Origin of the sequence: Streptomyces sp. NPDC058308 (genome assembly GCF_042880275.1) — a bacterium.
Lineage (GTDB): Bacteria > Actinomycetota > Actinomycetes > Streptomycetales > Streptomycetaceae > Streptomyces.
In genome coordinates this window covers 298,572-354,846 of record NZ_JBHVZA010000004.1, presented here as the reverse complement: position 1 = coordinate 354,846, position 56,275 = coordinate 298,572, and the positions used below count along the sequence as shown (strand labels likewise).

Sequence of the window (56,275 nt, the reverse complement as noted above, 5' to 3'; positions counted from 1 at the left end):
GCTGCACCCCGACCACCCCACCCACTACGACGCCTGGGACCTCGACAAGCACTACCGGCGCCGGCACACCGACCTCACGGACGCCGAGTCCGTCGAGCTCGTCGAGGACGGGCCGCTGCGGGTCGCGGTGCGTGTGGTGCGGTCCTTCGGGGACTCACGGATCACCCAGGAGATCCGGCTCGCGGCGGGCAGCCGGCGCCTGGACGTCGTCACGGACGTCGACTGGCGCGAGTCGGAGAAGGTCCTCAAGGCCGCGTTCCCCCTCGACGTGCACGCCGAACGGTCCGCCGCCGAGATCCAGTTCGGGCATGTGCACCGGCCCACGCACGCCAACACCGGCTGGGACGCGGCGCGTTACGAGATCTGCGCGCACCGCTGGCTTCGGGTGGCCGAGGAAGGGTACGGAGTCGCCGTGCTCAACGACTCGACGTACGGCCACGACGTGACGCGCGAGGAGCACGGGGACGCGCTCGGCACCACCGTGCGCCTCACCCTGCTGCGGGCCCCGCACAGCCCGGACCCGGAGACCGACCAGGGCACGCACCGCTTCACGTACGCGCTGCTGCCGGGGGCGGACACCGGCGACGCGGTGGCGCAGGGGCTCGCGGTCAATCTGCCGCTGCGGGTGGCCGACGCGCCCGTCCTGCCGTCGCTGGTGAGCGTCGACCACCCGGCGGTCACCGTCGAGTCGGTGAAGCTCGCCGACGACCGCAGCGGCGATGTCGTCGTACGTCTCTACGAGTCGCGGGGCGGGCGGGCGGCGGTCGTGCTCGCCGCGTCGTTCCCGGTGGCCCGGGCCGAGGTGACCGACCTCCTTGAACGGCCGCTGCACGAGGCGGAGACGGATGAGGCGGGCCTGAGCCTCGCGCTGCGGCCGTTCCAGATCGTCACGCTGCGGCTGCGGCCCGCCTGACCTGAGCGGGCGCCGGGGCCGGGGCCGGTGTCACGGCCTCGGCACGTTCCGCAGGTTCGAGCGGGCCATCTGCACCATCCGGCCCACCCCGCCGTCAAGGACGATCTTGCTGGCGGAGAGGGCGAAACCGGTCACCATGTCCGAGCTGATTTTGGGCGGGATGGAGAGGGCGTTCGGGTCGGTCACGATGTCGACGAGGGCGGGGCCCTTGTGCGCGAAGGCGTCCTTGAGGGCGCCCGCGAGCTGCTTGGGCTTCTCCACGCGGATGCCGTAGGCACCCGCGGCGCGGGCGACGGCGGCGAAGTCCGGGTTGTGGTTGGCCGTGCCATAGTTCGGCAGCCCGGCCACCAGCATCTCCAACTCCACCATCCCAAGGGATGAGTTGTTGAACAGGACCACCTTCACCGGCAGGTCGTGCTGGACGAGGGTGAGGAAGTCGCCCATCAGCATCGAGAAGCCGCCGTCGCCCGACATCGAGACGACCTGCCGCTTCCGGTCGGTGAACTGGGCGCCGATCGCCTGCGGCAGGGCGTTCGCCATCGAGCCGTGGCTGAAGGAGCCGATGATGCGGCGCTTGCCGTTGGGGGAGAGATAGCGGGCCGCCCAGACGTTGCACATGCCCGTGTCGACGGTGAAGACCGCGTCGTCGGCGGCGAGGTCGTCGAGGACGGAGGCGACGTACTCGGGGTGGATCGGGACGTGCTTGTCGACCTTGCGGGTGTACGCCTTCACCACCCCCTCAAGAGCGTCCGCGTGCTTCTTCAGCATCTTGTCGAGGAACTTGCGGTTCGACTTCGGCGAGACGCGCGGGGTCAGACAGCGCAGCGTCTCGCGCACGTCGCCCCAGACGGCGAGGTCCAGCTTCGAGCGGCGGCCGAGGTTCTCGGGCCGCACGTCGACCTGGGCGATCTTGACGTCGTCGGGCAGGAAGGCGTTGTACGGGAAGTCCGTGCCGAGCAGGATCAGCAGATCGCACTCGTGGGTGGCCTCGTAGGCCGCGCCGTAGCCGAGCAGCCCGCTCATGCCCACGTCGTACGGGTTGTCGTACTGGATCCACTCCTTGCCGCGCAGGGCGTGGCCCACCGGGGACTTGATCTTCTCGGCGAACTCCATCACCTCGGCGTGCGCGCCCGCCGTGCCGCTGCCGCAGAAGAGGGTGACCTTCCGCGCCTCGTCGATCATCGCCGCGAGCTGCTCGATCTCCGTGTCGCCGGGGCGCACGGAGGGGCGGGAGGTGACCAGCGCGGTCTCGGCGGCCTTCTCCGGAGCGGGTTCGCCCGCGACGTCGCCGGGCAGCGACACGACGCTGACGCCACTGCGGCCGACAGCGTTCTGGATGGCGGTATGCAGCAGCCTCGGCATCTGCTTCGGCGTCGAGATCATCTCGCTGTAGTGACTGCACTCGCGGAACAGCTGGTCCGGATGGGTCTCCTGGAAGTACCCGAGGCCGATCTCGCTCGACGGGATCTGCGCGGCGAGGGCGAGGACCGGGGCCATCGAGCGGTGCGCGTCGTACAGGCCGTTGATCAGGTGGAGGTTGCCGGGGCCGCAGGAGCCCGCGCAGGCGGCCAGGCGTCCGGTGATCTGGGCCTCGGCACCGGCCGCGAAGGCGGCGGTCTCCTCGTGCCGCACCTGGACCCAGTCGATCTCCTTGGTGCGGCGGATGGCGTCGACGACCGGGTTGAGACTGTCGCCGACGACTCCGTACAGGCGCTTGACGCCCGCGCGGACGAGGATGTCGACGAACTGCTCGGCGACGTTCTGCTTGGCCATGCTGTACGCACCTCTCGACGCTGGTGAACCGTGGCTCACCCCGTGTGACCCGTGGACCCGGTCTTCACTCGTGCTCCGGCTCGGTCGTGCCTCGGGTCCATGAAGTCACAGGTGCGGCACTCATGCCTCCCAGACCGCGGCGGCCGTCCGGTCGTCGGCGTACCCCTTGACCCTGACCTGGACGTCGGCCAGGAAGGCGGCGAGCCCCGGCGGGCCGCTCTTCTCCCATCTGCGGGTGAGGTGTTCGGCCAGCTCGGGCTCGCCGCGCAGCGGTTCGGCGAGGCCGCCGCTGCACAGCACGAGCGCGTCACCCGGGCGGGCGACCGAGGCCCGGAAGCGGAAGGGCTCCCGGGGCGGCTCGGGGGCCGGTTCGTAGGGGCTCGGCGGGGTGGTGATGCCGAGGTCCATGGTGAGGTGGTCGCCCTCGGGACTCTGCGCGGGCAGCGATCCGAAGCCGACGACGGCGTCGCCCGTGGCATCGGCGACGCGGGGCTCGATGTCCTGCCACTCGCCGCCACGCAGCCGGAAGAGGCCGCCTGTGCCGACGCCGAAGAAGACCCGGGTCCGGCATCGGGGGTCGGCCGGCAGGAGGAGGCAGCGCAGGGACGCCGCGTACTCCTCCGGCTCCAGGCCCAGGTCGACGGCGCGGGCGCGGAGCTTGCCGAGGCTGCGGTCGGTGAGCCGGTGCAGGCCGGACTTCAGGTCGCCGCGCCGGGCGGCCCTGATGTCCTCGGCGAGGCGCCGGTGGCTGCGGCCCACGGCCCGGCCGATCCACGCGCAGGCCTCGGCGGCGGCGCGGTGCGCTCCCGGGGTCGCGCGGGCGCCGGTGGCCATGGCGACGAGCACCAGGGAGTCCTCGCCGCTGCCGAAACGGGCGGTGAGCAGGGAATCCCGGCGCGGCTCGCCGCGGTACCGGGCGGAGTCCCCGCGCACGGAAGCGGCGCGCAGCGTGCTGGTCCCGTACCGCGCGCCGTCGAGCACGGTGTCGGCGACGAGATCCCCGAGGTCGTCCGGGTCGGCGGCGGGCAGCACGGTGGGCTCGGCCTCGTAGGTGGGCGGCCCGTCCCCCACGTAGGCGAGGGTCCCACCGGGCGGCACCGTCTCCTCGCGCCGCTCTCCCGACGCTCCGGGCCCGCCGTCAGGACCACGGCGCCGGGCAGCGTCGTCGGGCCCGTACGACGCGGACTCGTCCCCGCGCGGCGCCTCCGTGGACGGCGTCGAGTACGCGCTGCCCTTCCCCGGCCCACCGGCCGGGAAGGTCACGGGCCCGCTGGGGGCGGCGGGGGGCGGGGCCCAGGGGGCGGGGGCGACGAAGGTGGGCGGGCCTGCGGGGTCGGCGCGCTTGTGGTCCGGGGCCTGGCGGGAAGCCCGGCCGTTCTGCGCGGGCGGCCGCCGGGGTGGGGCGAGTGGCTGGGGCGGATCGGGCTGGTCGGGCGGACCAGGTGGCTCGGGCGGGTCGGGTGGCTCGGGTGGCTCGGGCGGGGCGCCCGACTGGGGCTGCCGGCGCGGCGCCGGGCGCTCCGGGGGCGCTTCGTCGGGAGTCACGAAGGGTCCGGCGGCGGGGCCTGGGGGGCGGGGTGGGGTGGAGGGAGGCGCGGCGGTGGGCGGCGCGGTGGTGGGCGGCCTTGGTTCGGGGGCGCGTGGCGCGGGGTCGCGCTGCGCGGGGGCGTCCGGTCCGGGCTCGTATGACGCCGGGTCACCTTGCACCGCGTCGCGTGACGCGGAGTCACCCCGCCCCGGGGCGCGCTGCGCGGGGAACCCTTCCTGCAGTGCGTCCGCCGCCGAGGCGAACCTGTCGTCGAGGGTGTCCGGCGCGGGCGCGGGACCCGTGTCCGGCGCGGAGTCGTCGTACAGCTGTCCCCACCAGTCGTCGTCGCGGCCGGTGGGCCTGTCCCCCTGCTGGCTCATGCCCCTATTTTCCACCGCTGAGGCCGTACGAAAACGGTGCATCCGGAAAATTTCCGGCCGCCGGGGGACGAGGGAGACCGCCGGGCGGGCCCACCCCCCACAGGAGGACCGCCCGGCGGGGCCGGTGTGGCTAGCGCACGTCGTAGGCGCGGGCCACGGTCTGTGTGACGGAGTTGCCGTGGGCATCCGTCAGCCGGGACCTGAGCCAGACCTGTCGGCCGGCCGCGCCCGTGTGGTTCACGGTCGCGCGCCACGTGCCGTCGTGTTCGGCGGTGGTGGCCGCCTGCCACGTCTGGCCCTCGTCGTAGGAGTACGACAGCTTCGCTTCTGCGAGCGCTCCCGGCTCGTAGCCCGCGTGCCCCGTCGCGCCGAGTTCAATCCGCAGTCCGTCCTTCGCGGGCAGGGTTTTGCGGCCGTCCTCCGGGAGGCGGTAGGTCGGGAAGAGCATCGGGATGCCCTGCGAGTACACCTCCTCGTCGAGGTGCGAGCGGAACAACCAGGTGGTTTCCGTCCCCGTCGACCGGTGCCAGACCCGCGAGCCGATCTTCTGCGTGGTGAGGGTGAGTTCGTACGCGGAGTCCTCGGCCGGGACCGTGAAGACCCCGGACGGCCAGCCCGACTCGCCCACGACCTCACCGTCCCGCTTGAGCCGCACGGAGCCGATGTCGCCGAAGCCGCCCTGGATTCCCGCGTGTTCGGCGTCGGCCCAGAAGCCGGGCGCGACTCCGATCAGGTTGCCCTGCCGCTCCCCCGCGAGCACCGGATCGCCCGCCGCGTCGCGCGGGGTGCCGGGCACGAGGACCCCGTCGTACCAGGTCTCGTCGCGCCGCTCGCCCTTCTTGTACGTACGCACCGGGTCGATCATGAACTCGCCGTACGGGAAGCTGCTGGAGACCTGGTGGCCCCAGCCGGTCGTGCCCGCCGAGTAGTACTCGGTGCGCTTGCCGGGGGCCGGCACGGACGCGAGGTCGCCGAAGTAGATCTCCAGTCCGCCGGGCCGGGCGGCGGAGGGCAGGTCCACATAGTCCGTGGTCTCCCCCATCGCCCGGTACGTCGACCGGTTCGCGGCGAGGTCCTCGTCCCGCACCCGGTAGGTGCGGTCGTCGCGGATCTGGCCCTTCTCGGGGAACGCCAGGTTGTAGACGTAGGGGCTCTTGGCCGTCGCCTTCCATTTCAACTGGACCTGACCCACGTGGAGTTGGGCCAGCAGGTCCGCCGCCTCGGCTGTGGGGATGCCGAGGACCGGCAGCGGGGAGCCGGTGAAACCGGCCGACGGGTACCAGCGGCCGGGAGCCGCGCGGTGAGCGATGACGGCGAGCGCGCCCGCCTTCTTCGCGTCGGCCGCCACGGTGGCCGCCTGGCCGCTGTCCGGGACCTCGACGAGGGCGATCCTGCCCTTGACCCCGGCGGTGGCGAGCTCGTCCGGCGTGCCGGACCCGGCGTCGACGAGGACCGCCCGGCCGGTTCCGTCCAGGTTGGCGGAGCCGGTCGAGGCCGTCACGGGGTGCAGCGACTTGCCGCCCACGACGGCGAGTTCGGAGATCTGGGGAGCCTCCGCGCGCCAGTAGCTGCCCGACTCGAAGGTGCCTTCGGACGGCATGCCCTCGACGGACCGGTAGTAGCCGCGGATCGTGCGGGTGCCCGCCGCGGTGCCCGCGTGCAGCCAGTGGTCCTTGCCCCAGGACCGGGCGAAGGCGAGGGTGGCGCCGCGGACTTCGGACGCCTTGTCGGTCCGGACGGCGATGCGGTGCGCCTTGCGGGCGTCGAGCGTGACCGTCGTGTCCTTCGTGACCTCGACCTGGGGGCGGGCGATGTGCGTGAGGGAGTCCGTCAGGGCGCCGCCCGACTTGTCGCCGGTCGCGATGAAGCTCGTCAAGAAGTAGGCACCGGGGCGCACTTGGTACGTCTGGTCGTTGGCACCCTCGTTGAAGCGGCGCTCGCCGCTCGCCGTGTCCGTGCCGATGAGGTCCACCGACGAGGGCCCGTCGGCGGGCTTGCCGTTCCGGTCGACCAGCTTCACGCGGAGGCTGACGGTCTCCGGCTGGACGTAGAGGGAGAAGGGGGTGGAGACGCGGGTGCCGCCGTCCACCGTGGCGAGGACGCGCCCCGTGACGTCGCCGTACTGGGCGCGCTTGAGGTCCGCGTCGGGCGTGAGCTTCAGCGGCACCTTGACGGTGGCCCCTGCGGGGACGGTCACGGAGCGCTTGCCGAGCCGCGCGATGTCAGGGCCCACGGCGGACCCGTCGTTGCCGGTGACGCCCGCCACCGCGAGCTTCAACTTCACTTCTCTGTCAGTGGTGTTGGTGTAGGGCACGTCGACCGCGGTGCGGTCCGAGGAGTTCTGCGGCCAGCCGAAGCTGCCGCCCCGCACCGCGGGCGAGCCGAGCACCTGCTGGTCGATCGCGGCCTTGGCGTCGAGCCGTCCGCCGCCGGTCTCGCGCGCGTCGCCGGGGATCCGGCTGTCGGCGGACGACACGAGGGCCGCCTTGATCCGCTGCGCGGTCCAGTCGGGGTGGCGCTGCTTGACGAGGGCGGCGGCGCCCGCGACGTGCGGGGTCGCCATCGACGTACCGCTCATGGACTGGTACGCGTAGGGGCCGCGCCCGCCGGCCGCCGCGGCGGAGATGCCGACGCCGGGCGCGGCGATCTCCGGCTTGAGCGTGTGCGAGCCGTACGCGGGGCCGCGGCTGGAGAAGGGGGCCGTGGTGTCGTCGCGGTCGACGGCGCCCACGGTCAGGACGCCGGGTGCGCAGCCGGGCGAGGATACGGAGTTGAGGGCCGGGCCCGTGTTGCCCGCCGCGATGACGAAGAGAGTGCCCTTCGCGGACTGCGCCAGTTCCTCGGCCGCCGTGCTCATCGGGTCGGTGCAGTCGGTCCGCGCCGGGTTGCCGAGGCTCATGGAGACGACGTCGGCCTTCTGGTCGACGGCCCACTGCATGCCCGCGATGATCCAGGAAGTGGCCCCGGACCCGGAGTCGTTGAGTACCTTGCCGTGCAGCAGCTCGGCGCCGGGCGCGACGCCCTTCTTCCTGCCGCCGCTCGCCGCACCGGAGCCGCCGACGGTGGAGGTGGTGTGGGTGCCGTGGCCCTGGCGGTCCTCGTCGTCCGGGGAGTCGGTGAAGTTCTTCCTCGCCCCGATGCGGCCCTTGAGGTCGGGGTGTTCGGCGTCCGCCCCGGTGTCGAGCACGGCGACCTTGGTGCCCTTGCCGTCGTAACCGGCGGCCCAGGCCTCGGGGGCGTGGATCTGCCGGGTCGACTTGTCGAGGGTGGCCTCGACCTTGGCGTCGAGCCAGAGCTTCTTCAGGTCGCCCGCCGCACGGGACGCGGGGCTCGTGACGTCCGTCCAGAACGCGGCGGCCTTCTTCTTGTCGGCCTTCAGGGCGACACCGCCGACGGGTTCGAGGACGAGGCCGCGCTCGGCGCCGCGCGGAGTGGCGGGCAGCGTGCGGGCGACGTCGACGGACTTGTCGTACACGGCGATGAGCGGCAGCTTCTTGGCGTGCGCGTCGTCGTAGCCCTGGCGGACGAGCCCGGTGACGTTGAAGAGTTCCTCGTCGACGAGACCCCTGGCGATGGCGTGCTCGGCGCCCTCGGGATAGACGTACAGGTCCTTGCCCGACTGGCGCGTCTGGATCAGCGGAACGGTGCCCTCCGCGCCGGGCAGTGCGGCCGCCCCCGCCCCGCCCCTGCCGTCGGACGTCACCAGGATCCGGTCGCCGGTGACGAGGGTGACGACGGAGCTGCCGCCGTCCCGCGCGGCGCTCCCCGTCAGCGGCGGCCGCTCCGCCGACGGTCGTGGCTCGGCCACGGACGGGACGGCCGCGGTGACGGCCAGGACGGCGGCGGACGCCGCCCCCAAAGCCGTACGCGATATCGGGCGCATCGCTCTCCCCAGGGTTGACGGGCATGCGGAACCGCAGGCCGATTCGGCCCAAAGGCCGCATAAGCGGCCGCGGTTGGTGCTGCGGTGGCGTCACCTTGGCAGAGAGACGGGTGGTGCGGGGATGATGTCCCCGGGCGGGTTTACGCCGTGGCTGTTTCCCGCCACGGCGCCGTCGCAACGGAGCCGTGGGGAGGGACGTCGCCGCATGCTGGCAGCGATCGGTCTGGACGAGACGCACGAGTCGGCGTACCGGGCGTTGGTGTCGGTGGGCGCCGCCGACGTCGCGGATCTCGCGCGCAGGCTCGCGCTCGGCGAGCCGGAGACCGAGCGGACGCTGCGCCGCCTGGAGCGGCACGGCCTGGCCGCGCAGGCGTCCGGCAGGGCGGGCCGCTGGGTGGCGGCGCCGCCCGGCGTCGCGCTCGGCGCGCTCCTCACCCAGCAGCGGCACGAACTGGAGAAGGCCGAGCTGGCGGCCACCCTGCTCGCCGAGGAGTACCGCGCGCAGGCCGCGGAGCCCGCCGTCCACGATCTGGTCGAGGTGGTCACCGGGGCGGCCGCGGTCTCCCAGCGCTTTCTCCAGCTGCAGCTGGGCGCGGCCGTCGAGGTGTGCGCCCTGGTGACCGGCAGCCCCGTCGCGATCACCGGCACGGAGAACAGCGCGGAGGAGCAGGCCACGGGCCGCGGCGTGCGCTACCGCGTGGTGGTCGAGCGCACGGTCCTCGACCTGCCGACCGGCCTCGTCGAGCTGTCGACGGCGCTCGGCAGGGACGAGCAGGTACGGGTGGTGGACCGCGTCCCGACCAAGCTGGTCATCGCCGACGGCTCGCTCGCCATGGTCCCGCTGACCTCGCGCACGGCGGAGCCCGCGGCGCTCGTCGTGCACGCCAGCGGCCTGCTCGAATCGCTGACGGGCCTCTTCGAGGCGGTGTGGCGCGAGGCGCTGCCGCTGCGCATCGGCGAGGACGGCGGCACGCTCGTCGAGGACGCCCCGGAGGGCCCCGACGGCACGGACCTGGAGATCCTTTCCCTGCTCCTCGCGGGCCTGACGGACGCCAGCGTCGCCAAACAGCTCGACCTGGGGCTGCGCACGGTGCAGCGCCGGGTGAAGCGCCTGATGGAGCTGGCGGGTGTCACGACGCGGCTCCAGCTGGGCTGGCACGCGTACGAGAGGGACTGGGTGTCACGGCGCTCCCGGCCGCCCCAGGACTGACCCACGCCCTCTTCCGCCACCTCGCCAGCCCCGACCTGACCTGCGGTTTCGCGGAATCTCAGGCACGCTTGACGGATGGGAGCGTGGGAACTCCTGCTGGTCGGCGTGGTGATGCTGCTCGGCCTGTGCGGAGTGCTGGTGCCCGGCGTACCGGGGTCGTGGCTGGTGTGGGCCGCGGTCCTGTGGTGGACACTGTACGAGCCGAACGGCCTCGCCTGGGGCATCCTCGTCGGCGCGACCGTGGTGCTGCTCGCGGCGCAGGCGGTGCGCTGGCAGCTGCCGCCCCGACGGCTGCGGGAGAGCGGCGCGACGCCCCGGATGGCGGTCTTCGCCGGGGCCGGGGCGCTGCTCGGCTTCTGCGTGGTGCCGGTGATCGGGGCGATCCCCGGCTTCATCGGCGGGATCTACGCGGGTGAGCGGCTGCGGCTCGGGCGGCACGGCGAGGCGGCGGCCGCGACGCGGACGGCCCTGCGGATGGGCGGGAGCAGTGTGCTGACCGAGCTGTTCGCGTGCCTGCTGATCGTGGGGGCGTGGCTCGGGGCGCTCATCTGGGGCTGAGGTGAGGCCGGGCTCACCTGGGGCTGAGGTGCGGCCGGGCTCACCTGTCGCCCTGTGCCACTCACCGGTCGTCCTGTGCCACTCACCTGTCGTCCTCTGCCAGATGGCGCAGGGCGTACGAGCGCCACGGGCGCCAGGCGTCGACGGCGGGTTCCGGCTCCCCCGGCAGGTCCACGTCGGGATCGCCGAGGGCCCGCATCCGGATGAGCGCCGCGGTCCGCGCCTCCATGCCGGGCAGGGCGAGAAGCCCCGCCTCCGCGTCGTCGCGGTCCGCGCCCGCGTCCAGGCGCAGGGAGCCGTCGGCGAGCGCCGCGGCGAGGGCGCCGAGCGTGCCGGGCTCGGCCGCGAGGTCGGCCGGGGCGGGAAAGACGTGGCTGAGCCGCCCGCACGCGGCGTCGAGCACCTTGCCGTACCGCTGGACGAGGCGCTCGGCGCCCGCCCGCCCCACCAGCGCACGCACCGCGAACTCGTCCGGGTCGGCGGCGCCGGGCGACCTGAGCCCCGGCCGGGCGGCGACGAGCGGGGCGAGGCGGGGGTCGGCGCCGAGCCGCTCGTCCACGGCGTACGGATCGGCGTCGAGGTCGAAGAGGCGGCGCAGCCGCTGCACGGCCGTGGTGAGGTCGCGCAGATCGGTCAGGTGCAGCCGGGCGTCGAGCCAGCCGCCGCGGTGCACGGCCTCGGTGCTCGACCCGCCGCCGGTCCCCGTGGTGACGTCGTTGTGCGCCTCCTCGACGGCCACGATGCCTGTGCCGTACGGCAGCCGGAGCGTACGCCGGTAGGTGCGGGCGCCCCGTTCCCCTGCGACCTCCTCGATCCCGGTGACCGCCTCGGCGGCGAGCAGGTCGAAGACGGCGTCGGCACGGTAGGGGCCCCGGTGGGCCAGGCGCAGCGGGATGCCGGCGGCGGGCGTGGGCCGGGCCGCGCCGCGCCGGGGGGCGGCGGCGCGCAGCGCGGTCGGCGTCAGCGCGTACACCGCCTTGACGGTGTCGTTGAACTGCCGGACGCTCGCGAACCCGGCGGCGAAAGCGATCTCCGTGACCGGCAGCTCCGTGGTCTGCAGCAGCACGCGGGCGGTGTGCGCGCGCTGCGCCCGCGCCAGGGCGACGGGGCCCGCGCCCAGCTCGGCGGTGAGCTGACGCTGCACCTGCCGGGCGCTGTAGCCCAGGCGCCCGGCGAGCCCCGGCACGCCCTCGCGGTCGACGACGCCGTCGCCGATCATGCGCATGGCGCGGCCCACCACGTCGGCGCGTACGTTCCAGTCGGCGGACCCGGGGACGGCGTCCGGCCTGCAGCGGCGACAGGCGCGGAAGCCGGACGTCTGGGCGGCGGCCGCGGTGGTGTAGAAGCGGACGTTCTGCCGCTTGGGGGTGACGGCGGGACAGCTGGGCCGGCAGTAGATCCCGGTCGTCTCGACGGCGAAGAAGAACTCCCCGTCGAAGCGGGCGTCCCGGCTGCGCACGGCCTCGTACCTGGTCTCTTCATCGATCACCCCCTCATTGTGATCCGCGCCCCTCCCCTCGGCTGGCGGATTTCGGACACGACCTTTTCAGGGGCGCGGGGAACGGCGCGGTCTTTTGGGGGCGCGGGGAACGGCGCGGCCTCTTGGGGGCGCGGGGAACTGCGCGATCTCTTGGGGGCGCGGGGAACTGCGCGATCTTTCAGGGGCGCGAGGAACCGCGCGACCAGCCACCCCCGCCCCGCAGATCCCCACGCACAGATCCCCACGCACCCACCCCGCCCGAGCTCAGCGCAAGCGCCCCCGCTTGGCCTCCATCGCCGCCTTCCCCTCCGCCCCCCGCAACCGCCACTGCCTCCGCATCTCCGCCCGCGCCCGCGCATCCGTCTTGGCGACGATGCGCTGGTTCTCGCGGATCAGCTTGCGGTAGCTGTCGAGACGGCGCTCCGGCAGCGTGCCGTCCTCGACGGCGCCGAGCACCGCGCACCCCGGCTCCGCGCCATGGGCGCAGTCGTGGAACCGGCAGCGCTGCGCCAGCTCCTCGATCTCGGAGAAGACCTGCCCGACGCCGCTCTCGGCGTCCCACAGGCCCACGCCGCGCAGCCCCGGGGTGTCGATGAGGACCCCGCCGCCGGGCAGCGGGATGAGGTTGCGCGTCGTCGTGGTGTGCCGCCCCTTGCCGTCGACGTCACGGATCGCCCGGACCTCCATGACGTCGGCGCCGGCAAGCGCGTTGGCCAGCGTCGACTTGCCGGCGCCGGACTGACCGAGCAGCACCGACGTGCCGCCGGAGACGACGGCGGCGAGGACGTCGACGCCCTCCCCGGTGGCGGCGCTGACCGGGAGGACCTGCACGCCGGGCGCCGTGGTCGCCACGTCCTCGACGAGGTGGCCGAGCGTGGCGGCGTCCGGCACGAGGTCGGCCTTGGTGAGGACGACGACGGGCTGCCCGCCCGACTCCCAGCCCAGCGCGAGGAAGCGCTCGATCCGCGCGAGGTCGAGCTCCACGGCGAGCGGCACCGCGATGATCGAGTGGTCGACGTTGGCCGCGAGGATCTGCCCCTCGGACCGCTTGGACGAGGTGGAGCGCACGAAGGACGTACGCCGCGGCAAGTACGCCTGTACGTAGCGGGGGTCGCGGTCGGCCGGGTCCACGGCGACCCAGTCACCGGTGCACACGACCTTCAGCGGGTCGCGCGGGGTGACGAACTCGGTGTCGGCCCGCACGGTCCCGTCGGCGGTGACGACGTCGCACTGCCCGCGGTCGACCCGGACGACACGCCCGGCGACCAGCTCCCGCGCCGCGTACGGCGCGAACTCGGCCTCCCAGCCCGCGTCCCAGCCGTACGCGGCGAGGGGATGCGAGGAGATCCCCGAAGAGAACGGGGAAGAGAACGGCGAAGAGGAGGACGAGGAAGACGGAAGAGAAGAAGAGGAAGACAAGGGGTGACCCTTCACAGGGGCGGCCCCGGCGTCCGCGCACGGTCGGCGCGGAGGTCGATCAGATCAGCCGGAGGCCACGGAGGTGGACTTGATGAACTTCCGGATGCGGGCAGCGCCCATCGCAACGACAGCCATCGGTCAACACCTCCAGTCCCAGCGCGGTCGGTCCGGACGGCCATGCGGCCTCCCGGGAACATCCCGGAGCCTAGCCACCGCCCCGAACCCGACGCCACCGCTTTTTCGACGGCCTCCCCGGCCGGTCCCCGCGCCCCCCACGCACGAGTTCTGTGACACCACCCCGGCGGCCCGGAGGTGCGCCTGCCCTCCCCGGGCCGACGGCCTCCGAACGGGCCGCAGGACGTCCGGCATTGAGCTGTTCCCTCAGCGCGGCGGTGGCTACGCTGCCTGCCACATTCGTGCCCGGGGGGGCGGAACGGGGGGACAGATGGCGATACCCGAGACACCGGTGGGGGCACTGGGGGTGCAGGACCGAGCCGCGACCCGCCGCTTGTGCGCAGGCGTGTACGTGGACGCCCGGTTCCGCACCGCGGTCATCCATGAGGTCTACAACGCGCGCCGGCGCCGCGTCGCACCCTCCTACGGATACGACCTGATCCCCGTACTGGCCCATGCCTGGCGGGCCTGGTGGCTGTCCACGGTCGAGGACGCCGTGCTCCTCGCGGTCTTCTGCGCGGCCCTCATCACCCAGCCCGCCGCCGCGTTCTTCGCCACGGCCGTCCTCGTCGACCTCGCGCTCCTGGGCACGTTGGCCGCGCGCCTCTCCAGTCGCTGGTCCGGTCTGCGCACCGGCACGGCGGACGACGAAAGTTCTCGTGAACCGCCGCCCAAGTCCCTGGAGAACGGCATGTACGTGGCGGCACTGGCCACCGTGCTTGCCCTTGCCGTACTGCTGGCGGACGACGGGATGCGGGGGTTCCGAACGGCCGCCCTCGTCGCGGTGGCGCCCTGCGTGGTCCTCGCGGCAACGGACGTCCTGCGCCAGCTCGCGCTGAACCGGCTGCGCCGGCACCTGGAGATGAACCGGCCCTCGCGGACCAGCCGGCGGCTCTCCGTCATCGACGGCCAGCAGCGGCACCCCATGGTGGTGTACTCGGGGAACGAGCCGTTCATCGGCAGTGGCCGGCGCCTGAGGACATGGTCCTTCGCCCAACGCCTGGTGGAAACAAAGGGGATCGGCGGCGAGAAGGATGTGGAGTTCGCGAAGAAGCCCTTCCCTACCTGGGATCTTGTCGAAGAACTCCGGCAGGCCATCACCGCGTTGGGCACAGAAGAGGATCCCGAGACCCGGCTGCCCGGCCTCATCGTGGACGATTCCCTTTTCGTGGAGGGCCGATACGCGCAGAGCTACGCGGGTGAGCTGACCACGGCGCCGGGTGCCGACCTGGTGCGGCGCATGCTGGACAGCCCCACGGAGACCGCCCGTCACCACCTGACCTGCCGGGTGGAGTCGTGGGGCGGCGACCTGGTGACGACCATCTTCGTTCACGTATCTCTTCAAGGGCGCACCCTCTACATCGAGTTCACCACGTGCGGCCTCGCGCCGACCAGGCTGGAGTATCACGTGGTTGATCTCGTGGGCGGGACGGGACGCATGGCGGCGTTCCGGGCCGCCTTCGCGAGTGTGCGACGCCTCCCGGCGGTCGCCATGGCTCCCCTCCGCCTGCCGGCCGCCGCCACCCTGCTGTTCGGGTCCGCACGTGCGGGAGCCGACTCCACCGCGGCAAGCCTCAAGCGCGGTTTCGACATCGGTGCCTCGCTCAGCGCACGGGAAATCGCCTCCATCGAGGCGGACGAGAGCTACTTCCAGACCTTCGATGTCGCCAAACACTCGAAGGTCATCGAACGACGCCTGCTGGCCACCGTCGGGGAATTCCTCAAGGAGCACGGTGTCGACACCACAGAATTCCTGCAGCGGGCCACCGCCATCCTGAACAACGGGATCATCAACACGGGTTCCGGGAACGTCGACGTCACGGATGCGGCGATGGGGCAGGAGACCAGCGTCTCCAAGTGATACGAGGGGAGATTCCGGATGAGCAACTACGGGATCAGCAACACCGGCTCCGGGAACGTCAGCGTCAACGGCCCCCTCGCCATGGGCAAGGGCACGACCGTGACGCAGCACGCCGTCCAGCCGCCGGCCGCCGCGGAGGAAGCCGGGACTGCGCCGGCCCGGGCCGAGGAGCGGAAGCCGAAGGAGCAGGTGTGGCACGTGGGTGTGGTCACGGTGCTCCCCGTGGAGACCCGCGCCGCGATCGACGAGCTCGCGCAGTGGGGTGCGCACACCGAACGGCGCACTTTGCAGGGCACTGTCTTCCATGAGTTCGTCCGCGAGGCCGGCGCCCGGACCATCCGGCTGTCCCTGACCCAGTCGCTCCTGCCGGGACAGCACTTCGCGGGCAGCGCGGTCGAGCAGTTGCGAAGGGAGTGCGCTCCGCGGCTGGTCGCGCTGGTGGGGATCGCCGGCTCCATCCATCCGGACGTGCACCTGGGTGATGTCGTCATCGCGCAGGAAGTCGTCCATTACGAGCCGCGCAAAGTAACGCCACAGGGTGTACTCCGCCGGGGCCGCAGCCACACCGTCACGGCCGGCGTCCAGCACGCCGTCAACAGCTTCTTCACGTCGCACGGAGAACCCTGGCCGCTGCCCGGCTCCTCCGGCCACCGAGCGCTGCGCGGCCTGATCGGCTCGGGTGAGGCCGTGCTCGCGGACGTGAGTGCCGATGAACGCCGCTACCTGCGCGAGTACAACGAGAAGATCCTCGCTGTGGAGACGGAGGGCGCCGGCCTCGCGACGGCCGTCCATTCGTCCATCGGCGAGACCGGAGCCGCCGAGGCCTGGCTCGTGGTCCGCGGGATCTCCGACGCGGCGAGCCCGGACAAGAACGACAGCCACCACCAGATCGCCAGCCGGAACGCCGCGTTCGTCTTCGCTTCGCTGCTGCCCCACCTCACGTGATCCCCAGACCGGCCCACGCAGCCGGCACCGAGCGGAAGGGAACGGGATGGCGGAGCCGGAGGAAGTGACGCTGGGACGCGTGCTTCTCGTGGAGTACGAGCAGCTGAAGGCGGAGCAGAAGAGCCGCATCGCCCTACGGGACAACCTCATCTACGCCATGCTGGCCGCGACGGCCGCGGTGATCGCCGCCACCATCCCGTCCACCAGCCGGACGGCTCTGCTGCTGCTTCTCCCGCCCCTGGCCGTGCTGCTCGGCTGGACCTACCTGGTGAACGACGAGAAGATCTCGGCGATCGGGCAGTACATCCGGAGCACTTTGAGCCCGCGGCTGAAGGGCGTGGCGGACCAGAGCGACGACGTGTTCGGCTGGGAGACGGCTCATCGGCAGGACCGGCGCCGAGGGACCCGCAAAAGACTCCAGCTCGCCGTGGACCTGCTCGCCTTCTGCGTCAGCCCGGGGGCCGCGCTGACCGTCTTCTGGGTCAACGGGCATCTCACGTGGCCGCTGTTGACGGTCTCCCTGGTCGAGAGCGTGGCTCTGGTGGCTCTCGGCGTTCAGATAGCCCTCTACGCCGACCTCGGCCGAAGCTGACCGCGAGCCGCGCGCCACTCGGGTGCGAGCACCGACCACACCTCGGTGTCCTGCCGTACGCCCCGGTACGGATCGTCCTCGCGGAAGTGGCCCTCGCGGGTCATGCCCAGGCGGGCGGCCACGTTGATGCTCGGTGTGTTCTCCGGGGAGACCAGCCACTCCACCCGGTGCATGCCGCGTGCCTCGATCGCCCAGTCGATGACGACGCGCACCGCGCGGGTGACCAGGCCGCGTCCGGCAGCGGCCGGTTCCAGCCAGCAGCCCGCCTCGCAGGTGCCCGTCGCCGTGTCGAAGGCGCGCAGGAGGACGCCGCCGACGAGTCGGCCGTCGAGTCGGATGCCGTACAGGCGGCCGGTGTCGGCCGCGGCCTTGTCGGCGTACACCTGGAGCCAGGCGCGGGCGGAGTCCAGGTCGGCCGTGATGTCGGGGAGTCCGACGTAGCGGCCTATGTAGTCGCGGCCGCGGTCCATGTGCGCGAGGAACTCCTCGGCCTGCCACGGCTCCAGCGGACGCAGGTCCGCCCCGTCCCCCAGCGATATCGCGAACATTCCCGTCCTCCACAGCGCCGCACCGGTCGCCCGGATCTTCGCACGGCGGGTACGCGAGCCGGAACGTGAGGCAGGCGTGAGCAGAACCGGGCCGCCCCGGGAGACGGTCCCGCGAGTCGCCACGCTTCGTAGTCGGCCGGAATCCGCTCCGTGACGGCCGCCGACAGCGCCTGCTCATCGGCGGCGATGGCGGAACGGCACCCGGGCGAGCAGGCCGTTCGCGCTCGTGGCGCTGCCACCGCGCACCCGAACCTGCCCAGACGCAGGCAGGTTGCGCGGAGGGGGTGGTTCCGGACAGATGTCGCGGCGCGGCGATCTGGCCGGTCTTGTCGTGGACGAAATAGATGCCCTAGGCATCCAATGGCACGGACAGAGGGAAGAACTGCGCTTGCGAGGTACACCCATGACGGAGTCAACGAAGGCGATGGAAACCGTCTCCTTCCCCCAGAACCGCTCGTGTCCCTACCACCCGCCGACCGCGTACGCGCCGCTGCGCGAGACCCGCCCGCTCTCCCGCGTCAATCTCTTCGACGGCCGCTCCGTATGGGTGGTCACCGGGCGGAAGGCGGCGCGTGAGCTGCTCGTCGACCCGCGTCTGTCCGCGGACCGCCAGCACGCGGCGTTCCCCTCGCCGACCGAGCGCTTCGCCCGGCTCGACGACCGTCGCATCGCCCTCCTCGGCGTCGACGACCCGGAGCACAACACCCAGCGCCGGATGCTGATCCCGAGCTTCTCCGTCAAGCGCATCGCGGCCATGCGGCCGCGGATCCAGGAGACGGTCGACGGGCTTCTGGACGCCATGATCGAGCAGGGCCCGCCCGCCGAACTGGTGAGCGCCTTCGCGCTGCCCGTCCCTTCCATGGTCATCTGCGCCATGCTCGGGGTGCCCTACGCCGACCACGAGTTCTTCGAGGAGCAGTCGCGACGGCTGCTGCGCGGGCCCACCGCCGATGACACCCAGCGGGCGCGGGACGAACTGGACGCGTACTTCTACGCGTTGATCGACAGCAAGCGCGCCGCACCGGGCGACGGGCTCCTCGACGAGCTGATCCAGCAGCAGCTCGCCTCGGGCGCGCTCGACCGGGAGGAACTGGTCAGGCTGGCCACGATCCTGCTGATCGCCGGGCACGAGACCACGGCCAACATGATCTCGCTGGGCACGTTCACCCTGCTCCAGCACCCCGACCGGCTGGCGGAACTGCGCGCGGGGCTGCGGGCCGAGCCGCCGCTGATGCCCGCCGCCGTCGAGGAGCTGCTGCGCTTCCTGTCCATCGCGGAGGGGCTGCTGCGGGTGGCCACGGAGGACATCGAGTACGCGGGCAGCACCATCCGCGCCGACGACGGCGTCGTCTTCGCCACGTCCCTCATCAACCGGGACGACATGGCCTATGAGGCCCCCGAGGAGCTGGACTGGCACCGCCCGGACCGTCATCACGTCGCCTTCGGCTTCGGCATCCACCAGTGCCTGGGCCAGAACCTCGCACGCGCCGAGATGGAGATCGCCCTTGGCACCCTCTTCGAACGGCTGCCGGGGCTGCGGCTCGCGGCGCCCGCGCAGGACATCCCCTTCAAGCCGGGCGACACGCTCCAGGGGATGCTCGAACTCCCCGTCACCTGGTAGGAGTCGGCCATGGCGAGCACGGCGATTCACGTGGCGAAGGACCGGTGCGTGGGCGCGGGCATGTGCGCGCTCACCGCGCCGCGTGTCTTCACCCAGGACGACGACGGCCTCAGCGAGGTCCTGCCCGGCCGCCAGGACGGCGGCGGCGACCCCTTGGTACGGGAGGCGGCGCGGGCCTGCCCGGTGCAGGCCATCAGTGTTGATGAGAGTTGATGGCCCGACAGCAGGCGGCGTACGGCGGGGGCTTCAGCCCGACAGCGTAGCCGTGAAGCTTCTGCCGTAGGCGTGATGGGTGTCGACCTCGACGCGGGTGCCGCCCGGCACCCGGCGCACCCGGACCTCCGGATCCCCGATGACCTTTCGCAGGGGACGGCCGGGGAGCAGCAACGGCACGGCGTCCCGGTCCATCGTCGGGTCGGACACCGCGAGGGAGACGGTCGCGGCGCGGCGCTCCCGGCGCAGGATGACCGAGGCGGGTCCGTGCACGTGCAGGCCCGCGGTCCGGTGCCGGCCGGGGGTGAAGGAGTTCGCGGCCGTCAGGCCGAGGCCGGAGTGGGCGAGGGCCTGTAGGCGCGCGGAGTTGGCGAGGACCCGCAGCGGCCCATGGCGGTGGGCGCGCAGCTGGTCCTCGTCGGCGTTCGGCACCAACGCGTAGGCGAGACGGGCGGGTTCGGAGCCCGCAGGTCCGTCGATCGTGATGCCGAGGACCGAACGGGTCACCTCCGTATCGGGGTTGGCGGTGCGCACGGCCCGGCGGCTGCGGGTGACCTCGGCCAGCGTCACCCGTACCGGCGGGGTGTCGAGGAACAGATAGCCGACGGCGGTCCCCTGGGTGGCGTTGGCGTGCCGCAGCCAGCGCAGGCCGGCGGTGCCGGGGCCGGTCCAGGGGCGGCCGTCGCGCAGCATGCCGGTGAGCGAGGTGCGGTCGGTCACGGCGGCGGTGCGGGCGTCGACGGTGGTGGTGACGGCGCGGCCCGCGGCGTCGCCGACGTCGGCGGCGAGCACCACGATCTCGTCGTCGAGCAGGAACCACGACTTCGTCGCCGTCGCGCCCCGGTAGACCACGAAGTCGTCGGGCAGCAGGTGCCGGTCGCGGTGGGCCACGTCGTTGGACTGCACCATTCCGGCCGCGCCGTAGGCCCCGAGGACGGCGCCGCCCGAGTACCGGTTGGTGCCGCGCGGGAAGTAGACGTACGCGTTCTGCGACTCGGAGGACGACGTGAAGTGGAGCGGGTGGCCGGGGTTGTCGTAGTACGGCTTGCCGTACAACTCCGGTACGGTGTGCCGCTGTTGGACGGGCGCGGTGACGCCCGCGAGGCCGTAGGGCGAGACCGTGGTGTAGTAGTCGACGCCGTACGCCTGCGTCTGGTCCTGCCCGGCGAGGTAGAGGTAGTACGCCCCGTCGCCCTGGAACCACGGCATGAGGTTCTCGCCGTTCATGTACTCGTACTTGCTGATCCGGTCCGAGCTCCGCGCGAGGGCGAAGGCGTAGCCCGGCCTGCGGTGCACGGTCTTGTCCATGGCGTTGAACGCGACGCTGCGCGCCGGGGCGTTGAGGTCCGCGGCCGGGACGGCGGCGTCGCCGAGGATGTCGGCGTAGCGCACGATGCTGACCGGGGAGACGAAACGGGCCGGGTCGATGGCGGCCCGCGAGGTGGCCCTGAGGTGCTTGACGTAGCTCTTCAGGGCGGTGGCCTCGGCGCCCGCGGCGAGCGAGGAGAGGTCGACGACGGCCTCCACGACCACCGCCGCGTCGGTGTACCCGGAGTCCGTGCGCGCCACCGCGCGGCCCTTGACGATCTCCATCATCCAGCCCTCGAACATCAGCGGGGCGAAGCCGTTCCGCACCCAGCCGGACACCGTCGGCACGAGCTCCTCGCCGTGGGCGAAGCCCGTGCCGTCCAGGATCTTGAGGGTCTGTACGACGCGGGTGAGCAGCCCCTTGCCGTACGAACCGGTGTACGCGACGGAGGCGTGCTGGATGAAGGAGCCGTCCGCGTAATGGCCGTCCGCCACCCCGTGTCTGAGGTCGTACGGGTCGATCGTGGCGAAGACCGTCAGCTGGTCGGTGAGGGCCTTGCGGATCCGGGAATCGCCGGGCTCGCCCAGGAGAGCGCCCTGCAGTATCCGGTTGGTGGTGATGTCGGCGAGGTTGGCGCCGGTGTGGAAGCGCGAGTCGAGGTCGACGTCGCCGCCGGTGCCGTTGCGGAGGTAGGCGTCCATGGCTGCGACGTAGGTGGCCACCAGCTCGGGGCGGTGGGCGGCCACCGCGTCGGCGAGCAGGACCAGGGTCTTGCTGATGTGCTGGGAGATCCCGATCTCCCAGTGGAACCAGTTGCCGTAGTACCCCTTGGACTGGTCCCCGTAGTAGTGCTCGTGGAGCCAGGCGAGCCCGTCGATCACCCGGCGCTGCACGGCCGTGCTGCCGTACAGGTCAGGGGCCATGCCCGGCGCGCGGGTCGCGAGGGCGATCTCGTAGAGCCTGCGGTAGGCGGTGTTCAGGTTGGCCTCGTCGGTGCCGAGGACCAGGCCCGCGAAGAGCTCACCCGCGCCCGCGTCGTCCATCGCCTTGAGGCCCGCCCGCGCCGTCTTCTCGACGGCGGCGAGCTTCGCGGCCGTCTCGGGGCGGGCGTTGGACGCGGCGGTCCCGGCGAAGACGGCCACGGTGTTGGCGAGCAGCCGGGCGCGGTCCGCCGCGGCGGTGGCCGCGCTCACCCGGCCCACCGGGACCACCGGGACCACCGGGACCACCGGGACCACCGCCAGGAGACCGGTGGCCGACAGGGCGGACAGCAGGTGTCTGCGGGTGATCTCCATGGCGGCCTCCAACGGTGACGTGCACGGCGTTCCGGGGGCGTTCGGCGAGCGGAGTCAAGCAGAGGTCCCCACCGGCGGCAAGGGTCCCGGCCCGCCGTCGCGCCACGGCGGATTGATAGCGTCCACTCCGGTCATGGCTCCGATCATGGTGCCGTTCACGGGGGAAGGGGAGCACCATGCCCAAGGAGGGCGCGTCGCGTGCGGCGCGGCGGCGCACCTGGCTGACGGCCTCGCTGGTGGGGGTGCTGCTCGTCGCGTCGTCGGTGACCTGGATCGCGGTGTCGCGGGCCGCGGACCGCGAGGACCGGTTCGCCGCCAACCAGGAGCAGTTGACGCGGGCCTGCGCCGGCCTGCTCCCCGACGCGTTGCGCTCCTTCGTGCCGGACGACGAGCGGGGCGTCCTCGACGAGTTCGGGACGATGCTGCGGCCCCGGCAGCCGAGCCGCGCGCTCCTGGACTGTTCGCTGTCCTGGGGCGGCGGCGGTGACGCCTGGGAGCCGGACGCCCGCGCCCGGGTACGGGCCGAGGCCGTCCTGACCCGCACCCCGCCGGACGAGGTCACCGGCGACTTCGGGCTGTCCCTGCCGGAGAGCGCGATGGGCGCCGTGGGCTCCGACGACCGGCTGCACGGCAGCGCGGTGACGGCCTCGCTGCTCGTCGACTGCCCGAACGGGCTCTCCGGCCGGGTCCGGTCGGCACGGGACCTGCTCGTCTCCGTGGAACTGCCGTCGGAGGCCGAGGAGTACCACGTACCGAAGGCCGACAAACGGCTCGCCGCCCGCACGGCGATGCGGGTCGCCGACTGGGTCACAGGGAAGCAGGGCTGCGGCGGCGAGCCTCTGGGCACCGGTGGCGCGCCCGCCTCCGCGAAGGCCCCGAAGCTCTGTGCCTGGCTCTCCCCCGAGGAGCTGCGGCTCACCCCCGGGAAGTGGTCGTTCGCCGGGAGCGACACGGCGTACAGCCGCCGCGCGGGCGAGTGCGCCGGCCGGTGGGACGACACCCTGGGCTCCCCCGGCGACCTCACGATCAAGGCCGCGGGCGCGCAGAGCTGGTCGGGTGTCCTCGCGGCCGGCGCGTACGACCGCTACCAGGACGGCGCACAGGTGCCCGACCCGAAGGCGCCGTCCACCGTCGGCCGACCGGTGACGGTCGAACGGTCCGGCGACGGCCCCGAACTCGCCCTGTGGGCGCGGTCCGAGTGCGTGGCGGGGCCGACCTACCACCGCGTCACGGTGATGCCCGAGTTCGACGCCGACTCCACGCTGGAGGACGACACGCTCGTGCTGGAACGGGCGGACCAGCGGCGGATCTCGCAGCGGGCGCGTGCCGTGCTCGACCGCTATCTGAAGGCGCCCGACGGCTGGCCGCGGCGCGCGCACTGCCGGGACACGAAGGTCATGGGAGAGGTGGCGCGGTGGCACGGCTGACGTGGGGGACCAGGGCGGGGCGCGTGGTCCTGTCGTCCTGCGGGGCGCTCGTCGCCCTGGCCCTGATCGCGGGCGGCTACTACTGGTGGGGCGGCCCGCACGAGCGCAGCGTGGCGCGGCAGGTCCTCGACGAGGCGTGCCGGGGCGTGCTGCCCGCGCAGGAGCTGCGGGCCGTGCTCGGCGACGGGCCGTACCGGAGCGGACCCGGCAGGTCCGGGCTCCGCGACGCGGGCCGTCCCGAGGAGCACGACCGGGGCGAGATCCGGCAGGAGTCGTGCAGCGTCAGCCGCGACACCGAGCACCACGCGGGGCACCCGACGCGCGACGCCTCGGTCGACGTCGACGTGCAGCAGGTGCCGGAACACGCGACGGACGGGACCTCCGCCGACCGGCCCGCCGATCTGCCGCGCGGCTTCGGCCCGTTGTACCCCACGGTCTCCACCGACCTGCCGCCCGCCGCCCTCGGTCACGGCTGGCACGGCCTCTTCAGCACCGAGGAGTCCAACGGGTCCTCGTCCGGCGACGGATCGGCGACCGTCGCGGTGCTCCTGGAGTGCGCCCGCGACGGCGGCGGCCTGCTCGTCACGGTGGGCGTGCAGGAGGAGGACGTCACCCTCGACGACCCGCGCAGGCGCACGGCGTACGCGCGGATCGCCACCGCGACGGCCGCGAAGGCGGCCGGGAAGTGGGGCTGCGACGCCGACCTGGGCGAGGCGCCGCGCACGGTGGCGCTCCCGGTGAACCGCGATGAGGACGTTCCGCTGGCCGACGCCTCCGGGACCTGCCGGGGGGTGCCCGGCCGCGGCGGGCGGATCTCCCGGGCGTGGGAGAGCGCGAGCTCCGGCGGGCCGGTCGAGGTCTGCGTCGTGGCGGGCGGCAGGACCGGCGTGCCGCTCCTCACCCCGCTGGACGAGGCCGACCGCTATCACCTCGTCGCGTACTACGGCCCGTACGCGGAGACCCAGCGCCTCGATTACCGGGAACACCAGGGCCGGTACGCCGAGAAGCCCGGCCCGGGCGAGGCCGCCGCGGGCCGGCTCGCGGGCGGCGGTCACTGGGCGAGTGCGACGTGCCGGGGCGGGGGCGGACCCGCGCTGTTCACCGTGCGGGACGACGTGGCCGACCGGAGTGAGTACGACGCCCGGGGCAGGCGCCACGCGACGAAGCCGTCCGCGAGCGACCTGGCGTACGAGCGGGCCGCGCTGAGGGAGTTCGCGGAGCGCTCGGCGCGGGCCCACGGGTGCGGGGCGCCGAAACTGCCCTGAGGCCCGGCACGACGCCGCCCCGAGGCTCCGCGCGGCGGGGCCCGCGCCGAGCCTGTCTTTGAACCCCCGCCTGCGCCCCGACGCCTGGCGCGGACGCCGGAGGTTCAAAGACAGGCCCTCAGCCCTGCCGGGTGCCGCCGCGGCCCGCGATGTGCGGGGGCGGGGCGATCCCGGCGGGCAGCAGGGGGTCGGGGACCGGCGCACCCCAGGTGGCGGTCAGCGGGAGGTTTCCGGCCCAGACGCCGAGCTCCGCGTCGGGGCCCTCGCCGTCCTCCGGCGGGCCCTGCGCGACCTTGACCGAGGCCTCCGCAAGGGAGAGGGAGAGCAGGGTGGTCGCGGCGAGCTCCTTGCGGCTGGGGCGGCGGGCGTAGTCCCACTGGCCGGGCGTGGCGTGCTCGGTGAGCAGGCGAAGGCCGCGCAGCTTCTCGTCGGGGTCGGTCACCCGGCGCGGGACGCCGTGGATCATCGCGCTGCGGTAGCTGACGCCGTGCTCGAACACCGAGCGGGCGAGGATCAGGCCGTCGATGTGGGTGACGGTGACGCAGACGGCCGCCTCGGGGTCGGCGGCCAGACTGCGGCTGGCGACGGAGCCGTGCAGGAAGAGCTGGGTGTCGTCGCGGCCGTAGACGGTGGGCACGACCATCGGATGGCCGTCGACGACGACACCGAGGTGGCAGACGAAGCCCGCGTCGAGGACCGCTTCGAGGTCGGCGCGGGCCAGCCTGCCCTGCTCGCGCAGGCGGCGGTGGCGGGTGCGGTCGGTGACGGGCAGGGTCCCGGGGAGCGCGGCACCGCCGCGGTGGCCCTGCGCGACCGGGGGCACCGGGGGCATCGGCTGCTCATATGGATCATTCACATCGCGACAAGTTACCGATATCGCGTACAGGAAGCCATGGTTCGACGAAATCCGTCGCCTCGCGGAACTTCCGGAACGGTATCCGCAGAACCCGGACAGCGCGTCCAAGCCGTCGCCGAAGAATCCAACGACTTCCGCCCCGCGACGATGGCGGGCCCCCGCCCCCGCACGGTCTGATGGAACCCATGGAGCTTCCCCACCACGAGGACGTGTCCCCCGCCAGCGGCACCCTGGCGCCCCGCACCTGGTACGCGGCGTCCGACGCCGCCACCCTCTCCCTCGACGGCCGCTGGCGCTTCCGCCTCTCCCCCACCGCGGACGCCGAGGACGAGACCTTCGCCGCCGAAGGGTACGACTGCGGCGCCTGGGACGAGATCGCCGTTCCCGGCCACTGGGTGCTGCAGGGCCACGGCGCGCCCCAGTACACCAACCAGCTCTATCCCTTCCCGGTGGACCCGCCGCGCGTCCCCACCGAGAACCCGACCGGCGACCATCTGCACACCTTCGACCTGCCCGCCGACTGGCCGCGCGACGGCGAAGCCCTCCTGCGCTTCGACGGCGTCGAGTCCTGCGCCCGCGTCTGGCTCAACGGCACGGCGCTCGGCGACTTCAAGGGCTCCCGGCTCACCCACGAGTTCGCCGTCGGCGAGCTGCTGCGCCCCGAGGGCAACGTCCTCGCCGTACGGGTCCACCAGTGGTCCGCCGGGTCGTACCTGGAGGACCAGGACCAGTGGTGGCTGCCGGGCATCTTCCGCGGCGTGACGCTGCTGCACCGCCCCGAGGGCTGCGCCCGCGACTTCTTCGTGCACGCCGCCTACGACCACCGCGCGGGAACGGGCACGCTGCGGGTCGACTCCGAGGTCCAAGGGCGCGTCACCGTACCCGAGTTGGGCATCGACGTACCGACCGGCGAGCAGGTCGTCGTACCCGTCGAGCCGTGGACCGCCGAGACGCCCCGCCGGTACGACGCGACCCTGGCCACGCCCGGCGAGCGGATCCCGCTGCGCATCGGCTTCCGCACGGTCGCCGTCGAGGACGGCCTCATCACCGTCAACGGCCGCCCGGTCCTCTTCCGGGGCGTGAACCGCCACGAGTTCCACCCGGAGACGGGCCGCACCCTCGGTCTGGACACCATGCGCGCGGACGTCCTGCTGATGAAGCGTCACAACATCAACGCCGTCCGCACCAGCCACTACCCGCCCCACCCCGCCTTCCTCGACCTCTGCGACGAGTTCGGCCTGTGGGTGATCGACGAGTGCGATCTGGAGACGCACGGCTTCCAGGCGGTGGGCTGGCGCGGCAACCCGGTCGACGACGACCGCTGGACGCCCGCTCTCCTGGACCGCGCGGCCCGCATGGTCGAGCGCGACAAGAACCATCCGTCGGTGGTCGTCTGGTCGCTCGGCAACGAGTGCGGGACCGGACGCGGCCTGCGCGCCATGGCGGAGTGGGTCCGGGCCCGGGACGGCAGCCGCCTGCTCCACTACGAGGGCGACCGCTCCTGTGCGGACACGGACGTGTACTCGCGGATGTACGCCGACCACGCCGAGGTCGAGCGCATCGGCCGGGGCGAGGACGAGGGGCCGCGGGAGCGCGGCGGGCTCCCCTTCATCCTCTGCGAGTACGCGCACGCCATGGGCAACGGGCCGGGCGGACTCGGCGAGTACCAGCGGCTCTTCGAGACGTACCGGCGACTCCAGGGCGGCTTCGTCTGGGAGTGGATCGACCACGGCATCGCGCACCCCGAGCACGGCTTCGCGTACGGCGGCGACTTCGGCGAGGAGCTGCACGACGGCAACTTCGTCTGCGACGGCCTCGTCTTCCCCGACCGGACGCCGTCCCCCGGCCTCGTCGAGTACAAGAAGGTGATCGAGCCGGTCAGGATCGAGGGCCACGGACCGGACGGCACGGTCGGCATCACCAACCTGCACGACTTCGCCGACCTCTCCCACCTCGCCTTCACCTGGTCGTTCGAGAAGGACGGCAGGACGGTCGCGGACGGCGTCCTCGCGGTGCCGCCGGTCGGGCCCGGCGGGCGCGCCGAGGTGAAGCTGCCGCCCCCGCCGCGCCGCGACCCGGACGCCGAGACCCAGTGGACGGTGCGGGCGACGCTCGCCGAGGACACGGCGTGGGCGCCCGCGGGACATCTGGTGGCATGGGCCCAACTGCCCGTCGAACAGCGCGTGATGCTGCCGGTGCCCGGCGGCGCGGCACCGGTGCGGGACGCGGCGGGGCGGCGCATCACGCTCGGCGCCGCGACGTTCGACGCCCGCAGCGGCACGCTCCTCTCCTTCCGGGACCGTGAGATCAGGGAGCTGGGCCTGGACGTGTGGCGGGCCCCCACCGACAACGACAACGGCATGCCCTGGCGCCCCGAACCCTCCGTGGCCGCCCGCTGGCGCGCCCTGGGCCTGGACCGGATGCGGCACCGCGTCGACGCCGTCGAGCCGGGCGCCGACGGCCTGACCGTACGCACCCGGGTGGCCGCGGCGGCGAGCGACCTGGCGCTGCGCACGGAGTACCACTGGGTGTCGGACGGCAGCAGGCTGCACCTGCGGATGACCGTGACCCCGCAGGGCGACTGGCCGGTGCCGCTGCCCCGCATCGGCATCCGCTTCGGGCTGCCGGGCGCCGCGGACCGCGTGCGGTGGTTCGGCGGCGGGCCCGGCGAGGCCTACCCCGACACGGCCGCCGCCTCGATGACCGGCCTCTGGGAGTCGGACGTCGACGCGCTGCAGACCCCCTACGTACGCCCGCAGGAGAACGGCGCCCGCGCCGGCGTCCGCTGGGTGGAGGTCGGCGGGCTGCGCGTCGAGAGCGACAGCGCACCGGCCTTCACCGCGCGCCGCTGGACGACGCGGCAGCTCGACGCGGCCCGGCACCGCACCGACCTCACGCCCGGCGACACCGTCTGGGTCAACCTCGACAGCGCCCGGCACGGCATCGGCACCCAGTCGTGCGGTCCCGGCGTGCTGCCGCGGTACGAACTGCGGGCCACGCCGGGACCGACGTCGTTCAGCTGCGTCTTCTCGCGTACGGACGAGTGATCCGCCGTTTCAGGCGACGGGGGCCAGGCGCTCCCGCAGGAACGCGACGACCCGCTCGCGCGCGGCGTACGCGGGGTGCCCCGGCACCTCGCGTACCTCCTCCGTGAGGACGGAGTGCGCCGACTTGGCGAAGCCCGCCTCGTTGCCGGGCGACGAGTCCAGCTCGATGACCTCGAACGCGTCGCCGAGGTGGCGGCGCAGCGTGGTGAAGCGGTCGCCCGGGGCCAGCTTGTCCTCGCTGAAGCGCAGCCCGAGCGCGCACAGGCCCTCGTTCTTGGTGCGGGCCACGACCGTGTCGAACTCGGCGCGGGACATGCCCGCGTCGACCCGGCGGCCACGGCTCACGGGCAGCGGCACCGAGGGCTGGCTAACCACGGGCGCGAGGACGGCGTCCTCCGTGGCGGCGGCCAGCGCGAAGCCGCCCGTGAAGCACATGCCGATGACGCCGACGCCCGGGGCCGGTGTGCGGGCCGCCAGGTCGCGGGCGAGGGCGCGCAGGTAGTCCGCGAAGGGGCGCCGGGCGTCGGTGGCGAAGGCGCGGAACTCGGCGGAGACGCAGAGCCGGGGGAAGACGCCGAGCATGTACGGCGTCGAGACCGGCCGGCCGGGTTCGCCGAAGGGGGAGGGGATCGCCACGGTGAAGCCCTGTTTCACCAGGTACTCACCGAGCCCGAGGACTCCCGGATGCACTCCGGGCATTTCGGGAACCAGGACGACGCCGGGACCTGTCCCCTTCTCATAGACATCATGCGTGATACTCGCCCCGGTGAACGGGGACTTGGTCCAGCCGGTGAGGTCCGCTGTCGGTTCCGAACCGGGCACGGTGCTCACTCCCTTTCGTCACAAGTGTCTTATGGGTAAGTGGAGTTCATGCCTACAGCACCCATGCGCGGAAGCACAGACCCCGCCGGGCACCCCGTGCCGCCCGGGCCCCCGCCCGAACCCCGGCCGGGGCGGCTCGTGGCGTGGCTGGGCAGACTCACCCCCGTCGCCGTGGGGTACGGCGTGTTCCAGGCTCTGGTGGGGCTGCTGCCCGGCGGGCTCTTCCCGGACCCGGCCCGCTACTCGCTCGCCGTCGTCAGCGGTCTCGGGACGGGGATCTCCGCCTGGCTGGCCGGCGCGCTGCTGCGGGCCAGGGCGGCCGCGGCGGACGACGGCAGGGGCAGCGGCCCGGGCGGGGCGCCCTCGCCCCGGCGCGGCTCCGCGGGCGCCGTGGCACCGGGTGCGGGGGCCTCGGTGCCAGGTCCGCTGCCGGGGCTCTCCACCGCCACGTACGCCGCCCTCGTCGAGCGCCTGACCGTGTTCGACGATCCGCGCGGCCGCCTCACCGGCTGGGCGCACGCCCTCGACGAGCAGCCGGAGCCGGACCGGCCGACCCCGACCGGCACCGCTTACGGGCTGCACATCGCCCTCGAACTCGGCATGCCCGACGGGCGGTTGCGGGCGCCCGAGCTCGTGGAGACGCTGTGGCGGCTGCGGCTGCCCGAGGGTGGCTGGTCGGCCCGTTCGCAGGGCGCGGTGGGGCGGCCCGAGGTGACCGCCCTTGTGCTCGGCGCGCTCGCACGGGCGGGCGCCGACGCCCGGCTCCTCGCCCCGGAGGCGGCACGGTGCACGGAGCGCTTCACCCGCGAACTGGAGCCCGCGGGCGCGGAGTTGACCCACGTCGTCACGACGGTGCTGCGCGGGCTGCTGCGCGCCGCGCCCGACTCGCCGGCCCTGCCGGTCCTGCGGGACGCGCTCGTCGACGGCGCCGTCACCGACCCGGCGCGCGGCCACCGGCGCTGCTGGGGCTCGCGTCTCACACCGCCGCACGGCCGGACGGTGGCGCCCTCGGCCGTGCACACGGCGCAGGCCGTCGTCGCCCTCGACCGGGCGGCCCGGGTGCTCGGCGAGGACGCGAACGCCCGTGCCACGCGCGAGGAGGGCATCCGCTGGCTGCTCTCCTGCCCCGGGCCCGCACACGACGGCTGCGACGACCTGGAGAGCGGCCACGAGACGGTGCGCAGGCCGCACCCCGTCGACGCGTCGCGCTCCGAGGTGCTCGCCGTGCGGCACTTCGCGGCGGCCTGGGTGGTACGGGCGCTGCTCACCCCGGACGCCCCGGCGGTCGCCGCCGACGAGGGCCGGGAAGCCGTGTGGCAGGAGATGCTGTCGGGCGCCGCCGCGTCCGTGTGGCGCCAGCAGGACAACGGGATCTGGACGTGGGACGGGGCCGATCTCGCCCACCCGCTGTGGATGACCTACCAAGGCCTTTCCGCACTGCGGGCACATGCCGTATGGATGTATCAGCCGGAGGTCTGAGCCCCCGGCGCGGCGCGTACGCGCGGATGAGGGGGAGGGTGCGGTGGGTGGTCGGCACGTCCACGACGCCAGGCGGTTCCTGCGGGAGGGCCTCGACGGGCCCACCGGGGACGAACTCGTGGAGGCCGCCCGCGCGGCCGTGGCCGAACTGGGCTCCCCGGGCGTCCTGTTGCCGCTGGTCCGGGAGCTGGCGGCGGGGGTGGGCGACCCGTCGGGGTGCGCGCTCCTCTCGTACCGCCACGTCCTCGGCTTCGACAAGCTGCTGCTGATCGACGGCGGTCCGCGGCACATGCTGCGCGCCCACGTGTGGCACCCCGGCCGGGGCACGCAGGAGGACATCCACAACCACCGTTCCCCGCTGGCCTCCTGCGTGGTGCGGGGCGCACTCGGCATGGAGCTGTACGAGCCCGTGCACACCGACACCGCCACCACCGCCGCCTCGGACGAGGGCCTCGACACGTCCTGGTACCGGGAGTCCCTCGCGGGCGGGGACGGGGACTGGCTCCTGGAGCCCGCGGGCGGGGCGCGGCTGCGCCTGACGCAGAGCGCGCGGTACGCGGCCGGGAGCGGCTACGCACTGCCGCCGCACGTCCTGCACCGCGCGTGGTGCGCCTCGTCCGGGACGACGGTCACGCTGTTCCTGGAGACGGGGTCGGGGCGGCGGCGCTACACGGACGTGTTCGCAGGACCCGGCGCGGGCACGGGCAACACGGGCACGGCCGACGCGGACCTGTCCGGGCGCGCGGTGGCGAAGAAGCGTCTTGAGGTGCGGGACTACCTGGCGGAGCTCTCGGCCCTTGCCGAGCTGCTCGGCTGACTCAGCCGAAGGCCTGGCGGACGATCTCGCGGTTGTAGTCGTCGATCTCGACCTTGCCGAGCTCGGCGGGGGCGAGCCAGCGGTGCTGCTGGTCGGGCACGGGCAGCGTCACGTCGAAGGTGAGGGGGCGGACCAGGAAGTTGTCCTGCCAGTTCTTCACCTCGTGCCCGCGGTAGGTACTGACGAAGGAGGACTCGCCGACCTTGCGGAGCACGTGCCCGAGCAGTCCGGTCTCTTCCTTGAGCTCTCTGAGGACGCCGTCACGGGGGCTCTCGTCCGGCTCCAGCTTCCCGCACGGCACGCCCCACACGCCGGGCAGGAACCGCTCGGTCTCGCTGCGTCGCACGAGCAGCACGCGGCCGCGGAACGCCACGACGGCCGCCGCGAGCCGGTTGTCACCGGGATAGTCCATGCCTTCCAACGTAGCGGGGATCGGGGGGTCGGGACACCCGGGGCGGCGGGCATCGGCCACCGTTTCGCGTTCTCCCTGGTCGAGCCCGAGCGGAACGTAGACGTCCGTCAACAGAGTGCCGTAGGCCATCACCCACACGTGTCGGCGCGGCCCGTGGCCGCACGGGTGTCCGTTTCCTTCAAGACCGGGCGCAGGGCCGCTGCCTACGCTGCGGGCATGGACAGCACACCGACTTCACCCGTTCCCCGCTTCGACCTCATCGGTCTGGTCGTCTCGGACATGAGCGCCTCACTCGCCTTCTACCGCAGGCTCGGCCTGGAGTTCCCCGACGGGTCCGAGAGCGCGCCGCACGCCGAGGCCACGCTCCCCGGCGGCCTGCGCATCGCCTTCGACACGGAGGAGACCATCCGGTCCTTCTCCCCCGACTGGCGGGCCCCCGCCGACGCGGGCCGGATCGGGCTCGCCTTCCACTGCGGCACCGCCGCCGGGGTCGACGCGGCGTACGCGGACATGACGGGCGCCGGGTACGCGAGCGAGCTCAAGCCGTTCGACGCGGTCTGGGGCCAGCGGTACGCCGTCGTGCTCGACCCGGACGGCAACGGCGTCGACCTCTTCGCGCCGCTGGAGTCGAGCTAAGCGCACTCGCCCAGCAGCTCGCCCAGCGGCATCCCGGTGAATTCCTTGACGTCGCGGGCGAGGTGGGCCTGGTCGGCGAAGCCCGCGACGGCCGCCGTGTCCGCGTACGGCAGGCCTTCGCGGGCGAGGGCGAGGGCGCGCTGCAGGCGCAGCACCCGGGCCAGCGTCTTGGGGCCGTAGCCGAACGCGTGCAGGGAACGGCGGTGCAGCAGGCGGGCGTTGACCCCGGCTGCGGCAGCGGTCCGCGCGACGGTGCGGCCCGCGCTCAGGTCCCCGACGACCTGGACGAGCAGCGGATCGGGCGGCTCGGCGTCGGCGGCCCGGTCCAGCGCGACCGCTTCGAGGGCGGCCACCGGGTCGTCCGCGCCGTCCACCCGCGCGAGGAGGCGGCGCACCAGGGACGCGCTCCACAGGTCGGCCAGCTCCACCCGCCGGTCCCGCAGTTCATGGGCGGGCACGCCGAGGAAGGCGGGCGCGGTGCCGGGGTAGAAGCGGATGCCCACCCAGCGGCCGCCGGCGTCGGCGGTGTCCGGGACGTGGGCGCGCGTGTCCGGGCCCGCGACGAACAGCCGGCCCTCGGTCCACAGCAGGTCCATGCAGCCGTCGGGCAGCACCGGACGGCTGCCGCCGGGGCTGTCCGCGAGCGTGCGGGTCCACACGACCGCGCCGGTCAGCCGGGACGGCCGCTCCCGGTATCCGCCGTCCGCGCCGGTCGCTTCAGCCATGGGAAAAGGCTACGCCGGGCCGCCCTCACGCCGCCCGCGAGGTCTCGGGGCCCCGCTCCTCAATCGCCGGAGGGGCTGTTTCCCCCGCCCCCGCTCCGTTTCGCGTGTTTCGCCTGCTTCGTGGGCTTCGCGGGCGTGCGCAGCCTCGACGACACGTCGTCCGGCGGCAGGAAGCGCGACCAGCGTTCGGGGAACTCGGACGGCATCACGGGGTCGTCCGGGTCGTCGAGGTCCGCCATCGCCTCGCGTGCGGCGGCCGCGCGGGCCACCACCTCCGCGGCCTGGGCCTCCCTTATGCGGTCGTTGGCGGCGCGCGCCGCGGCCGTCGCGACGGACGGCCAGACCCGGTCGATGGCCGCGTTGACGGCGGCGCCGACCAGGACCGCGAATGCCGAGACACCGATCCACAGCAGCACCGCGACCGGGGCGGCGAGCGAGCCGTAGATGGTGGGGCCCTCCACCGTGCTGGTGAGGTAGATGCGGAGCAGGAAGCTGCCGAGCACCCACATGGCGAGCGCGATCAGGGCGCCCGGCATGTCCTCCACCCACGGCGAGCGCACCGGCACGGACACGTGGTACAGCGTGGTCAGGAAGACCACGGAGAGGATGACGACGACCGGCCAGTAGAGGATCTGGACCACCGTCGTGGATCCTGGCAGCAGGTTCACCACCGCGTCCGGCCCCGCCACCATCAGCGGCAGTGCGACCGAGCCGATGAGCAGCGCCACGATGAACAGGCCGAAGGCGAGGATCCGGGTCTTGACGATGCCGCGCACGCCGTCGAGGCCGTACATCACCGTGATGGTGTCGATGAAGACGTTCACGGCGCGCGAGCCGGACCACAGGGCGAAGAGGAAGCCGATGGAGATGACGTCGGGCCGGCTGACCCGCATCACGTCCGCCAGTATCGGCTCCGCGATCTGGCTGACGCCCCGGTCGGACAGGACCGTGCGGGACGCCTCCAGGATGTTGTTCTGGACGCTGGTGATGGTGTCCGCGCCGGTCCACCGGTCGACGTAGGCGAGCAGTCCGATCAGGCTCAGGAGCAGCGGCGGCACGGAGAGCAGCGTGAAGAACGCCGCCTCGGCCGCGAGCCCCAGGATGCGGTACTCGACGCACGAGTTGACGGTGTCCTTGAGCAGCAGCCAGGCGGTCCTGCGCTTCGAGACGTTCCGGTAGAGAGCGCGGGCCCGATTCCAACGGCCCGACGGCCGCCCGGGTGTTTCTTTTGCCTGGTGCACCTCCTTACCGTAGCGGCATGGCAGCCAGCACCCACACAGTGACCAACCAGGCTCCGCCCCTGGTGGGATATGACGTATTCACGTCCGACCGGGCCCTCGTGGAGGGCGTCGAGCGGCATCTGGACCCGGCGCTCCTGGATTCCGCCCGCGACGAACTCGCCCTGCTCGGCCGCTCCGCGGGCTCCGCCCAGGCACAGCGGTGGGGAGATCAGGCCAATGAGAATCCTCCCGTTCTGCACACACATGACCGCTACGGGAACCGGATCGACGAGGTCGACTTCCACCCGGCGTGGCACCGGCTGCTCGGCAAGGCCGTCTCCGCGGGGCTGACGACGGCCTGGTCGCGGCCCGGCGGGCATGTGCGGCGGGCCGCCGGTTTCCTGGTGTGGACGCAGGCCGAAGGGGGGCACGGCTGCCCGGTCTCGATGACGCACGCGGCGGTGCCCGCGCTGCGCACCGATCCCGCGCTCGCCGCCGAGTGGGAGCCGCGGCTCACCTCGACCGTGTACGACGAAGGGCTGCGCCCGGCCTCGCAGAAGGCCGGTGTCCTCTTCGGGATGGGCATGACGGAGAAGCAGGGCGGCAGCGACGTACGGGCCAACACGACGCGCGCGCAGGCGCTCGCGGAGGACGGGACGTACGCGCTGACCGGCCACAAGTGGTTCTGCTCCGCGCCGATGTCGGACGGGTTCCTGGTGCTCGCGCAGGCCGGGCAGGGGCTGACCTGCTTCCTGGTGCCGCGCGTCCTTGAGGACGGTTCGCGCAACGTCTTCGCCATCCAGCGCCTCAAGGACAAGCTGGGCAACAAGTCCAACGCGTCGAGCGAGGTGGAGTTCGACGGGACGTGGGCGCGCCGGGTCGGGGACGAGGGGCGCGGGGTGCGCACCATCATCGGGATGGTGGCGGCGACCCGCCTTGACTGCGTGATCGGCTCGGCGGCGCTGATGCGGCAGGCCGTGGTGCAGGCGGTGCATCACGCCACGTACCGGGAGGCGTTCGGCGGCAAGCTGGTCGACAAGCCACTGATGCGCAACGTACTGGCCGATCTGGCCCTGGAGTCCGAGGCGGCCACGACGCTCGCGCTGCGGCTCGCCGCGGCGTACGACGACGGGAGCGAGCAGGAGCTTGCGTTCCTGCGGCTCGCGGTCCCGGCCGCGAAGTACTGGGTGACCAAGCGGTGCACGCCGCTGGTGGGCGAGGCGCTGGAGTGTCTGGGCGGCAACGGCTACGTGGAGGAGTCGGGCATGCCGCGGCTGCTGCGCGAGGCGCCGCTCAACTCCATCTGGGAGGGCTCGGGGAACGTCCAGGCGCTGGACGTGCTGCGGGCGCTGCAGCGTGAGCCGCTGGCCCTGAACGCGTTCTTGCAGGAGGTCGGCGCGGCGCGCGGCGCCGACCACCGCCTGGACGGCGCGATCAAGGGCCTGCTGACCGAACTGGCCGACCTGGACGGCATCGAGGCGCGGGCCCGGCGCCTGGTGGAGCGGATGGCGCTGGTGCTCCAGGGGTCGCTGCTCGTGCGGTACGCGCCCGCGGAGGTCGCCGACGCGTTCTGCGCCTCGCGGCTCGGCGGGGACTGGGGCGCGGCCTTCGGCACGCTGCCGCACAGTCTGGATCTGACCTCGGTGGTGGCACGCGCCACGCCGGAGCTCTAGGCCCTGTCGTCAAACTCGCGTCGTTCGCCCGGAGGGCGGCCGGCACGGGGGTGGTGCTGCGCCGACACGGCACCACCCCCGTCTCTCAGGCCCCTTGAGGAGCGTGAAACACCGCACGGGCGGTGTGGTGTCCACCCTCGGGCACCCCTCATGCGTTGGCCAGAGTTGCAGGAGGTTGCAACGGGCGGTGGCGGCCCGCCCGATTCATCGCCGATGCGTCACCCGGGGGCGTGCGCAGGGGGCACGATGAAATCCTGCCCCCCACACACTGGTCTGGCCGGAAAGGATCCAGTGGTCATGAACGCCCCCTCGACCGTAGACCTCACGCGGATATCCGCCATGGACCTCCCGCACGCCGCGCGGCTCCTGGAGGGGGTGCGCGACGCCACGCTCTCCGGGCGGCGGCCGCAGCTCCTGCCGCGGCCGGTGATCGGCGACTCGTGGGGGCGGATGATGCTCGTCGGGGTCGACCCGGACCACGACTTCCGGTCCCCGCCGCTGGACGAGGAGGAGCTGGCGGAGCGCCGCCGCGCCTCGCCGCTCGCCGAGGTCCTGCCCGTCCTGCGCGACGCCCTGGTCTCCGTGGCGGACGCCGCGCAGCACATCATGGTCGTCAGCGACGCGGACGGGCGCGTGCTGTGGCGCGAGGGCAGCGCGTCGGTGCTGCGCAAGGCGGACTCGTTCGGCTTCGGACTCGGGGCGGACTGGGCGGAGAGCGTCGTCGGCACGAACGGCATAGGCACTCCTCTAGTGGTGCGCCGTCCCGTGCAGGTCTTCTCCGCCGAGCACTTCGTGCGGACCCACCATGCGTGGACGTGCACGGGCGCCCCGGTGACCGATCCGCGCGACGGCAGGCTGCTCGGCGTGATCGACGTCAGCGGCCCGCTGCGGACCATCCATCCCGCCACGCTCGCCCTGGTCGACTCGGTGGCCAAGCTCGCCGAGGCCCGGCTACGGGACCGGCACGTGACGGCGCTCGGCCGGCTGCGCGCGGTGGCGGCCCCGCTCCTCGCGCGCCTCGACGGGCGGGCGCTCGCGGTGGACGCGCACGGCTGGACCGCCGCGGTGACGGGCATGGCCCCGGCGGACCGCCTCGCCCTCCCCAAGGCCTTCGGGGCGGGCCGCACCTGGCTCCCCTCGCTGGGTTCCTGCCTGGTGGAGCCGTTGCCCGGCGGCTGGCTGCTGCGCGTGGACAGCCCCGGCGACGCCCCGCAGCCGGTCGCCGCGACCCGGCTCGTCCTGGATGTGAGCAGCCCGCGCCGGTGGACGCTCTCGGTGCTCGGCGGCGCCCGCGACTGGACCCACGACCTGAGTCCGCGCCACGCCGAACTGCTCTTCCTGCTCTGTACGTACCGCACGGGGCGCACCGCTTCGGGTCTTGCCGAGGACATGTTCGGCGACCCGGCACGCACGGTGACGGTCCGCGCCGAGCTCTCCCGGGTGCGGCGGTACCTGGGCGGCCTGCTCGCCCACCGCCCCTACCGCTTCCACGAGGACGTCGACGTCGACGTGGTCATGCCGGAGCGGCCGGTGGACCTGCTGCCCCACTCGACGGCGCCGGCGGTCCGGGCGGCGCGGCGGGTGGCGGAATCCTGAGAGCCTGTCTTTGAACCCCCGCCTGAGCCGCGGGCCCCGGGCTCATGGCCCGCCCCGGCCCGTGATTCTCTGACCCGCATGAGCCTCACTGTCACCACGTGGTCCCTGGAGCAGACGTCGCCCGCCGACCTGGTCCCGGCCGCCGCGCCCGACGGCGACGTACGGATCGTGCGCGCCGCAGCGCCCTCGCCCGAATTCAGCCGGTTCCTGTACACGTCCGTCGGCGGGGACATCCGCTGGACCGACCGCCTCTCCCTCACGTACGCCGAGTGGCAGAAACTGCTCGACCGGCCGGGCGTGGAGACCTGGGTCGCGTACGACCACGGGACGCCCGCGGGGTACGTCGAGCTGGCGGCGCGGGGCGAGCGGGGGGACGCGGCGGAGGGCGTCGTCGAGATCGTCTACTTCGGCCTGCTTCCCGCCTTCCGGGGGCGCCGCATCGGCGGCCACCTCCTGTCGTACGCCACCGCGCGCGCCTGGGACCTGGCCGAGCGGTGGCCGGGGCTCGCGCCGACCGAGCGGGTCTGGCTGCACACCTGCTCCAAGGACGGCGAGCACGCCATGGCCAACTATCAGCGGCGCGGCTTCCGGCTCTTCGACACGAAGGTGGAGCAGGAGCCCGACGTGGCCTCGCCGGGGCCGTGGCCGGGGGCGGAGCGCGACTGACCCCCTTTCCGGCGCACGCGCGCCATTGTGACCAGCGACACCCTTGTCCACGATGCGGGACAAGGGTGTCCACATTTTGGATAATGCTGGACTGGGCCGAAAGTCCCATGACACGCTTCCCGCATGGATCGCACTGGAATTGCCTTGGTGAGTCGACGTCACGTCGACCTCGGCCGCATGTCCAGCGCCATGTGTCCGGCTCGCTGATCGACTCAGCACCGCCGCTCCCCTCTCCCTGATTCCCCTCCCTGCGCAGCGCCGCGTGCGCATGTCCGCATGAGCCCAGCACTCGCGGTCATGTGCCACATCCGCAGGTCAGAGCCGCTTTCTCGCTGCCCCGAAGGACGTACCACCATGGCCGCCACGCCAGAGAAGCCTGCCCCCGCCACGCCCCGCCGCAAGGCGAGCCGTCACCGCGGCGAGGGCCAGTGGGCCGTTGGTCACTTCACGCCGCTCAACGGCAACGAGCAGTTCAAGAAGGACGACGACGGTCTCAATGTGCGGACACGTATTGAGACGGTCTATTCGAAGCGTGGATTCGACTCCATCGACCCGAACGACCTGCGCGGACGCATGCGCTGGTGGGGCCTCTACACCCAGCGCAAGCCCGGGATCGACGGCGGCAAGACCGCGATCCTGGAGCCTGAGGAGCTGGACGACGAGTACTTCATGCTCCGGGTGCGCGTCGACGGCGGACGGCTCACCACCGAGCAGCTGCGCGTCATCGGCGAGGTCTCCCAGGAGTTCGCGCGCGGCACCGCCGACCTCACCGACCGCCAGAACATCCAGTACCACTGGATCCGCATCGAGGACGTCCCCGAGATCTGGCGCCGCCTTGAGGCCGTGGGCCTCTCGACGACCGAGGCCTGCGGTGACACGCCCCGCGTGATCCTCGGTTCGCCCGTCGCCGGCGTCGCCGAGAACGAGATCATCGACGGCTCCCCCGCCATCGACGAGATACAGCGCCGCTTCATCGGCAACCCCGACTTCTCGAACCTGCCGCGCAAGTTCAAGACCGCGATCTCCGGCTCCCCGCAGCTCGACGTCGCGCACGAGATCAACGACGTCGCCTTCGTCGGCGTCCACCACCCCGAGCACGGCCCCGGCTTCGACCTGTGGGTGGGCGGCGGCCTGTCCACCAACCCCAAGCTCGGCGTGCGCCTGGGCGCCTGGGTGCCGCTCGACGAGGTGCCGGACGTGTTCGGCGGCGTCATCGGCATCTTCCGCGACTACGGCTACCGGCGCCTGCGCAACCGCGCCCGCCTGAAGTTCCTCGTCGCCGACTGGGGGCCGGAGAAGTTCCGCCAGATCCTTGAGGACGAGTACCTGCACCGCAAACTGGTCGACGGGCCCGCCCCCGAGCAGCCCCCGGGCACCTGGCGCGACCACCTCGGCGTCCACCGGCAGAAGGACGGCCGCTTCTACGTCGGGTTCGCACCCCGCGTCGGCCGGGTGGACGGCGCCACCCTGACGAAGATCGCCGAGGTGGCCGAGGCACACGGCTCGGGCCGCCTGCGCACCACCGCCGAGCAGAAGATGATCGTGCTCGACGTGGACCAGGAGCAGGTCGACTCGCTCGTCAGCGCCCTGGAGGCGCTCGACCTGCGGGTCAACGCCTCGCCCTTCCGGCGCGGCACCATGGCCTGCACCGGCATCGAGTTCTGCAAGCTCGCCATCGTCGAGACCAAGGAGCGCGGCGCCTCGCTCATCGACGAACTCGAGCGCCGCATCCCGGAGTTCGACCAGCCGATCACCATCAACATCAACGGCTGCCCCAACGCCTGCGCCCGCATCCAGGTCGCCGACATCGGACTCAAGGGCCAGCTGGTCCTGGACGACGAGGGCAACCAGGTCGAGGGCTACCAGGTACACCTGGGCGGCGCCCTCGGCCTGGACGCCGGCTTCGGCCGCAAGGTCCGCGGCCTGAAGGTCACCGCCACCGAGCTGCCCGACTACGTGGAGCGGGTCCTTGGGCGCTTCCAGGCGGAGCGCGAGGACGGCGAGCGCTTCGCCACCTGGACCGCCCGCGCCTCCGAGGAGGCCCTCAAGTGAGCGAGCGCGCCGCCCCCTTCCACTGCCCCTACTGCGGCGACGAGGACCTGCGTCCGAACGAGACCGGTCACGGCGCCTGGGAATGCGCGGCATGCAACCGGGCCTTTCAGCTGAAGTTCCTCGGGCTCCTCGCCCGGGGCGTTCAGCACACCAGCGGTGGAGGGGAGCAGATATGACGACCGCTCGGGGCCGACTGCGGCCTGCGGACGAGGAGTTGAAGGCGCTCGCCGAGCAGGCCGGGCGCGACCTGGAGGACGCGTCCGCCCTGGAGGTCCTCCAGTGGGCCGCCGACACCTTCGGGACACGGTTCTGCGTGACCTCCTCGATGGAGGACGCGGTCGTCGCCCACCTCGCCTCGCGGGCCATGCCCGGCGTCGACGTCGTGTTCCTGGACACCGGCTACCACTTCCCGGAGACCATCGGCACCCGCGACGCCGTCGAGGCCGTGATGGACGTCAACGTCATCACCCTGACCCCGCGGCAGACCGTGGCCGAACAGGACGCCGAGTACGGGCCGAAGCTGCACGACCGCAACCCCGACCTGTGCTGCGCGCTGCGCAAGGTGCGGCCCCTGGAGGCCGGCCTCGAAGGGTACGAGGCGTGGGCCACCGGGCTGCGCCGCGACGAGTCGCCGACCCGCGCGAACACCCCGGTCGTCGGCTGGGACGAGAAGCGCGGCAAGGTCAAGATCTCGCCGATCGCCCGCTGGAGCCAGGACGACGTCGACGCGTACGTCGCCGAGCACGGCATCCTCACCAACCCGCTCCTGATGGACGGTTACGGCTCGGTAGGCTGCGCTCCTTGCACGCGTCGCCTCCTGGCGGGCGAGGACGTGCGGGCCGGCCGCTGGGCCGGGAACACCAAGACCGAGTGCGGGATCCACGGATGACCGCGCCCCCGACTCAGCAGCAGCCCCAGACTCAGCAGCAACCGACCCGGGAGAACCACGTGACGACCGGAGCCACCGTCTGGCTCACCGGCCTGCCCAGCGCCGGCAAGACCACCATCGCGTACGAACTGGCCGGCCGGCTGCGCGCCGAGGGCCGCCGCGTGGAGGTGCTCGACGGCGACGAGATCCGCGAGTTCCTCTCGGCGGGCCTCGGCTTCAGCCGCGAGGACCGGCACACCAACGTGCAGCGGATCGGGTTCGTCGCCGAACTCCTGGCCCGCAACGGCGTGCTGGCGCTGGTGCCGGTGATCGCGCCGTTCGCGGACAGCCGTGACGCGGTGCGGGAGCGCCACCAGAAGACGGGCACCGCGTATGTCGAGGTGCACGTCGCGACGCCGGTCGAGGTGTGCTCCGTACGGGATGTGAAGGGCCTGTACGCCAAGCAGGCGGCGGGCGAGATATCCGGCCTCACCGGTGTCGACGACCCGTACGAGGAGCCCGACTCCCCCGATCTGCGCATCGAGTCGCAGGACCAGACCGTGCAGGAGTCAGCGGCGGCCGTGCACGCGCTGCTCACCGAGAGGGGTCTCGCATGACGACCGTCGCCGGCGTCTCCGAGGAGACGGACAGCCCGTACGCACTCAGCCACCTGGACGCCCTGGAGTCCGAGGCGGTGCACATCTTCCGTGAGGTGGCGGGAGAGTTCGAGCGGCCGGTGATCCTCTTCTCCGGCGGCAAGGACTCGATCGTCATGCTGCACCTGGCGCTGAAGGCGTTCGCCCCCGCGGCGATCCCCTTCTCGCTGCTGCACGTGGACACCGGGCACAACTTCCCCGAGGTCCTGGAGTACCGCGACCGCGTGGTCGCCGAGCACGGGCTGCGGCTGCATGTGGCCTCGGTGCAGGAGTACATCGACGCGGGCACGCTGCGCGAGCGGCCCGACGGGACCCGTAATCCGCTGCAGACCGTGCCGCTCACGGAGAAGATCCAGAGCGAGCGGTTCGACGCGGTCTTCGGCGGCGGGCGCCGGGACGAGGAGAAGGCGCGCGCCAAGGAGCGGGTGTTCTCGCTGCGCGACGAGTTCTCGCAGTGGGACCCGCGCCGCCAGCGCCCCGAGCTGTGGCAGCTCTACAACGGCCGCCACGCCCCCGGCGAGCACGTGCGCGTCTTCCCGCTCTCCAACTGGACCGAGCTGGACGTCTGGCAGTACATCGCCCGCGAGGACATCGAGCTGCCCGGCATCTACTTCGCGCACGAGCGGGACGTCTTCAAGCGCTCCGGGATGTGGCTGACCGCCGGCGAGTGGGGCGGCCCGAAGGACGGTGAGACGGTCGAGAGGCGTCAGGTGCGCTACCGGACCGTCGGTGACATGTCCTGCACCGGCGCCGTCGACTCCGACGCGACCACGCTGGACGCCGTGATCGCCGAGATCGCCGCCTCCCGGCTCACCGAGCGGGGCGCGACCCGCGCCGACGACAAGATGTCCGAGGCCGCGATGGAAGACCGCAAGCGCGAGGGGTACTTCTAACCATGAGCAACAGCACCACCGAGCCGGTACAGCCGCTCTCCACCGAGCAGTTGTCGGCCACCACCCTGCTGCGGTTCGCCACCGCGGGCTCCGTCGACGACGGAAAGTCCACGCTGGTGGGCCGCCTGCTTCACGACTCCAAGTCGGTCCTCACCGACCAGCTGGAGGCCGTGGAGCGGGTCTCGCAGGACCGCGGCCAGGAGGCCCCTGACCTCGCCCTGCTCACCGACGGCCTGCGCGCCGAGCGGGAACAGGGCATCACCATCGACGTGGCCTACCGCTACTTCGCCACCGCCCGGCGCCGGTTCATCCTCGCCGACACCCCCGGGCACGTGCAGTACACGCGCAACATGGTCACCGGCGCCTCCACCGCCGACCTCGCCGTGGTCCTGGTCGACGCCCGCAACGGCGTGATCGAGCAGACCCGCCGGCACGCCGCCGTCGCCGCCCTGCTGCGCGTCCCGCACGTCGTCCTCGCCGTGAACAAGATGGACCTGGTCGACTACGCCGAGCCCGTCTTCGCGAAGATCGCCGAGGAGTTCACCGCGTACGCGAGCGAGCTGGGTGTCCCCGAGATCACCGCGATCCCGATCTCCGCGCTGGCCGGTGACAATGTCGTCGAGCCGTCCTCGAACATGGACTGGTACGGCGGCCCGACCGTCCTGGAACACCTGGAGACGGTCCCGGTCAGCCACGACCTCGCCACCTGCCACGCCCGGCTCCCCGTGCAGTACGTCATCCGCCCGCAGACCGCCGAACACCCCGACTACCGCGGCTACGCGGGCCAGATCGCGGCCGGTGCCTTCCGCGTCGGCGAGTCCGTGACGGTCCTGCCCTCCGGCCGCAGCTCGAAGATCACCGGCATCGACCTCCTGGGCACGGCGGTGGACGTGGCCTGGACGCCGCAGTCCGTCACCCTGCTCCTCGAGGACGACATCGACATCGCGCGCGGCGACCTGATCGTGCCGAGCAGTGACATCCCGCCCGCCACCCAGGACATCCAGGCGACGGTCTGCCACGTCGCGGACACCGCCCTCACCGTCGGCCAGCGGGTGCTGCTCAAGCACACCACCCGTACGGTCAAGGCGATCGTCAAGGAGATCCCCTCGCGGCTCACCCTCGACGACCTCTCCCAGCACCCCGAGCCCGGGCAGCTCGTCGCCAACGACATCGGCCGCGTGAAGGTCCGCACCGCCGAGCCCCTCGCGCTCGACGCGTACGCCGACTCGCGCCGCACCGGCTCCTTCCTGCTGATCGACCCGGCGGACGGCACGACGCTCGCGGCGGGCATGGCGGGCGACGCGTTCGCCGAGGCCGCCGAGGCCGTGGCGGAGGCCGACTCCCCCGCGGACGACGAGGGCTGGGACTTCTGACATGAGGTACACCGACGTGTTCGCGACGTTCGCGAAGGAGGGCGGCCGCATCGGCAGCGGCGCCCTCGGCAGCGGACAGGGCGGGGTGGCCCGATGTGCGCGCTGACGTACGCGCACCGCACGCGCGCCCACGCACGCCCCGTACGACGGCGTCCACGACGACGAAGACCTGCCGACCTCCCGGCCACGCCCTGACGGCGTGAGCTCCGGGCCAACGAGAGGACCCCCTCCCGTGCCTGCCCCACGTACCCGAATCGCCGCCCTGACGGCGCTCCCCCTGCTGGCCCTGGCGCTCGGCGCCTGCGGTTACGGCTCCCAGGCGGACCCGGCCGACGACGGCAAGTCCAAGGTCGCCGCCGGGGCCGAGAAGATCGACGGCCTGGACAGCGTGAAGCTCGGGTACTTCCCGAACCTCACCCACGCCACCGCCCTGGTCGGCAACCAGGAGGGCCTCCTCCAGAAGGAACTCGGCGGCACGGAGGCGAAGTACTCCCAGTTCAACGCGGGCCCCTCGGAGATCGAGGCGCTCAACGCAGGCGCGATCGACATCGGCTGGATCGGCCCGTCGCCCGCCATCAACGGCTACACCAAGTCGCAGGGCAAGAACCTGCGGATCATCGGCGGTTCGGCGTCCGGCGGCGTGAAGCTCGTGGTCAACCCCGAGAAGATCAAGTCGCTGAAGGACGTCAAGGGCAAGAAGATCGCGACGCCGCAGCTCGGCAACACCCAGGACGTGGCCTTCCTCAACTGGATCGCCGAACAGGGCTGGGACGTCGACGCGCAGAGCGGCAAGGGCGACGTGTCGGTGGTCCGCACCGACAACAAGATCACCCCGGACGCCTACAAGTCCGGCTCCGTCGACGGCGCCTGGGTGCCGGAGCCGACCGCGTCCAAGCTGGTCGCCGAGGGCGGCAAGGTGCTGCTCGACGAGGCCGACCTGTGGCCGGACAAGAAGTTCGTCATCACGAACATCATCGTGCGCCAGAAGTTCCTGGAAGAGCACCCCAAGGTCGTGGAGGCCGTGCTGCGCGGCTCCGTGAAGACCAACGCGTGGATCGCGAAGAACCCGCAGAAGGCGAAGGCCGCCGCCAACGCCCGGCTGAAGGCCGACGTCGGCAAGCCGCTGCCCGCCGAGGTGCTCGACCCGGCCTGGAAGTCCATCAGGACGACCGACGACCCGCTGGCCGCGACGCTCGACGCGGAGGCGGACCACGCGGTCAAGGCCGGCCTCCTGGAGAAGCCCGACCTCAAGGGCATCTACGATCTCGGCCCGCTGAACAAGGTCCTCAAGGCCGCGGGCGAGTCCCCGGTCGACGACGCCGGCCTCGGCGTCAGTTAAGCCCGGAAGCCGACCAGACCCCAGGAGGTGACGACCATGGCAACCACCCTCGCCAAGGCCGCGGAGGACACCCGCACCACGGCCGCGCACGCCGCCCGGATCGAGCACGTCTCGAAGTCCTTCGGCGGACCCGCCGGACCCCAGCTGGTCCTGGACGACATCACGCTCGATGTCGCGCCGGGCGAGTTCGTCACCCTCCTGGGAGCCTCGGGCTGCGGAAAGTCGACGCTGCTCAATCTGGTCGCCGGGCTCGACAAGCCGTCCGCGGGCACCATCACGACGGACGGCCGCCCGGCCCTGATGTTCCAGGAGCACGCCCTCTTCCCCTGGCTGACCGCGGGCAAGAACATCGAACTCGCCCTGAAGCTGCGCGGCGTGCCGAAGCCCGAGCGCCGTCCGAAGGCCGAGGAACTGCTCGAACTCGTCCGGCTGCAGGGCGCGTACGGCAAGCGGGTGCACGAGCTGTCCGGCGGCATGCGCCAGCGGGTCGCGCTGGCCCGCGCGCTCGCCCAGGACAGCAGGCTGCTCCTGATGGACGAGCCGTTCGCGGCGCTCGACGCGATCACCCGCGACGTGCTGCACGACGAGCTGACCCGCATCTGGCGCGAGACGGACGTCTCCGTCCTCTTCGTCACACACAACGTCCGCGAGGCCGTGCGCCTGGCGCAGCGCGTCGTGCTCCTCTCCTCGCGTCCCGGCCGGGTGGCGCACGAGTGGCGGGTCGACATCGAGCACCCGCGCCGCATCGAGGACACCGCCGTGGCGGAACTGTCCGTCGAGATCACCGAACAACTGCGTGGGGAGATCCGCCGCCATGGCCAGCACTGAGACGACCGGCCCGGTCAAGACGTCCGGGGGCGGCCAGGACCTCGCCGGTCTGGAGGCCGGCCTGGACGCGCTGGAGACGCACGCGGGCCCCACCAGGCCGCCCGTGCGCGAGGTCCTGGTCCAGAAGGTGCTGCCGCCGGTCACCGCGGTCCTGCTGGTCCTGGTGGTCTGGCAGGCGCTGGTCTCCTTCAAGGTCGTCGACGACCCGAGCAAACTGCCCTCGCCGTCCGCGGTCTGGGACGAGGTGCGCGAGGCCTGGCTGCAGGGCATCCTCCTCGACTACATCTGGACCTCCGTCTCACGGGGCCTGCTCGGCTTCCTGCTCGCCCTGGTGATCGGCACGCCGCTCGGCCTGATCGTGGCGCGGGTGCGGTTCGTCCGGGCCGCGATCGGCCCGATTCTCTCCGGCCTCCAGTCGCTGCCTTCGGTGGCCTGGGTGCCGCCGGCCGTGATCTGGCTGGGCCTCAACAACCAGATGATGTACGCGGTGATCCTGCTCGGCGCCGTGCCCTCCATCGCCAACGGCCTGGTGTCAGGTGTCGACCAGGTGCCGCCGCTGTTCCTGCGCGCGGGCCGCACGCTCGGTGCGACGGGCATGCGCCACACCTGGCACATCGTGCTCCCGGCGGCGCTGCCCGGCTATCTCGCGGGCCTCAAGCAGGGCTGGGCGTTCTCCTGGCGCTCGCTGATGGCCGCCGAGATCATCGCGTCCTCGCCCGACCTCGGCGTGGGCCTCGGCCAGCTTCTGGAGAACGGCCGCAACGCCAGCTCCATGTCGATGGTCTTCCTCGCGATCTTCCTCATCCTGATCGTCGGCATCGCCATCGACCTGCTCATCTTCAGCCCGCTGGAGCGGCGCGTCCTGCGCAGCCGCGGCCTTCTGGTGAGGAGCTGAACCGCCGTGCACCGTCCCGTCCTTCTCGTCATCGCCCACGGCAGCCGTGACCCGCGGCACGCCGAGACCGTGCACGCGCTGGTGCGCCGGGTGCGCGCGCTGCGCCCCGGAGTGCGGGTCGAGACGGGCTTCTTGGACTTCAACTCCCCGACCGTCTCGGGGGTCCTTGAGCGGCTCGCGGCCGAGGGCGTGCGCGATGTGGTGGCCCTGCCGCTCCTGCTGACCCGCGCGTTCCACGCGAAGTCGGACATCCCGGCGGTGCTGCGGGACGCGCCGCCCGGCCTGCGCATCCGGCAGGCCGCGGTCCTCGGCCCGTCCCCGCTGCTCCTGACCGCCCTGGAACAGCGGCTGTACGAGGCGGGGCTCGACCCCGCCGACAAGTCCTCGACCGGGGTCGTGCTGGCCTCGGCGGGGTCCTCCGATCCGGAGGCGATCGCAGTGATCGCTGACATCGCGCGGGAGTGGCGGCACACCGGTTGGTGCGCCGTGCGGCCTGCGTTCGCCTCCGCACCTCTGCCCCGCACGCAGGACGCCGTACGGGCACTGCGGGCCGTGGCCGGGGTGCGGCGGGTGGCCGTCGCCCCGTACGTCCTGGCCCCCGGCTTCCTGCCGGACCGCATCGCGCGGGGCGCGGCCGACGCCGACGTACTGGCCGGCGTTCTCGGCCCGGCCCCCGAGGTGGCTCAACTGCTCGTACGGCGCTACGAAGAGGCCTATGCGCCCGGCAACTGCCCGGTTGCTCCCCTGGCGCGGATTCCCGCACTGGCCTAGTTTGTGGGTTCATGACCCCGAGCCGAGCGCGCACCCTGTGGCTGCGGACCGAACCCCTGCACGCGGTGGTCTACTTCGAGGAACGCTGCAGAGGTCTCGGCAGGGCCGTGGGCCTCAAGGGCTTCTGGATGGGGTACTTCGCCGCCCGCACCGCGCCGATGGGCCGGGTCGGCCCGGGGGTGGCTGCCGCGGCACTCGGTGTCTTCGCGCCGGGCATGGTGGCCCGCTCGCTGCCGTCGGCCTGGGAGTACACGTCGCCGGACCGGGTCGTGGAGGAACGCGCCCGGCTGACGGCCGCCGCTCTGCGCCATCTGGTGCCGTCCGTCGACGCGTTGGCCGCGGTGGTCAACGGCCCCCTGACGGCGATGGTGGAGGACGCCCCGCCGCTCGCCCGCCCGCTGTTCGCCGCCAACCGCGATCTGACGCAGCGCACCGACCCGGTGGAGCGGTTGTGGCAACTCGCCACCTGTGTGCGGGAGTTCCGGGGCGACGCGCATGTGGCCGTCCTCGCCGATCACGGTCTGGATGCCTGCGAGAGCCTCGTCCTGGCGGCCGCGACCGACCGGGTGGACCCGGCCGGCATCCGGCAGGACCGGGGCTGGAGCGAGGAGGAGTGGGCGCGGTCCGTGGACCGGCTGCGCGGCCGGGGGCTGCTCGACGCGGCGGGCCGGGTCACGGAAAGCGGTGTCACGGAGCGGGAGTTGATAGAGGATGACACGGACCGGCTCTCGGCACGGCTGCTGCACCCGCTGACCAAGGGCGAGGTGGACGACCTCCTCGCCGCACTGGAGCCGGCGGCCCGGCGCATCCTGGACTCGGACGTCCTGCCGTTCCCGAACCCGATCGGGCTGCCGCGCGCGGTGGGGTGAGCGGGGCCCCTGACACCGGTGGTGAAACCGCTTGCCGTACGCGGGTCCGCCGCCTTACCGTCACGCGATGACTCCCGAACTGCGGTCCGACCGGCTCCGCCTCTCGCCCTACGTCGCCGCCGACGAGGCCGACTTCGTCGCGCTCTTCCAGGACGAGGCCGTCGGCCGCTGGTTCGGGGACGGCATGCAGAGCGCGGCAGCGGACCACGCGCTGTTCGGCCGGATATTCAGCATCGTCTACGCGGAGAAGCGCTTTCCCGTCTGGGCGGTCCGGCACGAGGGGCGCTATGTCGGCCACGCCGAGGTGAAGCCCTCCCCGGAGAAATGGCTCGACGGTCACGAGATCGTCTACGGCCTGAACCGGGCGAGCTGGGGCCTCGGGCTCGGCACGGAGCTGGCGCGGCTGCTCACCTCGTACGCCCACGAGACCTTGGGGCTCGCCGAGGTGCACGCGACCGTCGACTCGGAGAACGCCCCCTCCCTCTCCGTGCTCAAGCGCCTCGGCTTCACGCAGACCCGCGAGGTCACCGAGGAGAGCGGCGCCGTCACCCTCCAGCTCACCTCGCGGATCCGCCCGGTCTGAGAGCCTGTCTTTGAACCCCCGTCGTCCGCGCGAAGCGCGGGCGCAGCGGCGTTCGGTGCGTGCGATCGGTGTGCGGAGGCCCAGGTCATGTGGCGGAGCCACCTGTCCTGGGGTTCCGTGCGCCGAGCGTGCGTGCCGGGCGTCGGGGCGCAGGCGGGGGTTCTAAGACAGGCTCTGACTTCAGGAGAAGTCGAGGCCGCCGGTGCGGGTGCGCTTCAGCTCGAAGAAGTCCGGGTGGCCCGCGAGGACGCGGAAGCTGTCGAAGAGGCGGGCGGCCTCCTCGCCGCGCGGGATCGCGCGCAGGACGGGCCCGAACCAGACGGTGCCGTCGACGTGGATCGTCGGCGTGCCCACGTACCCGTCGGCCTCCGGGTCCTTGCCCGCGTCGTGACTGCGGCGCAGCGCCGCGTCGTACGAGGCGTCGTGCGCCGCCGCCGCGAGGTCGCCCGGGAGTCCGAGCTCGGCCAGGGCCTCTGCGGCGACCTCCTCGAAGTCCTCGTTCTTCTCCTGGTGGACCCGGGTGCCGAAGGCGGTGTAGAGGTCGCGGAGTATCTCCTCGCCGTGCCGGTCGGCGGCGGCCGCGGCGACCCGGGTCAGGGTGAGCGAGCGGTCCACCAGATCCCGGTACCAGTCGGGGAGTTCGTTGCCCTCGTTGTGGAAGTAGAGGCTCATCACGTGGAACCGGACGTCGAGCTCGCGGTGGAGCTCGACCTCCAGGATCCAGCGCGAGGTGATCCAGGCGAACGGGCAGGCCGGGTCGAAGTAGAAGTCGACGCGGGTCGGTGCGGAGGTGTCGGATGCTGCGGCCGTCTTCGTCATGCTCCGACCCTATCCATCAAATGGCACCCGCTCATGGGCCATTGGCGCCCCGTTCCTATGGGCCACTTCTCGACCGCGACAGAGGCTGACCAGGCAGTTCAGTCCCCGTCGAAGAGTGTGCCCTGGTGGAACCAGAGCAGCCAGCCGTCCTCCGTACGCCGCCACAGGGAACTGCGGTGCGCCCGGCGGCCGTTGTTGTCGGTGTCGAAGGTCAGATGCACCAGGTCGTCGGCGAGCTGGACGCCGCGCATGCCGGAGGTCGTGGTGGGGCGGCTGCCGGGCGCCGGGTGCGCCGTGAGGACCTCGACGATCGACGCGCGGTCCCACCGGGTGCCGGAGGCCCCGATCTCGGTGAACTCCGGGTGCAGCAGCGCCCCGAACAGCTCGGGCGAGGCGCGCACCTCGGGGTCCAGGAGGCGCAGTTCGCCCTCGACGGCGGCTTCGACGGCGGGGGTGGGGGCAGCCGGGGCGCGGTCAGTCACGGGTCATCTCCGCGAGTCGGGTGACGGTGTTCCAGTTGCGGCTGGTGGCGACGAGGCCCTTGTTCAGGGCGGGCCTGGACAGTTGCTCGGCGAGCTTGGAGCGTCCCAGGCCGTCGGGCGCGTACAGGTAGAAAACCCGGTCGCCGAGCCTGAACTCCTCGGGGAGGAACGCCTCTTGGTCGATGGACGCGAAGCGGCCGGGGTCGACGGGCGCGGAGAAGTAGGTGACGTGGAGCTGCTTCGCCGCCAGGTCGGCCGCGGGGAAGGGGCAGGCATCCACCACCGCCCGCAGATACGCGCCGTCGCGCACCAGGACGTCGACGGCGAAGCCGAAGTGCTCCTCGATGGCCGCCCGCACCTCGGCGGCCAGTGACTCCTCGTCGCCGTGGTCGGCGGTGAAGACCGCGTTGCCGCTCTGCAGATACGTCTGTACCCCGCCGTGGCCGAGCCCCTCCAAAAGGGTGCGCAGTTGGGCCATGGGCACCTTTTTGTGGCCGCCCACGTTGATGCCGCGCAGCAGCGCCGCGTATGTCCTGGTCGTCATGCGGACACGATAGAGCGGCCGCCGTGCCCCGTGGGGGTGGGCACGACGACCGCGGCTCGGTGGGCGGCGAGGATTACTCGACGACCTTCAGGAGCTTGTTGGGCGTGCCCTCGCTCGGGTTGGAGATCTTGTCCGCGGTCGCGCCGTCGGTCAGCGCCTTGGCGACGTCCGCGGGCTTGGCGTCCGGGTGGCCCGCGACGTAGACGGCGGCGGCGCCCACCACGTGCGGGGTCGCCATCGACGTACCGGAGATGGTGTTGGTGGCGTCGTCACCGGTGTTCCAGTCGGACGTGATGTCCGAGCCCGGGGCGTAGATGTCCACGACGGAGCCGAAGTTGGAGAAGTCGGACTGCTCGTCGTCCTTGGTGGAGGAGGCGACCGTGATCGCGTCCTTCACGCGGGCCGGGGAGCCCTGGGAGGCATCGGCCGACTCGTTGCCCGCGGCCACCGCGAAGGTGACGCCCGCGTCGATCGCCTTCTGGACGGCCGCGTCGAGCGCTTCGTCCGCGCCGCCGCCGAGGCTCATGTTGGCGACGGAGGGGCCCTTGTGGTTCTTGGTGACCCAGTCGATGCCCGCGACGACCTGCTCGGTCGTGCCGGAGCCCTGGTCGTCCAGGACGCGGACGGCGACGATCTTCGCCTTCTTGGCGACGCCGTGCGCGTCACCGGCGATGGTGCCGGCGACGTGCGTGCCGTGGCCGTTGCCGTCGTCGGCGTTGTCGTCGTTGTCGATGGCGTCGAAGCCGGAGGTGGCGCGGCCGCCGAAGTCCTTGTGGCTGACGCGGACACCGGTGTCGATGACGTACGCGGTGGCGCCCTCACCGGCGGCGTCGGGGTACGTGTACTTCTTGTCGCCCGCGGTGTCCGCCTGGTCGATGCGGTCCAGGCCCCACGACGGCGGGTTGTCCTGCGTGGCGTCGATGGAGAACTTCTTCGACTGGACGACCTTGCCGACGGCCGGGTCGGCGGCCAGGCGCTTGGCCTCGGTCTCGCTCAGGCCCTTGGCGGAGAAGCCGTTGATGGCGGAGGAGTAGTTGCGCTTGAGCGAACCGCCGTACTCCTCGGCCAGGTCGGACTTGGCGCCCTTGTCGGCCTTCTCGTCGAGCATCACGATGTAGCTGCCGGCGACGGCGCCCTTGGCGTCGAGGCCGTAGACCTTGCCCTCGGCGGGGGTGGCCGCGCCGGCGAAGGAGGTGGCGAAGACGGTGACGCCGACCGCGGTGGCGGCGGTGGCTATCGCCGCGGTGAGCTTCATCGTGCGGGCACGCTTGTGAGTTGCCATGAAGAGGGGTCTCCTCGTGGTGAATGTGGGGGGATGTGGGGGGTATTCAGCTGTTGTGCCAAGGGTTTGCCGCGGCAACAAGTTCGACGCGACGCCCCCTTGAGGACCGGAAGATCTCCGGGTGTTGGGACGAAACCCTGTCTGATTGACGCGCGCAGATCAATACCTTCATGCAGCTGTGACTTGTTCAACAAGGTTCTGTAATAACAAACCGGATCTGTCGCACTGGAACGGACATCCCGGGCGACCAACGCCCCAACTCCCGGTAACAGCAAGCCCCTTACACCCCACACGCACCACCGGGCGGGCTGGAGATTTCCAGCCCGCCCGGTGCCGAGAAACGCGGTTCAGACCGTCGTGAGGACCCTCTCCGCCTCGAAGGAGTCGATGGTCCGGGTGAAATCCCGAGTGGAAAGAAGCAGTTTGTAGATGATGGCGAGTTCGAAGACCAGAAGGAGCGCCCCGGAGACGATGGTCGCGGGCATCACCACGTCGAAGAGCGGGCCGATCATGAAAACGCCCATCTGGAATTCGATGCCGCTCACCAGGTGCGCGCGGATGCGGTGGCGCAGCAGGAAGGAGCGGGCTCGCAGGTAGGCGGGGAACTTCCGGCGAAACTCCTGGTGCAGGTCGATCACCTGGGGCTTCGGCGCCGGAGCCGACTCGCCGTCGGCGTCGGCGTCGGTCTCCGCGGACGGCTGCGCGTAGGGGGCCTCACCGGCGGCACGCTGCAGGTCCTGCTCGATGTCCGCCGACGGGTTGTCCCGCAGCAGGTCCTCCATGAAGGCGAGCTCCGCCTCGTTCTGCGCACGGCGCGCGGCCCGCACGCGCGCCTTGATCTGCTTGCGCATGGAGTGGCGGATCTTGAAGATCTCCAGCGAGTTGATGTACCGCAGGGTGTCGAGCGCCACGACGGCGAGCGCGAGCCAGATGTAGAACGTGTCGCCGGTGCGGTCGTACTGACCCCACATCAGCGCGACACCGCACACCATGACGCGGATCCGGTCGAAGACGAAGTCGAGCCAGGCGCCGAAGACGGAGCCCTGGCCGGTGAGCCGGGCGAGCTTGCCGTCCATGCAGTCGAAGATGAAGCTGATGTGGTAAATGACCGCGCCGAGGGCGAGCCACTTCCAGTCGCCGAACGCGAAACACGCCGCCGAGCCCAGGCCGAGAAGGAACGCCCCCCAGGTGATCTGGTTCGGCGTGAGCCGCGTCCGCATCGCGGTGAACCGCACGAGCGGCGTGGCGACCGGGTCGACAAGCAACACGGTCCACCACGCGTCACGCTTCTTCTGGGTGATGCGGCGCACCTCGGCGAGGGGCGGTATGTCTCGACGCATGGGGGTCAACTTCCTGGCGTTCGGCGAAAGTTCACCCCACGCTAGGAACAGATTCACCCAAGGAACAAGATCTCACCCGTGCAACCTTTGGCCGGGGGTAACGGTCAACCTTTCAGGACGAGTCAATGGCCCTTCCAGGGCGGTGCCGCGTTACCTGAGCGTTACCGAATGACCGGGCTGTTACCGAAACACGTCACGGAGCGTTACGCCGGGCCCGGTCGGCCCGCGTCTTCGCCGGTTCCTGCGCCTCCCCTCACTCGACGCCTCCGTCACTGGCCGCCGTCTCGTTGTAGCGCAGCAGATACTCCGCGAACCGCGTCAGATCCGCCTCGCTCCACCCCCCGAGCCGCTCCTGGAACGCGACCCGGCGCGCATCCCCCACCTGCACGAGGACCTCGTTGCCCCGGTCGGTGAGGTGCAGTACGTGCACCCGGTGGTCGGTGGGGTCGAGGCGCCGTTCGACGAGCCCGGCCTTCTCCAGCGCCCCCACCTGCCTGCTGATCGTCGACTTGTCGAGGGTGTAATGCGCCGCAAGATCGGTGGCCCGGCAGCCGCCCTGGTCCTCCAGATGACTGAGCAGCGTGAAGGAGACGAGCGAAAGCTCGGGGTGCATCCGCGCGGCGGTGGCGCGCGCCCGCCGGGCGAACGCGGTCATCTCCCGCTGGATGACCTCGATGGACTCGTCCCGCACGCCGGGCCGGACCCCGTCTCGATCGGTCACGATTTCTCCCTCTCCACGAATGGTTGTAGAGTACAACACAAGAAGAGTTGTATATGCCAACCATCTGCCCCGGCCGCTGCTTCCTCACCCGCACCGGGCCGCCGAACACCCGCCGACCAACCGGAGAAGCCCCATGTCCGCCACCGCGGAACCCGCCACCCGACTGCGTGACGCGCTGCGCCACGTCCTGCTCCACCTCGTCACACCCCTGCTCATGTGCCTCGGCATGGGCCTCGCCTACATGGGCGCGTTCGTCACGCCCGAGCCGAACGACATGCCGATCGCCGTCGTCGGACAGGGGCCGCAGACCCAGCTCCTCGCGCAGAACATCAAGGACAAGGCGGGCGACGCCCTGGACGTGCGCACCCTCACCTCCCGCGAGCAGGCGGTCGACGCGCTCAAGTCCCAGGACATAGCGGGCGCCTACGTACCGGACGCGAAGTCGCCCGAGCTGATCGTGGCCACCGCGGGGTCCGACATGAGCGCGACGGCCGCGCAGAAGATCTTCACGCCCGTCGCCGCCGGACAGGGCGCGCCGCTGAAGGTCACCGACGTGGCCCCGCCGGTCGACGACGACCCGACAGGTCAGGGCCTCTTCTTCCTGCTCGTCGCCGTGAGCATCGGCTCGTACGCCTCGGTGGCGGTGCTCGGCGCGGCGGGCGCGGGGCTGCGGATGCGGGCCCGGGCGGGGCTCGTCGTGGGTGTCTCCTTCGCCGTCAGCCTGATCGGCGCGGCGCTCGCAGGACCGATCTTCCATCTGGTGCACCAGGGGCTGTGGGGCGTGTGGGCCATGGCCTGGCTGTACGCGGCCGGGATCCTCTTCATCGGCATCGGCCTGCACACGTTCCTCAAGCGCTGGACGACGCTGGCGATGATGGTGCTCTTCGTGATGCTCAACTTCACGACGTCCGGCGGGCTCTTCCGGCCCGAGCTGCAGAACGGCTTCTTCGGTTCCCTGCACGCGTTCTGGAACGGCGCGGGCTTCGTCGAGGGCATCCGCAGCCACCTCTACTTCGGCGGCCACGGCCTGGGCGGGCACGTCTGGACGCTGGCCGGCTGGCTCGTCGCCGGTCTGCTGATCGTCGCCGTCGCGGCCCTGTGGGAGCGTCGGCAGCGGACGGCGACGGCCCCCGCCGACGCCCCGCGCGCGGCCGTCGAGGAGCGGGTGGCCCAGGAGGAGGAGATGGAGGAGTCGGTCGCGGTGTGACGTCCCGGCCACGGACGCAGGCGTCACGGACTTGTCGAATATCGATATGCTCCCTTACCTTGGGCGTATCGATATTCGATAGGGAGGGACGCGATGAACACACGGCTCACGAGGGGCCTGGCCTCGGTGACCTTTGCACTGGCGGTGCTCGCCGGGCTCGTCTTCGCCGGCACGGCAGTCACGCACATGCTCGACGACGGGGCGGTCTGCGTGGAGACGAGCTTCTGGCAGAACGCCGCACTGCGGGACGACCTGCCGATCGCCGAGGGCGTGCAGGCCTCCGGCAGTGCCGAGCGCCTCTGCCAGGACCACCCCTCCGCGGGGCAGGCCGGGCCCCCCCCCCCGCGGGGGGGGACCCGGCTGGGTGGATCGGGGCCCCCCCCCAGCGAGATTTGACCCCCGCGCCGAGG

The 56,275-nt window shown here is 72.3% G+C and carries 50 protein-coding genes (1 of these 50 running past the window's edge); 32 read left to right on the top strand and 18 right to left on the bottom strand.

The window, feature by feature from the left end:
• Positions 1-913: the final stretch of an alpha-mannosidase gene (locus ACFVYL_RS08810; protein WP_389713898.1), read on the top strand. 2,132 nt of this gene lie to the left of the window's left edge; 913 of the gene's 3,045 nt are visible here — the last part of the coding sequence; its start codon lies beyond the left edge, outside the window; its stop codon occupies positions 911-913.
• Between the two features lie 30 nt (positions 914-943).
• On the opposite strand, the gene ACFVYL_RS08805 is transcribed toward ACFVYL_RS08810, so the two are convergent.
• The 3 genes from ACFVYL_RS08805 to ACFVYL_RS08795 form a co-directional block, all read right to left on the bottom strand.
• Complete coding sequence (locus tag ACFVYL_RS08805) at positions 944-2,686, bottom strand: pyruvate dehydrogenase (RefSeq protein ID WP_389713897.1); 1,743 nt, start codon at positions 2,684-2,686, stop codon at positions 944-946.
• Positions 2,687-2,806: 120 nt separating this feature from the next.
• Positions 2,807-4,594, bottom strand: a complete 1,788-nt coding sequence (locus ACFVYL_RS08800) for a protein phosphatase 2C domain-containing protein (protein ID WP_389713896.1) — start codon at positions 4,592-4,594, stop codon at positions 2,807-2,809.
• Between the two features lie 130 nt (positions 4,595-4,724).
• Positions 4,725-8,477 carry a S8 family serine peptidase gene (locus ACFVYL_RS08795; protein WP_389713895.1) on the bottom strand — a complete coding sequence of 1,251 codons (3,753 nt, stop codon included), beginning with the start codon at positions 8,475-8,477 and terminating at the stop codon, positions 4,725-4,727.
• Positions 8,478-8,682: 205 nt separating this feature from the next.
• Here ACFVYL_RS08795 and ACFVYL_RS08790 point away from each other — a divergent pair, with 205 nt between their 5' ends.
• Positions 8,683-9,687 carry a helix-turn-helix domain-containing protein gene (locus tag ACFVYL_RS08790; RefSeq protein ID WP_389713894.1) on the top strand — a complete coding sequence of 335 codons (1,005 nt, stop codon included), beginning with the start codon at positions 8,683-8,685 and terminating at the stop codon, positions 9,685-9,687.
• Between the two features lie 75 nt (positions 9,688-9,762).
• The gene (locus ACFVYL_RS08785) at positions 9,763-10,245 is read left to right on the top strand and encodes a DUF456 domain-containing protein (RefSeq protein ID WP_389713893.1); all 483 of its coding nucleotides are present in this window, start codon (positions 9,763-9,765) and stop codon (positions 10,243-10,245) included.
• Positions 10,246-10,327: 82 nt separating this feature from the next.
• Here the strand turns inward: ACFVYL_RS08785 and ACFVYL_RS08780 are convergent, their stop codons facing one another.
• Both ACFVYL_RS08780 and rsgA read right to left on the bottom strand, forming a co-directional pair.
• Entirely contained in the window at positions 10,328-11,731 is a 1,404-nt protein-coding gene (locus ACFVYL_RS08780) for a DNA-3-methyladenine glycosylase 2 family protein (RefSeq protein ID WP_389713967.1), read from the bottom strand.
• 258 nt (positions 11,732-11,989) lie between these two features.
• Positions 11,990-13,072, bottom strand: a complete 1,083-nt coding sequence (rsgA, locus tag ACFVYL_RS08775) for a ribosome small subunit-dependent GTPase A (protein ID WP_389713965.1) — start codon at positions 13,070-13,072, stop codon at positions 11,990-11,992.
• 517 nt (positions 13,073-13,589) lie between these two features.
• Between rsgA and ACFVYL_RS08770 the strand changes: the two genes are divergently transcribed.
• Genes ACFVYL_RS08770 through ACFVYL_RS08760 form a run of 3 tightly spaced genes read left to right on the top strand, consistent with a single transcriptional unit; the run spans position 13,590 to position 16,716 of the window.
• Positions 13,590-15,179 (top strand): hypothetical protein, encoded by a 1,590-nt coding sequence (locus tag ACFVYL_RS08770; protein ID WP_389713892.1) that lies wholly within the window; start codon positions 13,590-13,592, stop codon positions 15,177-15,179.
• Between the two features lie 18 nt (positions 15,180-15,197).
• Positions 15,198-16,124, top strand: coding sequence for a hypothetical protein (locus ACFVYL_RS08765; protein WP_389713891.1), 927 nt, complete (start codon positions 15,198-15,200; stop codon positions 16,122-16,124).
• 46 nt (positions 16,125-16,170) lie between these two features.
• Positions 16,171-16,716, top strand: a complete 546-nt coding sequence (locus ACFVYL_RS08760) for a hypothetical protein (RefSeq protein ID WP_389713889.1) — start codon at positions 16,171-16,173, stop codon at positions 16,714-16,716.
• On the opposite strand, the gene ACFVYL_RS08755 is transcribed toward ACFVYL_RS08760, so the two are convergent.
• Complete coding sequence (locus ACFVYL_RS08755) at positions 16,692-17,264, bottom strand: GNAT family N-acetyltransferase (RefSeq protein ID WP_389713888.1); 573 nt, start codon at positions 17,262-17,264, stop codon at positions 16,692-16,694. The genes ACFVYL_RS08760 and ACFVYL_RS08755 overlap by 25 nt on opposite strands.
• 403 nt (positions 17,265-17,667) lie before the next feature.
• Here ACFVYL_RS08755 and ACFVYL_RS08750 point away from each other — a divergent pair, with 403 nt between their 5' ends.
• On the top strand, positions 17,668-18,885 hold the full coding sequence (locus ACFVYL_RS08750) for a cytochrome P450 (protein WP_389713887.1): 1,218 nt from the start codon (positions 17,668-17,670) through the stop codon (positions 18,883-18,885).
• A 9-nt stretch (positions 18,886-18,894) separates the two neighbouring features.
• On the top strand, positions 18,895-19,098 hold the full coding sequence (locus ACFVYL_RS08745) for a ferredoxin (protein ID WP_389713885.1): 204 nt from the start codon (positions 18,895-18,897) through the stop codon (positions 19,096-19,098).
• Between the two features lie 33 nt (positions 19,099-19,131).
• Here ACFVYL_RS08745 and ACFVYL_RS08740 read toward each other — a convergent pair whose 3' ends face one another.
• Positions 19,132-21,702, bottom strand: a complete 2,571-nt coding sequence (locus tag ACFVYL_RS08740) for a polysaccharide lyase family 8 super-sandwich domain-containing protein (RefSeq protein ID WP_389713883.1) — start codon at positions 21,700-21,702, stop codon at positions 19,132-19,134.
• 176 nt (positions 21,703-21,878) lie between these two features.
• Between ACFVYL_RS08740 and ACFVYL_RS08735 the strand changes: the two genes are divergently transcribed.
• Both ACFVYL_RS08735 and ACFVYL_RS08730 read left to right on the top strand, forming a co-directional pair.
• Positions 21,879-23,129, top strand: coding sequence for a hypothetical protein (locus ACFVYL_RS08735; protein WP_389713882.1), 1,251 nt, complete (start codon positions 21,879-21,881; stop codon positions 23,127-23,129).
• Entirely contained in the window at positions 23,117-24,394 is a 1,278-nt protein-coding gene (locus ACFVYL_RS08730) for a hypothetical protein (RefSeq protein ID WP_389713881.1), read from the top strand. The genes ACFVYL_RS08735 and ACFVYL_RS08730 overlap by 13 nt, the downstream gene beginning before the upstream one ends.
• A gap of 118 nt (positions 24,395-24,512) precedes the next feature.
• Here the strand turns inward: ACFVYL_RS08730 and ACFVYL_RS08725 are convergent, their stop codons facing one another.
• A complete protein-coding gene (locus ACFVYL_RS08725) occupies positions 24,513-25,226 on the bottom strand; it encodes a pyridoxamine 5'-phosphate oxidase family protein (RefSeq protein ID WP_389713964.1) in 714 nt (237 codons plus the stop codon).
• Between the two features lie 209 nt (positions 25,227-25,435).
• Here ACFVYL_RS08725 and ACFVYL_RS08720 point away from each other — a divergent pair, with 209 nt between their 5' ends.
• Positions 25,436-28,297 (top strand): glycoside hydrolase family 2 TIM barrel-domain containing protein, encoded by a 2,862-nt coding sequence (locus ACFVYL_RS08720; protein WP_389713879.1) that lies wholly within the window; start codon positions 25,436-25,438, stop codon positions 28,295-28,297.
• Between the two features lie 9 nt (positions 28,298-28,306).
• Here ACFVYL_RS08720 and ACFVYL_RS08715 read toward each other — a convergent pair whose 3' ends face one another.
• Complete coding sequence (locus tag ACFVYL_RS08715) at positions 28,307-29,119, bottom strand: dienelactone hydrolase family protein (RefSeq protein ID WP_389713878.1); 813 nt, start codon at positions 29,117-29,119, stop codon at positions 28,307-28,309.
• Between the two features lie 63 nt (positions 29,120-29,182).
• On the opposite strand from ACFVYL_RS08715, the gene ACFVYL_RS08710 reads away from it, so the two are divergent.
• Positions 29,183-30,598, top strand: a complete 1,416-nt coding sequence (locus ACFVYL_RS08710) for a hypothetical protein (RefSeq protein WP_389713877.1) — start codon at positions 29,183-29,185, stop codon at positions 30,596-30,598.
• 43 nt (positions 30,599-30,641) lie between these two features.
• Positions 30,642-31,415 (top strand): hypothetical protein, encoded by a 774-nt coding sequence (locus ACFVYL_RS08705; protein WP_389713875.1) that lies wholly within the window; start codon positions 30,642-30,644, stop codon positions 31,413-31,415.
• A 1-nt stretch (position 31,416) separates the two neighbouring features.
• On the opposite strand, the gene ACFVYL_RS08700 is transcribed toward ACFVYL_RS08705, so the two are convergent.
• Positions 31,417-31,827, bottom strand: coding sequence for an NUDIX hydrolase (locus ACFVYL_RS08700; protein ID WP_389713873.1), 411 nt, complete (start codon positions 31,825-31,827; stop codon positions 31,417-31,419).
• 216 nt (positions 31,828-32,043) lie between these two features.
• Here ACFVYL_RS08700 and ACFVYL_RS08695 point away from each other — a divergent pair, with 216 nt between their 5' ends.
• Entirely contained in the window at positions 32,044-32,463 is a 420-nt protein-coding gene (locus tag ACFVYL_RS08695) for a VOC family protein (RefSeq protein ID WP_389713872.1), read from the top strand.
• Here the strand turns inward: ACFVYL_RS08695 and ACFVYL_RS08690 are convergent.
• Both ACFVYL_RS08690 and ACFVYL_RS08685 read right to left on the bottom strand, forming a co-directional pair.
• Entirely contained in the window at positions 32,460-33,188 is a 729-nt protein-coding gene (locus tag ACFVYL_RS08690) for a DUF6597 domain-containing transcriptional factor (protein ID WP_389713870.1), read from the bottom strand. The two genes, ACFVYL_RS08695 and ACFVYL_RS08690, sit on opposite strands and share 4 nt — an antisense overlap.
• 59 nt (positions 33,189-33,247) lie before the next feature.
• The gene (locus ACFVYL_RS08685) at positions 33,248-34,429 is read right to left on the bottom strand and encodes a YihY/virulence factor BrkB family protein (protein WP_389713868.1); all 1,182 of its coding nucleotides are present in this window, start codon (positions 34,427-34,429) and stop codon (positions 33,248-33,250) included.
• Between the two features lie 17 nt (positions 34,430-34,446).
• Here ACFVYL_RS08685 and ACFVYL_RS08680 point away from each other — a divergent pair, with 17 nt between their 5' ends.
• The 16 genes from ACFVYL_RS08680 to ACFVYL_RS08605 all read left to right on the top strand — a co-directional run bounded on the left by ACFVYL_RS08680 (position 34,447) and on the right by ACFVYL_RS08605 (position 49,470).
• Positions 34,447-36,081: an acyl-CoA dehydrogenase family protein gene (locus tag ACFVYL_RS08680; RefSeq protein WP_389713866.1), complete on the top strand. Its 1,635-nt coding sequence runs from the start codon at positions 34,447-34,449 to the stop codon at positions 36,079-36,081.
• Positions 36,082-36,378: 297 nt separating this feature from the next.
• On the top strand, positions 36,379-37,677 hold the full coding sequence (locus ACFVYL_RS08675; protein ID WP_389713865.1) for a GAF domain-containing protein: 1,299 nt from the start codon (positions 36,379-36,381) through the stop codon (positions 37,675-37,677).
• A gap of 78 nt (positions 37,678-37,755) precedes the next feature.
• Positions 37,756-38,343 carry a GNAT family N-acetyltransferase gene (locus tag ACFVYL_RS08670; RefSeq protein ID WP_389713864.1) on the top strand — a complete coding sequence of 196 codons (588 nt, stop codon included), beginning with the start codon at positions 37,756-37,758 and terminating at the stop codon, positions 38,341-38,343.
• Between the two features lie 123 nt (positions 38,344-38,466).
• Complete coding sequence (locus ACFVYL_RS08665; RefSeq protein WP_330166862.1) at positions 38,467-38,550, top strand: putative leader peptide; 84 nt, start codon at positions 38,467-38,469, stop codon at positions 38,548-38,550.
• 147 nt (positions 38,551-38,697) lie between these two features.
• Positions 38,698-40,395, top strand: a complete 1,698-nt coding sequence (locus ACFVYL_RS08660; RefSeq protein ID WP_389713863.1) for a nitrite/sulfite reductase — start codon at positions 38,698-38,700, stop codon at positions 40,393-40,395.
• The gene (locus ACFVYL_RS08655; RefSeq protein ID WP_361724557.1) at positions 40,392-40,571 is read left to right on the top strand and encodes a hypothetical protein; all 180 of its coding nucleotides are present in this window, start codon (positions 40,392-40,394) and stop codon (positions 40,569-40,571) included. The genes ACFVYL_RS08660 and ACFVYL_RS08655 overlap by 4 nt, the downstream gene beginning before the upstream one ends.
• Entirely contained in the window at positions 40,568-41,284 is a 717-nt protein-coding gene (locus tag ACFVYL_RS08650; RefSeq protein WP_389713861.1) for a phosphoadenylyl-sulfate reductase, read from the top strand. The genes ACFVYL_RS08655 and ACFVYL_RS08650 overlap by 4 nt, the downstream gene beginning before the upstream one ends.
• Positions 41,281-41,880: an adenylyl-sulfate kinase gene (gene cysC, locus ACFVYL_RS08645; RefSeq protein ID WP_389713860.1), complete on the top strand. Its 600-nt coding sequence runs from the start codon at positions 41,281-41,283 to the stop codon at positions 41,878-41,880. The genes ACFVYL_RS08650 and cysC overlap by 4 nt, the downstream gene beginning before the upstream one ends.
• Positions 41,877-42,812 (top strand): sulfate adenylyltransferase subunit CysD, encoded by a 936-nt coding sequence (cysD, locus tag ACFVYL_RS08640; RefSeq protein WP_389713859.1) that lies wholly within the window; start codon positions 41,877-41,879, stop codon positions 42,810-42,812. Before cysC ends, cysD begins: the two co-directional genes overlap by 4 nt.
• A 2-nt stretch (positions 42,813-42,814) precedes the next feature.
• Positions 42,815-44,185, top strand: a complete 1,371-nt coding sequence (locus ACFVYL_RS08635) for a sulfate adenylyltransferase subunit 1 (RefSeq protein ID WP_389713857.1) — start codon at positions 42,815-42,817, stop codon at positions 44,183-44,185.
• A 232-nt stretch (positions 44,186-44,417) separates the two neighbouring features.
• The gene (locus ACFVYL_RS08630; protein ID WP_389713855.1) at positions 44,418-45,524 is read left to right on the top strand and encodes an ABC transporter substrate-binding protein; all 1,107 of its coding nucleotides are present in this window, start codon (positions 44,418-44,420) and stop codon (positions 45,522-45,524) included.
• Positions 45,525-45,560: 36 nt separating this feature from the next.
• On the top strand, positions 45,561-46,352 hold the full coding sequence (locus ACFVYL_RS08625) for an ABC transporter ATP-binding protein (protein WP_389713853.1): 792 nt from the start codon (positions 45,561-45,563) through the stop codon (positions 46,350-46,352).
• A complete protein-coding gene (locus ACFVYL_RS08620) occupies positions 46,339-47,247 on the top strand; it encodes an ABC transporter permease (RefSeq protein WP_389713852.1) in 909 nt (302 codons plus the stop codon). The genes ACFVYL_RS08625 and ACFVYL_RS08620 overlap by 14 nt, the downstream gene beginning before the upstream one ends.
• 6 nt (positions 47,248-47,253) lie before the next feature.
• Entirely contained in the window at positions 47,254-48,018 is a 765-nt protein-coding gene (locus ACFVYL_RS08615; protein ID WP_389713850.1) for a sirohydrochlorin chelatase, read from the top strand.
• Positions 48,019-48,029: 11 nt separating this feature from the next.
• Positions 48,030-48,887: a hypothetical protein gene (locus ACFVYL_RS08610; protein WP_389713849.1), complete on the top strand. Its 858-nt coding sequence runs from the start codon at positions 48,030-48,032 to the stop codon at positions 48,885-48,887.
• Positions 48,888-48,954: 67 nt separating this feature from the next.
• A complete protein-coding gene (locus ACFVYL_RS08605; RefSeq protein WP_389713848.1) occupies positions 48,955-49,470 on the top strand; it encodes a GNAT family N-acetyltransferase in 516 nt (171 codons plus the stop codon).
• A 180-nt stretch (positions 49,471-49,650) separates the two neighbouring features.
• Here the strand turns inward: ACFVYL_RS08605 and ACFVYL_RS08600 are convergent, their stop codons facing one another.
• The 6 genes from ACFVYL_RS08600 to ACFVYL_RS08575 all read right to left on the bottom strand — a co-directional run bounded on the left by ACFVYL_RS08600 (position 49,651) and on the right by ACFVYL_RS08575 (position 54,592).
• Positions 49,651-50,289 carry a DsbA family protein gene (locus tag ACFVYL_RS08600; RefSeq protein ID WP_389713846.1) on the bottom strand — a complete coding sequence of 213 codons (639 nt, stop codon included), beginning with the start codon at positions 50,287-50,289 and terminating at the stop codon, positions 49,651-49,653.
• A 98-nt stretch (positions 50,290-50,387) separates the two neighbouring features.
• Positions 50,388-50,771 (bottom strand): DUF4440 domain-containing protein, encoded by a 384-nt coding sequence (locus tag ACFVYL_RS08595; protein ID WP_389713845.1) that lies wholly within the window; start codon positions 50,769-50,771, stop codon positions 50,388-50,390.
• Complete coding sequence (locus tag ACFVYL_RS08590; RefSeq protein WP_389713844.1) at positions 50,764-51,315, bottom strand: DUF1697 domain-containing protein; 552 nt, start codon at positions 51,313-51,315, stop codon at positions 50,764-50,766. The genes ACFVYL_RS08595 and ACFVYL_RS08590 overlap by 8 nt, the downstream gene beginning before the upstream one ends.
• A 73-nt stretch (positions 51,316-51,388) precedes the next feature.
• A complete protein-coding gene (locus ACFVYL_RS08585) occupies positions 51,389-52,597 on the bottom strand; it encodes a S8 family peptidase (protein ID WP_389713843.1) in 1,209 nt (402 codons plus the stop codon).
• A 347-nt stretch (positions 52,598-52,944) separates the two neighbouring features.
• The gene (locus tag ACFVYL_RS08580) at positions 52,945-53,937 is read right to left on the bottom strand and encodes a CDP-alcohol phosphatidyltransferase family protein (RefSeq protein WP_389713842.1); all 993 of its coding nucleotides are present in this window, start codon (positions 53,935-53,937) and stop codon (positions 52,945-52,947) included.
• A gap of 253 nt (positions 53,938-54,190) precedes the next feature.
• Positions 54,191-54,592, bottom strand: coding sequence for a MarR family winged helix-turn-helix transcriptional regulator (locus ACFVYL_RS08575; protein ID WP_389713962.1), 402 nt, complete (start codon positions 54,590-54,592; stop codon positions 54,191-54,193).
• Between the two features lie 199 nt (positions 54,593-54,791).
• Here ACFVYL_RS08575 and ACFVYL_RS08570 point away from each other — a divergent pair, with 199 nt between their 5' ends.
• Positions 54,792-55,865, top strand: coding sequence for a hypothetical protein (locus ACFVYL_RS08570; protein ID WP_389713840.1), 1,074 nt, complete (start codon positions 54,792-54,794; stop codon positions 55,863-55,865).
• A 93-nt stretch (positions 55,866-55,958) separates the two neighbouring features.
• Positions 55,959-56,261 carry a hypothetical protein gene (locus ACFVYL_RS08565; RefSeq protein ID WP_389713839.1) on the top strand — a complete coding sequence of 101 codons (303 nt, stop codon included), beginning with the start codon at positions 55,959-55,961 and terminating at the stop codon, positions 56,259-56,261.
• Positions 56,262-56,275: the final 14 nt, after the last annotated feature.

Bases quoted from the DNA above. Each gene is read 5' to 3' on its own strand.
- ACFVYL_RS08750 (WP_389713887.1), top strand. From the start codon at position 17,668: ATGACGGAGTCAACGAAGGCGATGGAAACCGTCTCCTTCCCCCAGAAC.
- ACFVYL_RS08570 (WP_389713840.1), top strand. From the start codon at position 54,792: ATGTCCGCCACCGCGGAACCCGCCACCCGACTGCGTGACGCGCTGCGC.
- ACFVYL_RS08690 (WP_389713870.1), bottom strand. From the start codon at position 33,188: ATGGCTGAAGCGACCGGCGCGGACGGCGGATACCGGGAGCGGCCGTCC.
- ACFVYL_RS08800 (WP_389713896.1), bottom strand. From the start codon at position 4,594: ATGAGCCAGCAGGGGGACAGGCCCACCGGCCGCGACGACGACTGGTGG.
- ACFVYL_RS08635 (WP_389713857.1), top strand. From the start codon at position 42,815: ATGAGCAACAGCACCACCGAGCCGGTACAGCCGCTCTCCACCGAGCAG.
- ACFVYL_RS08725 (WP_389713964.1), bottom strand. From the start codon at position 25,226: ATGCCCCCGGTGCCCCCGGTCGCGCAGGGCCACCGCGGCGGTGCCGCG.
- ACFVYL_RS08665 (WP_330166862.1), top strand. From the start codon at position 38,467: ATGGATCGCACTGGAATTGCCTTGGTGAGTCGACGTCACGTCGACCTC.
- ACFVYL_RS08710 (WP_389713877.1), top strand. From the start codon at position 29,183: ATGCGCGGAAGCACAGACCCCGCCGGGCACCCCGTGCCGCCCGGGCCC.
- ACFVYL_RS08755 (WP_389713888.1), bottom strand. From the start codon at position 17,264: ATGTTCGCGATATCGCTGGGGGACGGGGCGGACCTGCGTCCGCTGGAG.
- ACFVYL_RS08565 (WP_389713839.1), top strand. From the start codon at position 55,959: ATGAACACACGGCTCACGAGGGGCCTGGCCTCGGTGACCTTTGCACTG.
- ACFVYL_RS08580 (WP_389713842.1), bottom strand. From the start codon at position 53,937: ATGCGTCGAGACATACCGCCCCTCGCCGAGGTGCGCCGCATCACCCAG.
- ACFVYL_RS08790 (WP_389713894.1), top strand. From the start codon at position 8,683: ATGCTGGCAGCGATCGGTCTGGACGAGACGCACGAGTCGGCGTACCGG.
- ACFVYL_RS08625 (WP_389713853.1), top strand. From the start codon at position 45,561: ATGGCAACCACCCTCGCCAAGGCCGCGGAGGACACCCGCACCACGGCC.
- ACFVYL_RS08610 (WP_389713849.1), top strand. From the start codon at position 48,030: ATGACCCCGAGCCGAGCGCGCACCCTGTGGCTGCGGACCGAACCCCTG.
- ACFVYL_RS08650 (WP_389713861.1), top strand. From the start codon at position 40,568: ATGACGACCGCTCGGGGCCGACTGCGGCCTGCGGACGAGGAGTTGAAG.
- ACFVYL_RS08770 (WP_389713892.1), top strand. From the start codon at position 13,590: ATGGCGATACCCGAGACACCGGTGGGGGCACTGGGGGTGCAGGACCGA.
- ACFVYL_RS08760 (WP_389713889.1), top strand. From the start codon at position 16,171: ATGGCGGAGCCGGAGGAAGTGACGCTGGGACGCGTGCTTCTCGTGGAG.
- ACFVYL_RS08590 (WP_389713844.1), bottom strand. From the start codon at position 51,315: ATGACGACCAGGACATACGCGGCGCTGCTGCGCGGCATCAACGTGGGC.
- ACFVYL_RS08695 (WP_389713872.1), top strand. From the start codon at position 32,044: ATGGACAGCACACCGACTTCACCCGTTCCCCGCTTCGACCTCATCGGT.
- ACFVYL_RS08740 (WP_389713883.1), bottom strand. From the start codon at position 21,702: ATGGAGATCACCCGCAGACACCTGCTGTCCGCCCTGTCGGCCACCGGT.
- ACFVYL_RS08735 (WP_389713882.1), top strand. From the start codon at position 21,879: ATGCCCAAGGAGGGCGCGTCGCGTGCGGCGCGGCGGCGCACCTGGCTG.
- ACFVYL_RS08670 (WP_389713864.1), top strand. From the start codon at position 37,756: ATGAGCCTCACTGTCACCACGTGGTCCCTGGAGCAGACGTCGCCCGCC.
- ACFVYL_RS08700 (WP_389713873.1), bottom strand. From the start codon at position 31,827: ATGGACTATCCCGGTGACAACCGGCTCGCGGCGGCCGTCGTGGCGTTC.
- ACFVYL_RS08785 (WP_389713893.1), top strand. From the start codon at position 9,763: ATGGGAGCGTGGGAACTCCTGCTGGTCGGCGTGGTGATGCTGCTCGGC.
- ACFVYL_RS08600 (WP_389713846.1), bottom strand. From the start codon at position 50,289: ATGACGAAGACGGCCGCAGCATCCGACACCTCCGCACCGACCCGCGTC.
- ACFVYL_RS08620 (WP_389713852.1), top strand. From the start codon at position 46,339: ATGGCCAGCACTGAGACGACCGGCCCGGTCAAGACGTCCGGGGGCGGC.
- ACFVYL_RS08585 (WP_389713843.1), bottom strand. From the start codon at position 52,597: ATGGCAACTCACAAGCGTGCCCGCACGATGAAGCTCACCGCGGCGATA.
- ACFVYL_RS08765 (WP_389713891.1), top strand. From the start codon at position 15,198: ATGAGCAACTACGGGATCAGCAACACCGGCTCCGGGAACGTCAGCGTC.
- ACFVYL_RS08745 (WP_389713885.1), top strand. From the start codon at position 18,895: ATGGCGAGCACGGCGATTCACGTGGCGAAGGACCGGTGCGTGGGCGCG.
- cysD (WP_389713859.1), top strand. From the start codon at position 41,877: ATGACGACCGTCGCCGGCGTCTCCGAGGAGACGGACAGCCCGTACGCA.
- ACFVYL_RS08605 (WP_389713848.1), top strand. From the start codon at position 48,955: ATGACTCCCGAACTGCGGTCCGACCGGCTCCGCCTCTCGCCCTACGTC.
- ACFVYL_RS08680 (WP_389713866.1), top strand. From the start codon at position 34,447: ATGGCAGCCAGCACCCACACAGTGACCAACCAGGCTCCGCCCCTGGTG.
- ACFVYL_RS08720 (WP_389713879.1), top strand. From the start codon at position 25,436: ATGGAGCTTCCCCACCACGAGGACGTGTCCCCCGCCAGCGGCACCCTG.
- cysC (WP_389713860.1), top strand. From the start codon at position 41,281: ATGACCGCGCCCCCGACTCAGCAGCAGCCCCAGACTCAGCAGCAACCG.
- ACFVYL_RS08575 (WP_389713962.1), bottom strand. From the start codon at position 54,592: ATGACCGCGTTCGCCCGGCGGGCGCGCGCCACCGCCGCGCGGATGCAC.
- ACFVYL_RS08795 (WP_389713895.1), bottom strand. From the start codon at position 8,477: ATGCGCCCGATATCGCGTACGGCTTTGGGGGCGGCGTCCGCCGCCGTC.
- ACFVYL_RS08805 (WP_389713897.1), bottom strand. From the start codon at position 2,686: ATGGCCAAGCAGAACGTCGCCGAGCAGTTCGTCGACATCCTCGTCCGC.
- ACFVYL_RS08660 (WP_389713863.1), top strand. From the start codon at position 38,698: ATGGCCGCCACGCCAGAGAAGCCTGCCCCCGCCACGCCCCGCCGCAAG.
- ACFVYL_RS08675 (WP_389713865.1), top strand. From the start codon at position 36,379: ATGAACGCCCCCTCGACCGTAGACCTCACGCGGATATCCGCCATGGAC.